The sequence below is a fragment of the Aeromonas popoffii genome (genome assembly GCF_000820025.1).
GTDB classification, from domain to species: domain Bacteria; phylum Pseudomonadota; class Gammaproteobacteria; order Enterobacterales; family Aeromonadaceae; genus Aeromonas; species Aeromonas popoffii.
In genome coordinates, this window is the sequence record NZ_CDBI01000074.1 from 1 (window position 1) to 57671 (window position 57671).

The 57671-nt window shown below is 59.9% G+C and carries 40 protein-coding genes and 2 pseudogenes (1 of these 42 running past the window's edge); 31 read left to right on the forward strand and 11 right to left on the reverse strand.

What is annotated here, in order from left to right; all coding sequences use genetic code 11:
* Positions 1-101: 101 nt before the first annotated feature.
* Both BN1129_RS22705 and BN1129_RS15295 read right to left on the reverse strand, forming a co-directional pair.
* Positions 102-974 carry a hypothetical protein gene (locus BN1129_RS22705; RefSeq protein WP_209418520.1) on the reverse strand — a complete coding sequence of 291 codons (873 nt, stop codon included), beginning with the start codon at positions 972-974 and terminating at the stop codon, positions 102-104.
* 82 nt (positions 975-1056) lie between these two features.
* Positions 1057-1509 carry a hypothetical protein gene (locus BN1129_RS15295; protein WP_042037608.1) on the reverse strand — a complete coding sequence of 151 codons (453 nt, stop codon included), beginning with the start codon at positions 1507-1509 and terminating at the stop codon, positions 1057-1059.
* Between the two features lie 174 nt (positions 1510-1683).
* Here BN1129_RS15295 and BN1129_RS15300 point away from each other — a divergent pair, with 174 nt between their 5' ends.
* From BN1129_RS15300 to BN1129_RS15380, 17 genes and pseudogenes are all read left to right on the forward strand, one after another.
* Positions 1684-4521 carry a tape measure protein gene (locus BN1129_RS15300; RefSeq protein WP_042037609.1) on the forward strand — a complete coding sequence of 946 codons (2838 nt, stop codon included), beginning with the start codon at positions 1684-1686 and terminating at the stop codon, positions 4519-4521.
* Positions 4518-4886 carry a hypothetical protein gene (locus tag BN1129_RS15305; RefSeq protein ID WP_042037611.1) on the forward strand — a complete coding sequence of 123 codons (369 nt, stop codon included), beginning with the start codon at positions 4518-4520 and terminating at the stop codon, positions 4884-4886. The genes BN1129_RS15300 and BN1129_RS15305 overlap by 4 nt, the downstream gene beginning before the upstream one ends.
* Positions 4883-8476 (forward strand): hypothetical protein, encoded by a 3594-nt coding sequence (locus tag BN1129_RS15310; RefSeq protein WP_042037613.1) that lies wholly within the window; start codon positions 4883-4885, stop codon positions 8474-8476. Before BN1129_RS15305 ends, BN1129_RS15310 begins: the two co-directional genes overlap by 4 nt.
* Before the next feature lie 39 nt (positions 8477-8515).
* The gene (locus BN1129_RS15315; RefSeq protein ID WP_042037614.1) at positions 8516-9721 is read left to right on the forward strand and encodes a hypothetical protein; all 1206 of its coding nucleotides are present in this window, start codon (positions 8516-8518) and stop codon (positions 9719-9721) included.
* Between the two features lie 3 nt (positions 9722-9724).
* Complete coding sequence (locus BN1129_RS24250) at positions 9725-10897, forward strand: LamG domain-containing protein (protein WP_052449366.1); 1173 nt, start codon at positions 9725-9727, stop codon at positions 10895-10897.
* Between the two features lie 2 nt (positions 10898-10899).
* Complete coding sequence (locus BN1129_RS15325; protein ID WP_042037615.1) at positions 10900-11304, forward strand: hypothetical protein; 405 nt, start codon at positions 10900-10902, stop codon at positions 11302-11304.
* Positions 11305-11315: 11 nt separating this feature from the next.
* Positions 11316-13265 (forward strand): hypothetical protein, encoded by a 1950-nt coding sequence (locus BN1129_RS15330; RefSeq protein WP_042037616.1) that lies wholly within the window; start codon positions 11316-11318, stop codon positions 13263-13265.
* Positions 13262-13486 carry a hypothetical protein gene (locus BN1129_RS24500; protein ID WP_042037617.1) on the forward strand — a complete coding sequence of 75 codons (225 nt, stop codon included), beginning with the start codon at positions 13262-13264 and terminating at the stop codon, positions 13484-13486. The genes BN1129_RS15330 and BN1129_RS24500 overlap by 4 nt, the downstream gene beginning before the upstream one ends.
* A gap of 121 nt (positions 13487-13607) precedes the next feature.
* A pseudogene (locus tag BN1129_RS15340) lies at positions 13608-13928 on the forward strand (AEC family transporter); the annotation flags it as partial.
* A 207-nt stretch (positions 13929-14135) separates the two neighbouring features.
* Positions 14136-16028: a sigma 54-interacting transcriptional regulator gene (locus BN1129_RS15345; protein ID WP_042037622.1), complete on the forward strand. Its 1893-nt coding sequence runs from the start codon at positions 14136-14138 to the stop codon at positions 16026-16028.
* Between the two features lie 416 nt (positions 16029-16444).
* The gene (gene ygeW, locus BN1129_RS15350; RefSeq protein ID WP_042037623.1) at positions 16445-17632 is read left to right on the forward strand and encodes a knotted carbamoyltransferase YgeW; all 1188 of its coding nucleotides are present in this window, start codon (positions 16445-16447) and stop codon (positions 17630-17632) included.
* Between the two features lie 125 nt (positions 17633-17757).
* Entirely contained in the window at positions 17758-18957 is a 1200-nt protein-coding gene (gene dpaL, locus BN1129_RS15355; protein WP_042037837.1) for a diaminopropionate ammonia-lyase, read from the forward strand.
* 138 nt (positions 18958-19095) lie between these two features.
* Complete coding sequence (locus tag BN1129_RS15360; RefSeq protein ID WP_042037624.1) at positions 19096-20313, forward strand: YgeY family selenium metabolism-linked hydrolase; 1218 nt, start codon at positions 19096-19098, stop codon at positions 20311-20313.
* Positions 20314-20433: 120 nt separating this feature from the next.
* Positions 20434-21870: a dihydropyrimidinase gene (hydA, locus tag BN1129_RS15365; protein WP_042037626.1), complete on the forward strand. Its 1437-nt coding sequence runs from the start codon at positions 20434-20436 to the stop codon at positions 21868-21870.
* 95 nt (positions 21871-21965) lie between these two features.
* Positions 21966-22898, forward strand: a complete 933-nt coding sequence (gene arcC / locus BN1129_RS15370; protein WP_042037628.1) for a carbamate kinase — start codon at positions 21966-21968, stop codon at positions 22896-22898.
* Between the two features lie 222 nt (positions 22899-23120).
* Positions 23121-24044 (forward strand): DMT family transporter, encoded by a 924-nt coding sequence (locus tag BN1129_RS15375; RefSeq protein WP_042037629.1) that lies wholly within the window; start codon positions 23121-23123, stop codon positions 24042-24044.
* Between the two features lie 167 nt (positions 24045-24211).
* The gene (locus BN1129_RS15380; RefSeq protein ID WP_042037630.1) at positions 24212-25297 is read left to right on the forward strand and encodes a calcium/sodium antiporter; all 1086 of its coding nucleotides are present in this window, start codon (positions 24212-24214) and stop codon (positions 25295-25297) included.
* A gap of 107 nt (positions 25298-25404) precedes the next feature.
* Here BN1129_RS15380 and yqeB read toward each other — a convergent pair whose 3' ends face one another.
* Both yqeB and yqeC read right to left on the reverse strand, forming a co-directional pair.
* Complete coding sequence (gene yqeB / locus BN1129_RS15385; protein WP_042037631.1) at positions 25405-26997, reverse strand: selenium-dependent molybdenum cofactor biosynthesis protein YqeB; 1593 nt, start codon at positions 26995-26997, stop codon at positions 25405-25407.
* A gap of 27 nt (positions 26998-27024) precedes the next feature.
* On the reverse strand, positions 27025-27879 hold the full coding sequence (gene yqeC, locus BN1129_RS15390; protein ID WP_042037633.1) for a selenium cofactor biosynthesis protein YqeC: 855 nt from the start codon (positions 27877-27879) through the stop codon (positions 27025-27027).
* Between yqeC and mocA the strand changes: the two genes are divergently transcribed.
* From mocA to BN1129_RS15450, 12 genes and pseudogenes are all read left to right on the forward strand, one after another.
* Positions 27878-28510, forward strand: a complete 633-nt coding sequence (mocA, locus tag BN1129_RS15395; RefSeq protein ID WP_084204671.1) for a molybdenum cofactor cytidylyltransferase — start codon at positions 27878-27880, stop codon at positions 28508-28510. The genes yqeC and mocA overlap by 2 nt on opposite strands.
* 402 nt (positions 28511-28912) lie before the next feature.
* Positions 28913-32035: a putative selenate reductase subunit YgfK gene (ygfK, locus tag BN1129_RS15400; RefSeq protein WP_042037637.1), complete on the forward strand. Its 3123-nt coding sequence runs from the start codon at positions 28913-28915 to the stop codon at positions 32033-32035.
* Between the two features lie 30 nt (positions 32036-32065).
* On the forward strand, positions 32066-33394 hold the full coding sequence (gene ssnA / locus BN1129_RS15405) for a putative aminohydrolase SsnA (protein ID WP_042037640.1): 1329 nt from the start codon (positions 32066-32068) through the stop codon (positions 33392-33394).
* Positions 33395-33474: 80 nt separating this feature from the next.
* Complete coding sequence (ygfM, locus tag BN1129_RS15410) at positions 33475-34251, forward strand: molybdopterin-dependent oxidoreductase FAD-binding subunit (protein WP_042037642.1); 777 nt, start codon at positions 33475-33477, stop codon at positions 34249-34251.
* Positions 34248-37145, forward strand: coding sequence for a molybdopterin-dependent oxidoreductase Mo/Fe-S-binding subunit (locus BN1129_RS15415; RefSeq protein WP_209418521.1), 2898 nt, complete (start codon positions 34248-34250; stop codon positions 37143-37145). Before ygfM ends, BN1129_RS15415 begins: the two co-directional genes overlap by 4 nt.
* A gap of 40 nt (positions 37146-37185) precedes the next feature.
* Positions 37186-37326, forward strand: a pseudogene (locus BN1129_RS15420) (xanthine permease XanP); the annotation flags it as partial.
* Positions 37327-37398: 72 nt separating this feature from the next.
* Positions 37399-38715: a guanine deaminase gene (gene guaD, locus BN1129_RS15425; protein WP_042037647.1), complete on the forward strand. Its 1317-nt coding sequence runs from the start codon at positions 37399-37401 to the stop codon at positions 38713-38715.
* A gap of 386 nt (positions 38716-39101) precedes the next feature.
* Complete coding sequence (locus BN1129_RS15430; RefSeq protein WP_244463068.1) at positions 39102-40403, forward strand: NCS2 family permease; 1302 nt, start codon at positions 39102-39104, stop codon at positions 40401-40403.
* A 306-nt stretch (positions 40404-40709) separates the two neighbouring features.
* Complete coding sequence (gene xdhA, locus BN1129_RS15435) at positions 40710-43028, forward strand: xanthine dehydrogenase molybdenum-binding subunit XdhA (RefSeq protein ID WP_042037651.1); 2319 nt, start codon at positions 40710-40712, stop codon at positions 43026-43028.
* Entirely contained in the window at positions 43021-43899 is an 879-nt protein-coding gene (xdhB, locus tag BN1129_RS15440) for a xanthine dehydrogenase FAD-binding subunit XdhB (protein WP_042037652.1), read from the forward strand. The genes xdhA and xdhB overlap by 8 nt, the downstream gene beginning before the upstream one ends.
* The gene (gene xdhC, locus BN1129_RS15445; RefSeq protein WP_042037653.1) at positions 43896-44381 is read left to right on the forward strand and encodes a xanthine dehydrogenase iron sulfur-binding subunit XdhC; all 486 of its coding nucleotides are present in this window, start codon (positions 43896-43898) and stop codon (positions 44379-44381) included. The genes xdhB and xdhC overlap by 4 nt, the downstream gene beginning before the upstream one ends.
* A 557-nt stretch (positions 44382-44938) precedes the next feature.
* Positions 44939-48157 (forward strand): ExeM/NucH family extracellular endonuclease, encoded by a 3219-nt coding sequence (locus tag BN1129_RS15450; RefSeq protein ID WP_042037654.1) that lies wholly within the window; start codon positions 44939-44941, stop codon positions 48155-48157.
* A gap of 159 nt (positions 48158-48316) precedes the next feature.
* Here BN1129_RS15450 and BN1129_RS15455 read toward each other — a convergent pair whose 3' ends face one another.
* Complete coding sequence (locus BN1129_RS15455; RefSeq protein ID WP_042037655.1) at positions 48317-48859, reverse strand: glycine zipper 2TM domain-containing protein; 543 nt, start codon at positions 48857-48859, stop codon at positions 48317-48319.
* 614 nt (positions 48860-49473) lie between these two features.
* On the opposite strand from BN1129_RS15455, the gene BN1129_RS15460 reads away from it, so the two are divergent.
* Positions 49474-49662 carry a hypothetical protein gene (locus tag BN1129_RS15460; RefSeq protein WP_042037656.1) on the forward strand — a complete coding sequence of 63 codons (189 nt, stop codon included), beginning with the start codon at positions 49474-49476 and terminating at the stop codon, positions 49660-49662.
* Between the two features lie 97 nt (positions 49663-49759).
* Here BN1129_RS15460 and BN1129_RS15465 read toward each other — a convergent pair whose 3' ends face one another.
* Positions 49760-51286: a YfcC family protein gene (locus tag BN1129_RS15465; protein WP_042037657.1), complete on the reverse strand. Its 1527-nt coding sequence runs from the start codon at positions 51284-51286 to the stop codon at positions 49760-49762.
* Between the two features lie 626 nt (positions 51287-51912).
* Positions 51913-53202 carry a sensor domain-containing diguanylate cyclase gene (locus BN1129_RS15470; RefSeq protein WP_042037658.1) on the reverse strand — a complete coding sequence of 430 codons (1290 nt, stop codon included), beginning with the start codon at positions 53200-53202 and terminating at the stop codon, positions 51913-51915.
* Positions 53203-53554: 352 nt separating this feature from the next.
* Here BN1129_RS15470 and BN1129_RS15475 point away from each other — a divergent pair, with 352 nt between their 5' ends.
* Positions 53555-55036: a KAP family P-loop NTPase fold protein gene (locus BN1129_RS15475; protein ID WP_084204669.1), complete on the forward strand. Its 1482-nt coding sequence runs from the start codon at positions 53555-53557 to the stop codon at positions 55034-55036.
* A gap of 35 nt (positions 55037-55071) precedes the next feature.
* On the opposite strand, the gene hisIE is transcribed toward BN1129_RS15475, so the two are convergent.
* The 4 genes in view from hisIE to hisH are tightly spaced (each overlapping or abutting the next) and all read right to left on the reverse strand, a layout consistent with a single transcriptional unit that may run on beyond the window.
* Positions 55072-55707, reverse strand: coding sequence for a bifunctional phosphoribosyl-AMP cyclohydrolase/phosphoribosyl-ATP diphosphatase HisIE (gene hisIE, locus BN1129_RS15480; RefSeq protein WP_042037659.1), 636 nt, complete (start codon positions 55705-55707; stop codon positions 55072-55074).
* The gene (hisF, locus tag BN1129_RS15485; RefSeq protein WP_042037661.1) at positions 55700-56473 is read right to left on the reverse strand and encodes an imidazole glycerol phosphate synthase subunit HisF; all 774 of its coding nucleotides are present in this window, start codon (positions 56471-56473) and stop codon (positions 55700-55702) included. Before hisF ends, hisIE begins: the two co-directional genes overlap by 8 nt.
* Positions 56473-57234, reverse strand: coding sequence for a 1-(5-phosphoribosyl)-5-[(5-phosphoribosylamino)methylideneamino]imidazole-4-carboxamide isomerase (gene hisA / locus BN1129_RS15490; RefSeq protein WP_042037662.1), 762 nt, complete (start codon positions 57232-57234; stop codon positions 56473-56475). Before hisA ends, hisF begins: the two co-directional genes overlap by 1 nt.
* On the reverse strand, positions 57235-57671 hold the 3' portion of the coding sequence (gene hisH, locus BN1129_RS15495) for an imidazole glycerol phosphate synthase subunit HisH (protein ID WP_042037663.1). The gene runs 205 nt beyond the window's last position; only the last 437 of its 642 coding nucleotides appear in the window; its start codon lies beyond the right edge, outside the window — the gene reads right to left on this strand; it ends in the stop codon at positions 57235-57237.

A 57671-nucleotide genomic window follows, 5' to 3' on the forward strand; every position in this document is an offset into this window, starting at 1 on the left:
CCCGCCGTTTTTTACTATATAGCGAATAAAGTAGTCTGTTGGAGATCTAAAATTATCTATAAAAACTACTTGTGGGTAATCCGGTTGCAGAATGAATCATTTTATAATGTTGACTTTTTTAGCACTCGGCGAGTTCTTATCTTATCTTCTGGGGAAAGATTATTTAACATGTTATGAATCATGACCTCGATTTGTTCACATGTACTCGGATCTGAAGGGATTACCAGCAGATGCCTATGATCAGGTTCTCGTTCAGAAATTTCAGCCCGCAATACATCTGGATGAATTGTTAGTCGTTTTAACATGGCTCGGGCTGTTGATTCGCTAACATCACCTAGACAGATATCAACACTCCCAGTCGATGGTTTTGGTTCAGGTTCTCGCTCCCTTTGATTTCTCTCCATTCGCCGCATGGTCATGCGTAAAGATCTTAATTCTTCGAGGATAAATTCTTGTCCAGACACTTCTTTTTTGTCCAGTTTGGCAACAGTGAACTCCCCAAAGTGTTTCAGGAAGGTTGTGTAGTTACTATCGGCAGTTGCTTTTTCATGTGTTGCCCTAATTTTTTCTGCAAGTTTTTTCTTAAAATCAACAATACGAGAAAACCTAAGATCTCTGGGGTACTCTAGATGTTCAATTGGTGATGTATCAAATGAATAAGTTGTTCTGTCGTCTTTGACTATAATAGTTGGTTTGTCAAATGCTAGACGCAATCCAAGTTCAAACATTACATTCGGGTTTTTTCCGCTAACGTCGCATACTACTACTGGGTTGTCATATAGATTTTGGATTATTCTTTTCTGAATAATACCTACATCATCGGCATTACTTACAAGATTACCCTCAAATCCAGCCTGCTCAATAGATTCAGTCAATATCTCTAAGACATCTGCCCAGTGAGCTTCGGTGCACCCATCTAAGGTGGAGATTGGCATCACAATGCCGCACACGGGGGGGATCTTTGGCTCGCTCAATTTTTTCTCCAATGTCTATGGGGTCATTGATTCCGCCAGCTAGTGGAATCGAATATAAGTTCTGTGGATTGAACCCAAGCACTCACTTTTTAGGGAGGTTCTTGTAGATATCTTCGATCCAGGAATCCAACTTATCCCCTTTCTCAAAAGACATAACATCTAGCATTTCAGGATTAATGTTCTCAAAAGCTGTTTTGAACTTGATCAGATCCAGCTCTATCATTTTTTGCTCGCGCTTAATTCTTTGGAAAATTTTTGTGAAATCAGATGGCTTGAAGCCAATGTCCTTTTTACCAAGCCGAATAGGTACCCCACCTTTCGTTATGCCCAGGGCTTGTGCTGCCCTGAATGCCTCTTCTTTGACTTTGTAGACCTTATCATGGAGTGCAAGTCTAGTTATTACATCCCGAGACTGCTGGCAATCGTACTTCCGTAATTCTTCTAACGCCGAGATACGAGTTTTCCAACAATGCTTTTTGTTTGCATCTGCCACAAGTTGTTGGATGTTCTGGGGTGTCTGATTGATGAAGTCCATAGTTATTTTGCTCGCCTATCCTTAAGCCTAATGTCAAGTTCGTTACCATTTACTAACCTAGTATAATCAAACGGTTGTACTCTTCCTGTGACCAATCTCAGTAATTCGCCATAAACCCATCTATTTTGCCATATCTCCACAATAGGGCATATCTGAATCTGATCGGAATGCCCCATGTCCACCTCAACCACCCTCAAACTTGCCCTGGAGCTGGCGGCCAAGGTCACCGGTCGGGAAGACCTGGCCGCCTTGGCGGGTGAGGTGCAGGAGCTGGGCCCTATCTCCGACGAGACGGCCGCCGAAACGGCGCAGTTGGCCGAGAGCCTCGAATCGTTAAGCCGCCAGCAGGCGCTGATCCAGCAGTTCAATGATTCAAAGACCGCCCTCACCCAGCTCGAACTGGCGACCGTGCTCAGCCGTGACAAGCTGGAGCAGTTGCGCCGCGAGCAACAAGCAGGCAGTGGCGATGCCAAGGCGCTGGCCGAACAAGAGCGGTTGCTGACTTCCGAGGTCAAGCAACTGGAGCGCCAGCTGGTCGCTCAGTCCGCCAGTCATACCCGCCTGCATGCCGGGCTCAAGCAGTCCGGGCTCGATACCAAGAACCTTGCCCAGGAACAGCAGCGCCTGCAGCGTGAGCTGACCAGGAGTGTCGCCCAGACCGAACGGCTGGGGCGCGAGCTTAGCCAGAGCAGTCAGCATGCCGGTGGTTTTCAAGGGGCCATCGGCAGTCTGACCGGCCGCCTGGTGGCGTTGGCGGGTACCTGGTTCGGTATTCAGACCCTTACCACCCAACTGATGGCCATGTTCCAGACTGGCGATCAGGTCGAGCGCCTCGATGTGCAGCTCAAGGCGGTGATGGGGTCGATTGCCGGTGGCAAAGAGGCGTCAGCCTGGATCCAGGACTTTGCCAAGAACACCCCCCTACAGCTCAGTGAAGTCACCCAGGTATTCGTGCGCCTCAAGGCGTTCGGCATTGACCCCATGGCGGGGGCCATGCAGGGCATTGTCGATCAGGCGTTCAAATTGGGCGGCGGTTTTGAAGAGGTGCAAGGCATCTCCCTGGCGCTCGGCCAAGCCTGGGCCAAGCAGAAGCTGCAGGGGGAGGAGATCCTGCAACTGATTGAGCGTGGCGTGCCGGTCTGGCAGATGCTGGAGCAGGTGACTGGCAAGAATACCACCGAACTGCAGAAGCTCTCTGAGGCGGGCAAGCTGGGCCGCGAGACCATCTCTGCCCTGATGAACGAGATTGCGGCCCAATCGCGCGGTGCGGCTGCCGACAACATGAGCCTGCTCTCCGGGCTTATCTCCAATGCCCAGGACAACCTCGGCAAGTTTTACCGGATGGTGGCCGAGAACGGGGCGCTGGCCTGGCTCAAAAACCAGCTGGCCAGCCTTAATGCCGAATTTGAGGCGATGGCCAGGGATGGCCGCCTGCAGGAGTGGGCCAAGCGCCTCTCCGATGGTTTTATCTCCATGGGGGAAACCCTCAAGTCGCTGATCCAGACCCTCTATGAGTGGCGCACCGCGCTGACCGTGCTGGCCCAGGCGTGGGTCGGCCTCAAAATCGCGGGCTGGATTGGTGATCTGCGCAGCCTCTATGCCCAGTTTATTGCCATGCCTGTGGCGACAGCGACAGCAGCAGGCGGTATGACGACAGCGGGCACAGCAGCAGCCGGTGCTGCGATAGGGGTCAGGGTACTGGGCGCAGCCGTCAAGGGGTTGCTGGCCGCCGTGACGGTCGAGTCCATCATCCAGATCACCCAATTTGCCTCTGCCCTGCGTCAGCTGGTGCGGGCTGAGCTGGCACTTCGAGAGGCGCAAGGGCTGCGCTCCGAGACTCAGGCCCGCCTCAATGGTCAGTTTGCCGCCCTGTCAACGGAGCTGGGTTTTGCCATCACCAGCATGGCGGATCTCGATCGCCTGGTGGCTGAGGGCAAGGTGCATTACGACGAGGCCACTGGGAGCTGGCGACAAGGCGCCGCAGCCGTTAAAGCGCTGGGTGATGAGGCCAAGAGTACCCGTGATTATCTGGCCGAGATCAATGCGGTGGCCAAGCAAACCGCCGCCGATGGCCCGGCTAAGTTGGCCAAGGCGTTTGAGGAGTTGGGGCTGGACTTCGAACGGGCTAATGGTCGTATAGGTGCGGGCTTTCAGAAGACCATCGGCGCCCTGGATGTATTGGTGGCGCACACGGGGGCCAGTAGTGCCGCCATCGAGGAGGCGATGGCGGCCGCCTACAACAGCGCCAAGACCACCGCCGAGATCGATGCGGTGATCGCGCGGCAAAAGCAACTGGCCGCCCAGGGCAAGATCACCGGGGATGCGCTGGCCCGCTCCATGGCCATCGCTGCCGATGCCATGGCCAAGGTGAAAGGGGGGAGTGGCGATACCAAGCAGGCAGTCGCGGCCATTGGTGATGGTTTTGACGAGGCTGCCGCTCGGGCCAAAGGGGCCACCGATGCGATGCGGGCAGGACTTAAAGGGGTACAAGATGAAGCCAAGCAGACCAATGCCAGCCTTGCCAGTAGCGGCGGGGGCGGTGGTCGAGGCGATATCACCCGCACCGTGAATGCCGGTTCTTTCTACTACAAGAGCGTGGATATCAATAGCCTGCGCGGCAATGCCGAGGGGCTGGCCAATACCCTGGCCGGGGTGGAGGAGGAGCTGGCCCGCTACAGCCAGAAGGTCAAGGACATTCCGGCCTACAGCGAGTGGAGCAAGTATTACGGCGAGAAGTTCCAAAAAGAGATGGAGGCGATGCAGGCCCGCCTTAAAGAGGAGCTCAACAAAGCGTTGGCCAAGGAGAGTGCCAAAACCAACCAGGCCGCTGCCCGGCCACCAGTCCCAACTGCAGAGCCATCTACCCCCAGCACCCCAGGGACACGCAGGCCCTTGTCCGAGCGGATCACCATAGAGCTCAAAGGGGCAGGGGGCTCGGCCGAACTGCAGGCCGATGAGGCCAATGCGAATGCCTTGATTTCCCTTCTTAAACAGCAAGGGTTACGTCAATGAACGTGACCTTAAACAGCGTGCTGCTGCCAGATGATCTGGTCTGGCGCGATGAGTTCGAGTGGGCGCCGGTCGAGCAGGTGGTGACCCCGACCTTGAGCGGCGCCCTGTTGGTGGAGGAGACCGCCAAGCCCGAGGGGCGGCCGCTGACCCTGAGCGGGCATTGCTCCCGCTCCAAGGTGCAGGAGATCAAGGTGCTGGAGGCGCAGGTGGCCCAGCTGATGACGTTGACCCTGCTCGATGGTGTTGCTCGCACCGTAGTGTGGCGCCGCCCTGGCGTGGTGGCCACGCCACTGGTCGAGATGGCCGACCCGGAAGGGGGCGACCCCTATGCCTTGACCCTGAATCTCACAGAGGTAACCCCATGACCATTCTCTCTGGCGATATCGTGCTGTTGGCCAGCCAGCGCCTGGTTGATACCGATGACGGCGGTGGTCGCATCACTGGCCGCGAAATCATCAGCGGTAACCATAACAGCCTGTTTCCCGATATCAGCGATATGGATCGGGCCTATGGCACCGTGAATATGCGCAAGGCGTTTCTGGCGGTGCAGACGGACGACACCGACACCTACTATGGCGCTAATGCCATGGTGCTGCTGCCGCCCAGTGATCCCAGCGTCAACCTGACGCTGATGACCACCAAAGACCACAACGACACCCGCGACAACGCCCGCAACACTCTGGAGCGCTATCAGGCCAGAGGCCCGAAGTGGCAGGGGGTGCTCTACGATACCCAGCTGGAAGGGCAGCGGGCGATCCGCATCCTGCAACGCATTGAGGTGCGGTTGCCGGAGGTCGGGGAGGTGCTGGTGCTGGTCGGCAACGAAGGGAAGGGGAACGAGGTTGAGCAGTATGTACGGATTGACCGGGTAACCGCCGAGCTGCGCAAGTTCGGGGTATCTGGCTACCAGGGCGAGTTCACCCGCAACGTGGTCACCTGCGTGATCACTGACCCACTGCGCTACACCTTTGAAGGGGAGCAGCCCAGCCCCTATGACCAGGCAACCACCAAGACCACTCTGCGGGAAACCGTGGTGGCCGATGCCGCCAACTACTTTTCTACCACCAAGCTGGTCGCGGATGCGGCGCTGGGTGCAATGCGGGTGCAGGCCAAGACCATCTTCACCCAGCTGGTACCCAGTGCCCGCAGTGAAACCCCGGTGGTGGATCTGACTGCTGCCGGTGAGCTGGGCGCCCTGCTGGAGTCCGGGGTGGGCAGTCCCCACACCTTCACCACCACCTCACCGGTCAGCCCGAGTCAGGGGCTGTTCCTGGGGATTGGTGCCATGCCGGGCAGCGTATCGGTCACCATAGGCGCGGCAGTGATCACCGACAAGGGCGGCGAGCTGTTCCTGGTCGGTACCGTGGTGGGGGCTATCGACTACGGGCGCGGCCTGCTGACCTTCAACAGTCAGTGCCCGAACTATGGCGCGGCCAGCAAAACCGTGAGCTTTCGCCCGGCAGTGATGCCATCGCGCATCGCTGACACAGCCCAGATCCAGATCGCCGCCAACAACCGGGGCTATGCCTACACCGCGACCCTGCTACCTACCCCTTGCCCCGGTTCGCTGACCGTCAGCTATCTGGCCCAGGGCAAATGGTACGACCTGAAAGACAATGGGCGCGGGGAGCTGTTTGGCCAGGACAAATCCTATGGCTCTGGCCTGCTTAACTTCACCACCGGCTCTGTGGTGTTGACCCTGGGGGCGCTGCCGGATGTGAACAGCGCGATCATGTTCAGCTGGGGTACCAAGGTCTCTTACCTCAACCGCGCCAGCATGGTGCTGGATCCGGTGCAGCTGACCCACAAGCTGGCCCATGAGGGGATCACTCCCAACAGCCTGACCCTGACCTGGCAAGCCGGTGGCGCGACCAAAACCGCCATCGACAACGGGGCGGGCCAGCTGACCGGCGATGCCACCGGCACCATCAATTATGTGACCGGCGATCTGGCCCTGCGGGTGGCGACCCTGCCGGATGGCGGTCAGGAGTACCAGGTTGTTTACCAGTACGGCGACCCGGACTCCCAACGCTTTGACTACCCAGCCCGCAACCCGGACGGGACGATCACCATGCAGCTGGCCAAGCAGAACCTGACCCCGAGAATGGTCTCATTGCGCTGGAATGCCCTTTATGAGGATGTGAAGGACGACACCGAACTGGTGATCGCCCAGCGTGACCCGATCATCAGTGTCCGTGACAACGGCGCGGGCAAGCTGCTGGATGCGGCAGGGGTGGAGCGGGGTACCGTCAACTACACCACCGGCCAGATCACCATCAAGCCGGATGGCCAGGGCGGCATTCCGAAAACCCGCTATGAGTGGCGCACCATCGGCACCTATGGCGATGGCCACGGCAACACCATTGCCCGCCAGCGCTGGACACTGGTTGAAATCTACTATGTGCAGGCCGCCTACCTGTTCCCGGTGGACGACAGTGGTTGGGTCGAGGTGGAGTACCGCAGCAACAATGCAAGCCAAGCGGGCCAAGACACCGTGACCGCCACCCCGCTGGTGCTGGATATCACCCCGCGCAGCGGCGAGGCGATCCTGGCCAACTCAGTGCGCTTTGCGCTGGGCGGGTCTGTCTATGTGGACAGGCAAGGGATCCTCTATCGCAACATCGACCCATCCACTGGGGCCGGTGAGCAGGCCGGTACACTGGATTACGCCACCGGCAAGGCGACCGTGACGGTCTGGAACCCTGGCGCGGTGCCAGTGGCTGCCCTGAGTTCGCTGGTCACCAGCCTGGTGGCCCAGACGGTGGACGAGGTGACATTCAGAACGCCGGGGGCACCCATTGCGCCATCCAGCCTCTACCTTAGCGGCAACACCGCAGACGGTCGCCGGTTTGAGGTGACCGCCAACGGCGATGGCACCATCACCAGCCAGGATGTAACCGGCAAGGTGGACTATCAGACAGGTGTGGTATCGGTGCGCTTTGGCCGCTTGGTGACGGCGGCGGGCAACGAGAGTAAACCCTGGTTTGACCCCGATATGGTGGTCGATGGCAAGATTTGGCGCCCCTTGTCGGTGGTGGCGGACACCATCCGGTTTAATGCGGTGGTGTATAGCTATCTGCCGCTCGATGCGGATCTGATCAAGCTGGATCCGGTGCGCCTGCCATCCGATGGCCGGGTGCCCTTCATTCGCAAGGGATACATCGTGGTGGTGCATTCCACCAAGCGCAGCGCCTTTCCCATGGGGGGACAGGCCGGGCAGCAGCTCAACACCGGGCGCGAGCGGCTGACCTATTGCCGGGTGGAGGATAAGAACGGCAAGGAGCTGGCGCCGCAGCTTTACAGCGTCAACATGAACAGCGGGATGGTGACCCTGGCCAGCCCACTGGATCTGACCGGCTATATGGAGCCGCTGATCGTGGTTCACCGGGTCGAGGATATGAGTCTGGCCACCGATGTGGAGATCTCGGGCCGCATCACCCTGGCGCGGCCCCTCAGTCACAACTATGAGGCGGCGGATACCCTGGTATCCAGCGCCCTGATCATCGGTGACCTGTGGGCCCGCTATGGGGCGCTGTTCGACCAACGCACCTGGACAAATAACTGGTCTGATTTTCTGATTGGCGACCCCTGCACGGTGGAATACAACGATACGGACTTCCCGATCGTGGTGACCAACCGTGCGACCCTGCAAGAGCGCTGGGCCATCATCTTCCAGACCACCACCACGTTTATTTTGGTCGGCGAGCATGTGGGCCAAATTGCGGTGGGGGACGTGAATACCGACTTTGCCCCCATCAACCCCAACAACGGCCAGCCCTATTTCAGGCTTGACCGGCGTGGCTGGGGCGCCGGTTGGGCTGCGGGCAACGTGCTGCGGTTCAACACCTACGCCGCCAATTACCCGATCTGGTTTATCCGCACCATCTTGCAGTCGGTGGCTGCGGTAGATACCGACCGTTTCGAGGCCCAGCTCAGGGGCAACGTCAACCGTTAAGCGGTGAGGCGTTGCGCCTTGCCCGTGGAGAGAAAAGCAATGGCTGAATACAAGGTCAAATGGTTCGCAAGCGAGATGCAGGGAGCACCCAGCTTAGGGGATGACAAAGACGGCGCCCTGGCGGCGCTGCTCAAGGCGGTGCTGGTCACCGGCTTTGGCACCCTGACCATCAACGCGCTGGCTTTCGATGTCGCCAAGGGGTGGGCGGTGGCGACCTTTACCGGTGGTCATGCCTATCTGCAAGACTCAGTTGTTCAGGTCGAGGGGGGATCGCCTGCCGCCTACAACGGCGAGCATCGGGTGATGCAGATCAGCAGCACCCAGGTGTGGTTCGAGCTGGATGCCGGGGATCCGGGGGCGTCGGGGTCTGGCGCGGCCATGACCATGAAGGTGGCGCCGCTGGGTTGGACGATCACCCACGAAAGCGGGGATGGTAAGATCTTCATCGTGCGCCCCACCAATGTCAGCGAGTCGGGGAATGTCAGCCTGCGCATCGACAATAGCCCGTATAGCGGATGGGTTGGTGCATCTAACCCTGCATACCTCGCCAAGGTAGCGATGGTTGAGGATGTAGTGGATATCAATACCTACACTACGATTTTTGAGCACCGTTGGCCGTGTACCGGGCGCTACTCAAATAAGCGATGGGATGTGATTGGTGATAGTCAGCTGTTCTACTTTATTCCTGCGTATGCAGCTAGGAGTTATCAATTCATTTACTGCTTTGGCTATATCCGCTCGGTTCGACCAGGTGATCGCTATCATGCCATTTTGAATCATTACTCAACGACCAATGCTGCTGATCAGGGCAAGGCTTGGTCAAGTGGCCTTGGTGCGTACTATGGGGCATCTTGGGGGCAAGACTTCGCAAAATTTGATAGCGCAGGATACCGCGTTATTGCCAGGCCGTATCATCAATTGTTCGGTGCAACCAACTGGTTTTTAAAAGGACTTTTTACCAGGTTTGGGAATGGGTTAAACACACCGAATGGCCCAGATAATGGGTTCTATCTTTCAACAGACCCGATCATGGTATTAGAAAGCGGCAGCCATTTGAGAGGGTATTTGCCGGGTTTAGTTTGTCCATATGCGACTGTACCAGCTTGGGATAGAAAGAATTTCAAAGACCTCCCGGCACTGCCAAATAAACTGCTTCGCTTCATTCGAGCAGGGTATGAAGAACAGTGCTCCAGTGGAGACCCCATCACCATGGTCGGGTTTGACCTTACCGGCCCATGGAGATAAGTCATGGCAAGCGATCAAGCATTGCGAGATCTGATCATGGCCAGCAATCCGGTGGGGTATCACCCACTGGACACCATCGCCAATCTTGGCCGGGATATATCTGTCATCGCCAATCATGGCAGCCAGAACGGCAGCTTTCGCCAGCAGGTGTTGACGTTAGCCGACATGGATATTGTGGCGACGAGTGGCGTTTCCTCTCCTTTGGTCGCTATTCCTGACCGGGTGGAGTATCGCGGTAGAACCTTCACTATGGAGTGCATCATCAGTCATAACGAGGATGCCAACCTGGTGATTGCCGAGCGCGGTGGGGATAACCAAAACTGGTCGCTGCAAAGCATTGGGTCGGCAGCGGGGATGAGCACCCCCTCATATCAATTCGTGCTGGGGGCGAGTACGGCACCTGCAAATGGACGAGCAAGCCCCGTCCTGGCTGGCCATATGGTGTTTACCAGCGTGAACGGGGTCACCAAGATTTACCTGAACGGTGTTCCCTTGATGATAGGAGGCCCCGCAACGGGCAACGGGATCCAAGGCAATCAGGGTAATTTGCCAGTTCACCTATTTTCCCGTAACGGCTTATATGCCACCTCTGCGGCGCTGGCCCACGTTGCTTTTTATAACCGGGAGCTGACGGCAGTAGAGCTTTCAGCCCGCCGAGATCTGTTAAATAAGCCGGTTAACTTCAAGCTGCAACCGATGACAGCCATAGCTGCCAACCAGGAGTCGCGCAGCCAATTCCAGCTGCAAGATGTGACATGGCGCGGCGCCCCGTCGATGTATGCGGGGCCGGTCAACCTCCAGCAACAGACCCAGTACCCGCTCTGTAAGGGACGGGACTATTTCTGGATCCGTGATGGGGGGCGCAATGTGGAGCAGGGGTTTATTGAAAGCACGGTGACCATCAGCGGGGTGGGAGTGCGGCGCCGGGTGCTCTGCTTCACCCAGGATGGCGAGCTGGTTGGCGAGACCTACAGCCGCGCATCGGATGGGGTCTATCGGTTCGATCTGCTGTGGCTGAACAAGCGTTATATGTTGGTCGCTCAGGACGACCCCGCCTTTGGCCCCGCCGACTACAACGCCGTGGCCGCCGACTATCAGGCACCGAAACCCTACCCGCCTGGCGGAGGCGTGGCGCCTGCGCCGTTCCCCATGATTGCCCCGCTCAAGAGGAAATAACCATGATCTCCTATGCCGAAGGGCTGCGCACCAGTCGCGCCCAGTTATTGGCCACGGCCATTGATACGGGCAGCGGGGCCAGTGCCAAGCTGACCATCTACACCGGCACCAAACCGGCGCCAGGGGCGGCCATCACCGACCAGCTGGCTCTGGTGGTGCTCACGTTCAGCCACCCTTGTGCCAAGACGATCGCTGGTGGGGTGCTGACCTTGAAACCCTTGGCCGAACAGATGGCCACTGGCAGCGGCGCCCCCACCTGGGGGCGCATTATTGACCGGGATGGGGCCTTTGTGGCGGATCTCTATGTCGGGGTGCCGGGCAGCGGCGCCGATCTGGAGCTGCCAGCAGCGGAGTTTTTTGCCGGTGCGCTGATCCGCATCAATACCGCCACCATCACTGAACCGTAACCGGGGGCCCCATGGCCAGAAAGGATGCGAGCTTAGAACTACGCAAGGCCAGGAACAGCACCGGCCAGCTGGAGCTGAATCAGTCTGAGGTGGTGCGGCTGGTCGGCATCCTTAACGGTACCACCATGCCGCCGCGCCTGAGCGCGTCACCAGGGCTGGTGCTGGCATCGGTATTGGCTGGCGCCCCGCATCGCACCAGTGCTCAGCTGGGCGGTTCGGTGGTGTTGCCGGGGCGGCTGAGCAGCCATACCCATAGCCGGGGGGAACTGGTCGGCACGTTCGTCATTGAGTGCGTCATGGCCAGCACATCCCGCGCCCCGGTACCGGTGATCGCCGGGCAGTATGACCAGAATGTATTTCGGGGCCCTGCCAGTGCAATGGGGGATGCTTGGGATCGGGCAGATAGCCATTCCCAGCACCTCAGTAGCGAATGGCAGAAGGCAGGCACCGAGCGGGCAACCAGCCACGACCGGTGGCAACAGGCAGACGCGCATCAGCAGCAGGTGGCCGAGTTGGGCGAGCAGATGCCCCAGACGTTCATGGCCAATCAACAGGGCTTTGCCGAGGGGCTGCCGGTCAGCCAGCAGAACCGCCAGGGCTATGACAGCCTGGCCGCTGGCCATGTGGCGAATCAGTCCCTGTGGGTTGAGGCTGCGCCGGTTGGCAGCTGGCGCCTGGTCGGGTTCACCAACCCGTCGCGCTTTGACAAGGTCTGGCAGGCTGACCAGTGGCAAGAGGGCATCCCCATCGGTAAGGGGGTGGCCGCTCAAGCCTGGCACCACGGCAAGCCGCTGATAGAGGGCTGGCGTGATGGCTGGGATGAGGCCATCACGCCCACCTGGGGCAAGACGCCGCCGCCAGAACCACCCAAGCCACCCATTCGCCCCGATAAGCGGGTGCTGCGCCTGGCGTTCGGGCGCAAGCGCGACACGGCAGAGCTGGAGTTTGTCTGGCAGGGCAGTGATGCGGCAATCGTCATTCCAACCCGGAGGGTTTATCTGGTGAGCAATACAGCGGAGATTGTGCGGGTACGCGATGGTCTCGATATCCCAGCTACCGCGGTGAGTATCGAGCTCGATACAGACTCCTGGGCGTGGCAGTTTAGTGCTCAGATCCCCCGTATTGCGGCGGCTGCGTTGACCGATGAGGAAGAGGTCAGCATTCATATCAACGGTCAGCAATGGGACTGCGTGTGCGATGGCTGGCAATCGAGCCAGAGCTTTGGTCGTGAGTCGGCAACGCTGACGGGACGCTCTCGCACCGCTTATCTGTCTCCGACCCATGTATTGGCGCAGGCGGTGAGTGAGCGCGCTGCCGCGACCATGGCCCAGCTGGCGGCCGCCGTCTTGCCTGTTGGTTGGACGCTGGATTGGCAAGCGGCTGACTGGTTGGTGCCTGCCGGGTTCTTTAGCCTGGATAACCAGACCCCGATCGAGGTGGTCAGGTACCTGGCCGAGGCGGCCGGTGGCTTTGTGCTGCCACACCAGCGCACCCGTCATCTGGTCATCAAGCCACGTTATCCCACAGTGCCGTGGCAGCTCGATACTGCTCAGGCCGATGTGGCGATCCCCCGCGCCATCATTACCACCCTGGGCAGTGACTTCCAGCCGGGTCATGCCGCCAACGGGATCTGGGTCAGCGGTGGCCACCAGGGCATCAGTGCGCGGGTGGTACGCCAGGGGACGGCTGGCGAACAGCAAGCGCCGACTATTACCCACCCGCTGGTATGTGATGTGACGGCAGCCCGTGCCCAAGGTGTGGTGGGGCTGGCCAAGACCATGCCTAAGCGTACCCAGACCATCGAGCTGCCGTTGTCTGCCGATACCGGTTTGATCTTACCGGGCGCTCTGCTCGCCGTGGACGGTTGGAAGGGTTACAACCGGGGCATCAGGGTCTCTGCTGCGCTGCAGAATCGGGCCATGACGGTACGCCAGCAACTGAGTGTGGAGCGATTTGTATGAACCTGTTTAAGCGATTCCTGGAGCTAGTGCCCGGCGCCGATCCGCTGTTGGTTGGAACCGTGACCGCAGTAGGTACCACAACGACCACTCTTAGTTCGTTGGCGGGTGGGACGGTCACAGTACGGGGCACTGGGGTAGCCGTCGGCAAGAAGGCGTTTTACAGGGGAGGGGAGCTGGCAGGAGAGGCGCCGGATTTACCGACCTATGAGATAGAGGTTTAATGCCGGTTTAACCGGCTTATCAAATTCAGTGATTGCGGTGCCATCAAGTTTGATAAACTACTGAGCTGGTAGTTTCTCATTTTCCCCGTAACTCTTTTTCATTTTCGGCGGCGGGCTACACCTGATGCTGTTTGCCCTCGGTATCCGCCTGATGGAAGGGGAGCTTGACCACCTGGGGCTCGCCCTCAAGTGCAACCTGCTCTACCTGTTGGCGGGCGGCGTCTCGCTCTGGCTGGCGGTCTGGTTGCTGCCGTTGCAGGCGGAGTGGATCCCGCTGCTGATGCTGTCGGTGGCGCTGCCCCCTGCGGTGCTCAACTACATGCTGTGCGAGCAGTACCAGTGCCAGCCCGAGAAGGTGGCCAGTATCGTGCTCGGCGGCAATGCGCTCTCGGTCGTGGTGATCCCGTTGGCGGTCTGGCTGGCCCTGCATCTGAGCGGTTGACCCTGTGTTGCTTGCAAGGACGCCTGCTGGCGTCCCTGGCTTGCTCCTTCGCTCTTATTTTCCCCTGTCTGCGCCAGCTCTCACTCCCGGCAGAGGGGGAGTGCAAGTTCCCTTTTCGTGATCCTCGGCGAAGTTGCTGCCGTCGAATTGGCATAGTATCTGGCCAGCATGAATCCCACCCTGGGTGGGAGCCAAGGGATTAACAGCATGATGTCCGTCAGTAACCAATGTTTGTTGATGCAGATCCAGCCCACCATCTTGCGCTTTGCCAAGATGCTGGCCAGCGTGCTGCAACTGGAAGTGGAAATCGTCGACGCCAACATGGTGCGGGTGGCGGGAACCGGCCCTTACGGCACGTTTTTCGGCCGCCAGCTGGAGGGAGACTCCCGCCTGTTGCGCTACGTGATCGAACACCAGAGCGAGAAGATAGTCACCCACACCAGCGAGGATCCTGTCTGTGAGGGGTGCAGCTGCAAGGATAGCTGCCGGGAACGCGCCTTCCTCGGGGTGCCCATCATGGTGGAGGAGACCTGCATCGGGGTCATCAGCCTGGTGGCCTTCAACGCCGAGCAGCAGGCCCGCCTCAATAACAATCTGCAGGAGGTGTGCGACTATGTGCAGCATATCTCCAGCATCTTCGTGGCCAAGCTGCTCGATTCCCGTGGCTTGTCAGACGGGGTCAACAAGGTGTTCCTGACCCTGATGAGTCACATGGATCAGGGGTGCCTGCTGCTCGACGAGAAGAGCCAGCTGCGCTATGCCAACGAGGTGGCGCTCAAGCAGCTCAACTGCCAGCAAGAGCAGTTGCTGGGGCGCGAGATTGGCGTGCGTCCGCTCACCTTCGCCCAGCAGGGGCTGACCGGGCACATGCAGCACATCATCACACTGGCTGATCGCCAGGAGCTCATCATAGGCCAGCTGCACCATGTGCAGGGCCAGCAGCTGTTTCTGATGGCGTTTCACCAGTCCCACCCGGCCCTGAGCCAACCGCTGGAGCCGGACGAGGGCATGGCGCTGCTGATCGGCGAAAGCAAGCCGATGCGGGCGTTGAAAAAACTGCTCCATCGCATCGCCCTGAGCCCCTCCAGCGTGCTGATCTGCGGTGAGAGCGGCACCGGCAAGGAGGTGGTGGCCCGCGCCATTCACCGCCTCAGCCCTCGCCATGACAAGCCTTTCATCGCCATCAACTGCGCCGCCATTCCGGAGCAACTGCTGGAGAGTGAGCTGTTTGGTTACGTGAAAGGGGCCTTCACCGGCGCTTCCAGTGGCGGCAAGCAGGGGCTGATCCAGGCTGCCCATCAGGGCACCCTGTTTCTCGACGAGATAGGGGACATGCCGCTCACCATGCAGGCCAAACTGCTGCGGGTGCTGGAGCTGCGGGAAGTGACGCCGATAGGCGCCAGCCGCCCCGTGCCGGTGGACATTCGCATCATAGCCGCGACCCACCAGCATCTGGAGCAGTACATTGCCGAGGGCAAGTTTCGCGAAGACCTCTTCTATCGTCTCAACGTCATCCCCATCCACCTGCCGCCGCTGCGTGAGCGGGCAGGGGATGTGGCGCTGCTGACCCACTACTTCCTCAACTTGCACACCAGCCGCATTGGCCTCATCTATCCGGGGCTGAGCCCGGAGGTGATGGGCCTGCTTGAGGGATATCGCTGGCCCGGCAACGTGCGCGAGCTCAGCAACCTCATCGAATACCTGGTCAACGTGGTGCAGGCGGGGGAGGTGATCGAGAGCATACTCCTGCCCCCCAACATATTGCGCAACCAGCACCGTGATACAGAGGCGATATCTGAGGATTTGCAGCAGCCCTCCCATCTTTTGCACAATCAATGGCCCGGCGCCGGGGAGAACCCGGTGGCTGCGGGTCGTCCCGCGCCGGCCACGGCCTCTCCCGCCATGGCTGAAACCGGCCCGTCCGAGCGTAGCCGGGAGCTGCCTCTCGGGGAAAACGGGCTGGAAAGCATGGAGAAGCAGGCAATAGAGGAGACCTTGCTGCGCCTTGGCAACAAGAAGCTGGCTGCCCAGGCGCTGGGCATTGGAATTGCGACCCTCTATCGCAAGATCAAGAAGTACGAGATCGCCGTGCAAGCTTGATCCTCACACCGCCGCTGGTCGCAAGCGGCGGTTTGCTCGCAGATAATGGCTGCGTCTGGGGCACGGCCATTATCATTATGATAATTTACCCACCTTGCCTATCAATTCGCTGCCCGTATCTGATAGCCAGGGTGATAATTATCAGCGCATATCCTGGCACTATTTTAAATGTCACTGAGGTGTGCCGGCATTTATCGTGAAAGTGCCCCCCAGTATGTCTAAATGGCGCTCTCCTGTGCGCTGGCGCACATCTATTTTCCTGTTTTTCGTTATTCCTCCTGAAATACCGCATTGGCACGCTTATTGATTGCTTTTATTTGACGCTGACCGATGAACTCACCCAATGACCCTATTTTCGGTGACCTTGTGAGTGGAAGGGGAGCAATCCATATCTCATCAACAGATTGGGGCTAACGATGAAAGCAGTGAACCAGTTAATCAAAGAGATCAATGAGCTCAAATCCAACCTGCATGAAAAGGACTTTCTGCTGACCTGGGAGCAGACCCCCCAGGAGCTGGCGCTGGTCCTCAAGCTGGCCGAGGCCCTCAAGGGGCTACGGGCCGAGAACATCGCCACCAGGCTGTTCAATACCGGCCTGGGTATCTCGGTGTTTCGTGACAACTCGACCCGTACCCGTTTCTCCTATGCTTCGGCCCTGAACCTGCTTGGCCTCACCCAGCAGGATCTGGACGAGGGCAAATCCCAGATTGCCCACGGCGAGACGGTGCGTGAAACCGCCAACATGATCTCGTTTTGCGCCGATGCCATCGGTATTCGCGATGACATGTATCTGGGGGCGGGCAACGCCTACATGCGTGAAGTGGGTGCGGCACTGGACGAAGGGTTCGAGAAGGGGGTGCTGCCCCAGCGCCCGGCCCTGGTCAACCTGCAGTGCGACATTGATCACCCGACCCAGTCCATGGCTGATCTCGCCTGGCTGCAGGAGCACTTCGGCAGCCTGGAGAGCCTCAAAGGCAAGAAAATTGCCATGACCTGGGCCTACTCCCCGAGCTACGGCAAGCCGCTCTCCGTGCCCCAGGGCATCATAGGGCTGATGACCCGCTTCGGCATGGACGTGACCCTGGCGCATCCCGAAGGGTATGACCTGATCCCGGACGTGATCGCGGTGGCCCATGAGAACGCCAAGGCCTCCGGCGGCAGTTTCCGTCAGGTCACCTCCATGGAAGAGGCGTTCAAGGACGCCGATATCGTCTATCCCAAGTCCTGGGCTCCCTACAAGGTGATGGAGCAGCGCACCGAGCTGCTGCGGGCCAACGACCACGCCGGCCTCAAAGAGCTGGAGAAACACTGTCTGGAGCAGAACGCCAAGCACAAGGATTGGCACTGCACCGAGGAGATGATGGCCCTTACCAAGGGTGGCGAAGCGCTCTATATGCACTGCCTGCCCGCCGATATTTCCGGCGTTTCCTGTCAGGCGGGCGAGGTGAGCGAAGGGGTATTCGAGAAATACCGCATCGCTACTTATAAAGAGGCGAGCTGGAAGCCCTATATTATCGCCGCCATGATAGTTGCCCGTAAATTCTCGGCGCCGGGCGCCGCGCTTGAGGGCTTGCTCAAAGAGGCGCAGAAGCGCGTCAAATAATGGTTGGGCCGGGCCGGGAACATTTTCCCGCCCGGCCATCATGGCGAAATTATTATCACGAGTTCTCTCCCCGGGGCTCATTTTAATCAATGTCCCTCGGCGAGATGACTCTCTGTGAGGTATTCATGTCCCAATTTTCTCTGAAGATGGATATTGCCGATAACCGCTTTTTTACCGCCGAGCCATCACCGCTGTTTTCCCGTGTTGAAGCACAAAAGGCGCGTGCCTTTCATAAAAAACTGGCCGGTTATGAGCCGACCCCCCTGTGCGACCTGAAAGCGCTGGCCGCCTATATCGGGGTGAAAAATATCTTGGTCAAGGACGAGTCAAAGCGCTTTGGCCTCAATGCCTTCAAGATGCTGGGTGGCGTTTACGCCATCGCCAACCTGCTCTGTGAAAAATACGGGGTGGCCATCGAGGATTTCTCCTTCGATCTCATCAAACGCACCATCAAGGAGCCGATGACCTTTGCCACCACAACCGATGGCAACCACGGTCGCGGCGTCGCCTGGGCCGCCAAGCAGGTGGGGCAGCATGCGGTGGTCTACATGCCCAAGGGTTCCACGCAGGAGCGGGTGGATCACATCCTGGCGCTGGGGGCCGAGTGTATCGTCACCGACATGAACTATGACGACACAGTGCGCCTGACCATGAAGATGGCCCAAGAGCGCGGCTGGCACATAGTGCAGGACACCGCCTGGGAGGGTTACACCAGGATCCCGACCTGGACCATGCAGGGTTACTCCACCCTGGCCGACGAAGCGGTCGAGCAGATGCAGGGGATGGGTATCAAGCAGCCCACTCACGTGCTGCTGCAAGCCGGGGTCGGGGCGCTGGCGGGTGGGGTGCTCGGTTATCTGGTGGACTGCTTCGGGGCGAGAAACCTGCACAGCATAGTTATCGAGCCGGATCAGGCCGACTGCATCTACCGCTCCGGCGTGGCGGGGGAGATGGTCAATGTGGGGGGCGACATGCGCACCATCATGGCCGGTCTCGCCTGCGGCGAACCCAATCCCCTCGGCTGGCCGCTGCTCAAAAGCTGCACCACCCAGTTCATCTCCTGCCATGACAAGGTATCGGCGCTGGGCATGCGGGTGCTGGGCAATCCCCTTGGCAATGACCCTCGCATCATCTCCGGCGAGTCCGGCTCGGTCGGTACCGGCGTGCTGGCGGCGGTGCGTCATCACCCGGATCGCGCGGCGCTGATGGCGCGTCTCGGGCTAAGTCGCGACGCCGTGGTGCTGATCATCAACACCGAAGGGGATACCGATGTGACCCACTACCGGGAAGTGGTGTGGGAAGGCAAACACCCGGCCTGCGATTAACCCGGCTGCGAGTCACTTCCTGCAAGAGCAGAGACACGAATTGAAGAATTGATCGCGCCTCGCCCACGGGGCGCGGTGACGGGTACAGGGCGTTGCCGACGAACAGGCCGCCCACTCTCGAATGTTTGGAGAATCACAATGAGCAAGCAAATTCCGTTTGAAATGGTGTTGGAGAAGGCTTACCAGTACAAGGCCGAGATGAGTCAGTTCCTGCGCGACATGATCGCCATCCCGAGTGAAAGCTGCGACGAGAAGCGGGTGGTGCTGCGCATCAAGCAGGAGATGGAAAAAGTGGGGTTCGACAAGGTCGAGATTGACCCCATGGGTAACGTGCTGGGCTATATCGGTCACGGCCCGCACCTGATTGCCATGGACGCCCACATAGATACCGTGGGGGTCGGCAACATGGCCAACTGGACCTTCGACCCCTATGAGGGGATGGAAGATCACGAGATCATCGGTGGCCGTGGCGCCTCCGATCAGGAAGGGGGTATGGCCTCCATGGTCTATGCCGGCAAGATCATCAAGGATCTGGGGCTGGAAGATCAATACACCCTGCTGGTGACCGGCACAGTACAGGAGGAGGACTGCGACGGTCTGTGCTGGCAGTACATCATAGAGCAGAGCAAGATCCGCCCCGAGTTCGTGGTCAGTACCGAGCCGACCGACTGCCAGATCTACCGTGGCCAGCGTGGCCGCATGGAGATCCGTGTCGAGGTGCAAGGGGTGAGCTGCCACGGCTCCGCGCCGGAGCGTGGTGACAACGCCATCTTCAAGATGGGCCCGATCCTGGGCGAGTTGCAGGCGCTCAGCCACAACCTCGGCAACGATGACTTTCTCGGCAAGGGCACATTGACCGTCTCCGAGATCTTCTTCACGTCGCCAAGCCGCTGCGCCGTGGCAGACAGCTGCGCCGTCTCCATCGACCGCCGTCTCACCTGGGGCGAGAGCTGGCAAGGTGCGCTGGACGAGATCCGCGCTCTGCCTGCGGTGCAAGCCGCCGGAGCCGAGGTCTCCATGTACCAGTACGATCGTCCGGCCTACACAGGTCTGGTCTATCCGACCGAGTGCTACTTCCCGACCTGGAAGGTGGAAGAGGATCACATCACAGTCCGGACCCTCTCCAAGGCTTATACCCAGCTGTTTCGCAAGGAGCCGGTGGTGGACAAGTGGACCTTCTCGACCAACGGGGTCTCCATCATGGGTCGCCACGGCATTCCGGTCATCGGCTTTGGCCCGGGTAAAGAGCCGGAGGCCCACGCGCCGAACGAGATGACCTGGAAAGAGCATCTGGTCAAGTGCGCCGCCATGTACGCGGTGATCCCCATGCTCTATCTGGCCGAGCTGGACAACTAAGGGGGGGGGGGCGGAGGGCGCGCGCTATCGTCGCCCTACTGTTGCAAGTGTGGCAAGTACCCCGTCGTGGTCAGGCGGGGCCTTGGTGTTTGAAGCGATCTGAGGTTCGAGGTGGTGGGGATGAAACGGCTGATCAAAAACGGTGTGCTGGTCGATTCACAAGGGGAATATCGTCAGGATCTGCTGATCGAAAACGGGGTGATCCGCGCGCGAGCCGCCGATATCCAGCCCGATGGCGAGACCGAGGTGATCGATGCCAGCGGCTGCTATGTGATGCCCGGTGGCATCGATGTCCACACCCACTTCAACATCGATGTCGGCATTGCCCGCAGTTGCGATGACTTTTTCAGCGGTACCCGTGCCGCCGCCTGTGGTGGCACCACCACCATCGTCGATCACATGGGATTTGGCCCGGCGGGGTGCAATTTGCATCACCAGCTGGCCCGTTATCACGATTACGCCGCCGATCAGGCGGTGATCGACTACAGCTTTCACGGCGTGATCCAGCATGTGGATGACGCCATCCTTAATGAGATGGCCGCCATGGTGCAGGAGGAGGGGATCAGCAGCTTCAAGCTCTACCTCACCTACCAGTACAAGTTGGGGGACCATGACGTGCTGCGCGCCCTGGCCCGCCTCAAAGAGGTGGGGGCGCTCGCCACTGTCCATCCCGAGAATGACGCTGCCATCGCGGCGCGCCGTGCCGACCTGTTGGCTGCGGGCCACCATGAACCCTGGTATCACCCGCAAAGCCGTCCGCTGGAGTGCGAAGCCGAAGCGGTGGCCCGGATGATCAATCTGGCGGGGCTCGCTGGCAATGCGCCGCTCTATATCGTCCACCTCTCCAACGGACTGGGGCTGGAGTATCTGAAACTGGCGCGCCGTCAGGGTCAGCCGGTCTGGGTGGAGACCTGCCCGCAATATCTGCTGCTCGATGATTCCTGCTATTACCGGGAGAACGGTGTCGACTTCCTGTTGAGCCCGCCGCTGCGAGGGCGCAGCGAGCAGGACAAGCTGTGGGTCGGCGTCGCTGCTGGCGACATCGATACGGTGGCGACCGATCACTGCAACTTCTCCCACGCCCAGCGCATGACCCTGTCAGGGGGCGATTTCAGCCGCTGCCCCAATGGCTTGCCTGGGGTCGAAAACCGGATGCTGCTGCTGTTTGCCCACGGTGTGCTCGGTGGGCGCATCTCGCCGTCCCGCTTCGTGGCGCTCACCAGCGCCAATTCGGCGCGCCTGTTTGGCCTCTGGCCGCGCAAGGGCAATCTGCAGCCGGGGGCCGATGCCGATCTGGTGTTGATGGATCCCCGTGGCGAGACCCAAATCCGCCACGCCGCGCTGCACGACAACGGCGACTACAGCCCCTATGAGGGGATGCGCTGTTCCGGCCAGATCAGGATGACCCTGAGTCGCGGCGAGATAGTGGCCCGCGACGGCGAATTTACCGGGCAACGGGGGCATGGCCGCTTTCTGGCCCGGGCACCCTTTGACCCGAAGCTTGGCGCGGCGGTCAGCGCGCCACCCCCTTGCGCCACGCAGTTGGCAACCCGTTAGGGCGGGGGCCGTTTGCCACGGCACAAAAAGCAGCGATAGAGCGAATAATCAAGCCGGTATGACGCCGGCCCACCCTTATCATCGGAGAGCACAAGATGAAACAGCGTATCGTACTGGCCCTGGGGGGCAACGCTCTGGGCAACAACCTGCCCGAGCAGATGAAGGCGGTGCAGAGCACGGCGCACACCATCGCCGACCTGATTGCCCAAGGGCACGAGGTGGTGGTCACCCACGGCAACGGGCCGCAGGTGGGGATGATCCAGCAGGCGTTCGAGGTGGCGGCCCGCCACGACCCCAAGTCTCCCCATCTGCCCATGTCGGTCTGCGTGGCCCTGAGTCAGGGCTATATCGGTTATGACCTGCAAAACGCCCTGCGCGAGGCGCTGCTTGCTCGCGGCATCCACAAGCCGGTCGCCACTCTGGTGACGCAAGTGGAGGTGGATAAAAACGATCCCGCCTTCCTCGACCCCAGCAAGCCCATTGGCGGTTTCTTCAGCAAGGAGGAGGCCGAGGTACTGATGGCCAAGGGGGAGCGGCTCAAAGAGGATGCCGGTCGCGGCTATCGCCGGGTGGTGGCATCCCCCAAACCCATCGACATCATCGAAAAAGAGACAGTCGCTGCCATGCTGGCCGCCGGTCAGGTGGTGATCACCGTCGGGGGCGGCGGCATTCCGGTGCTGCGGGAGGGGAACCACCTGCGCGGCGTCAGTGCGGTGATCGACAAGGATTGGGCCAGTGCCAAGCTGGCGGAACTGATTGACGCCGACATGCTGATCATCCTCACCGCGGTGGAGAAGGTCGCCATCAACTTCGGCAAGCCCGATGTGCAGTGGCTCGATACCCTGAGCGTGGCCGATGCCAACAGCTTTATCGCCCAGGGGCAGTTTGCCAAGGGCTCCATGCTGCCCAAGGTGGAGGCAGCGCTCTCGTTCGCCACCTCGCTGCCTGGGCGAAAATCTTTGATCACCTTGCTGGAGAAGGCGGCCGAGGGGATCGCTGGCAAAACCGGTACCCTGATCAGCCTGTAGCGTGCTGCGCGATGACGGGTTGATAGACAGGGGGCCTTGGCCCCCTGCTGTGTTTGGCAAGGGCGCTGCCGTGGCTGAGGTCGATTTGCCCACAGGCAATTTGTCCGTAGGCTATGTGCCCATAGATCGTGGGCAGCCCGCCAGCACAGGGGTAAGATGGCCACCCCGAGAAAGGGTGACCAACTGAACAAAGGCGAAAGGCAGAGCAATGCGTGGTGAGAGATGAGTGGAAAGATCAATATGGCGGCGCTGGGGGGACTGGTCCTGCTCACCGCCATCTGGAGTTACAGCTGGATCGTGATGAAGCAGGTGATGCTCTACGCGGGGGCATTCGAGTTCACCGCCCTGCGCTGCCTGTGCGGTTCCCTGGTGTTATTGCTGGTATTGGCCCTGCGCGGGCGCCGTTATCTCAGGCCTACTCCATTTCGCTATACCCTCGCCATCGCCCTGTTCCAGACCTGCGGCATGGTGGGGTTGGCCCAGTGGGCCCTTATCAGCGGCGGGGCGGGCAAGGTGGCCATTTTGAGCTACACCATGCCGTTCTGGGTGGTGATCTTCGCGGCGCTCTTTCTCGGTGAGCGGATGCGCAAGTTGCACTATCTGGCGGTCGGGGTGGCCGCCTGCGGGCTGCTGTTGGTGATCCAGCCCTGGCTGCTGCACCTTGAATCCCTCAAGAGCGCGCTGCTGGGGATCGCGTCTGGCATCTGCTGGGGGATCAGCGCCATCATCGCCAAGCGGATGTATGCCCGCTACCCCGAGGTGGATCTGATGTCCCTCACCACCTGGCAGATGATCTACGCAACCATAGTGATGGCACTGGTGGCGGCGCTGGTGCCGGAGCGGCCCATCGACTGGCAGCCTTATGTGTTTGGTGCACTCGCCTACAGCGCCATCTTCGCCACCGCGCTGGCCTGGAGCCTCTGGCTGTTTGTGCTGAAAAAATTGCCGGCGGGGATTGCCAGCCTCAGCACCTTGGCGGTGCCTGTGACCGGTGTACTGCTCTCCTGGTGGCTGCTCGGCGAAAGCCCGGGGCCGGTGGAGGGCAGCGGCATCGGCCTTATCGTGCTGGCGCTGTTGGTGATCAGCCGCAAGGGCAAGCGCTCCGTGGTGTCGGTGGCGGGGGCAACCCGCGTCAAGCTGGTGTGACGGTCGCGGCGGCGAGGGCCTCTTGCAGGTAAATGACCGGCCACTCAACAGAGCCCGAGACAGGGGCACAAGGCCCAGTTACAATGGCGAAAGATAGTTGTGCAGGCGCGCAGGCATCTGATTTGAAATGATAATTTCAAGGACTTTAACTGCAAGGATGAAACCGTATGATGACGTTGTTGTGGTTGGCCATGGGCCTGGTGTGTCTGGTGGTGGGAGCTGAATACCTGGTGCGGGGGGCATCACGCCTTGCCACCATGATGGGCATCTCCCCGTTGGTGGTGGGATTGACCATAGTGGCCTTTGGTACCAGTGCCCCTGAATTGGCGGTGAGCATTCAGTCGGGCCTCGAGGGGCAGGCGGGGATCGCCGTGGGTAACGTGGTCGGCAGCAATATCTTCAACGTGCTGTTTATTCTCGGCGTCTCGGCCTTGATCGTGCCGCTGGTGGTTTCACAGCAGTTGGTGCGTTTCGATGTGCCCTTGATGATAGCCGTGTCGCTGCTGGTGCTGATGTTTGGTTGGGATGGCCGTATCTCTTTCTTCGAAGGTGCCTTGCTGTTTGCCGGTATCCTTGCTTACACCGTCTTTCTGTTTGTCCAGAGCCGCCGTGAAACCAAGGCGGTACAGGCCGAGTATGAGCAGGAGTTTGGCCAAAAAGAGCCGGTGACCCCGGCCAGCTTGCCCCGCAATCTGCTCTTTATCGTGGCAGGCTTGGCGCTGTTGATCCTGGGCTCCCGGCTGCTGGTCGGCAGCGCGGTAGAGATTGCCCACTACTTCGGGGTCAGCGATCTGGTGATTGGACTGACCATAGTGGCAGCCGGTACCTCGCTGCCGGAAGTGGTGACCTCCATCGTCGCTGCCCTGCGCGGTGAGCGTGATATCGCGGTGGGTAACGTGGTAGGCAGCAATATTTTCAATATTCTCTGCGTACTGGGGCTTACTTCCATGGTGACGCCAGGGGGACTTGAGATGTCGGCCACCGCCCTGCAGTTCGATATTCCGGTGATGATTGCGGTGGCGATCGCCTGCCTGCCCATCTTCTTTACCGGTTACACCATCGCCCGCTGGGAAGGGGCGCTGTTTCTGGCTTTTTACATCGGCTACACCACTTGGCTTATCCTCCAAGCCACATCCAGTCCGCTGCAAAGCCAGTTCAGTGCGGCACTGATCGGTTTTGTGCTACCCCTGACGGCGATTACCCTGGCGGTGCTGGCGTTTCGTGCCTGGCGTCAGCAGCGGGTCATGCCGTGATATACGTTTGAGCGCAGTAACGTGACAGGTCGAAAAAAGCCCCACCATCACTGTGGGGCTTTCTCTTTGTATGGCGGGTTGCGAGTCAGCAACTCGTGGCTCATCCCTTATCTGCGCTTGGCCAAGTGCATCATGGCCTCCAGTACGGCGCCACCGATAGCGCGGGCCTTGTCAGAGACGGTAGTCGCATCGGCGCGCTCGCCGCGCGGGTCGATATCCCCGATCTTGAAGCCAACCGGCACCTCGATGCCATCGCTGAGCAGCCCCCGCACCATGCCCGATAGCGGCGCGATAATGGGGGCATCCCCCACATGGGCAATCACATCGCCCTCCTGCACCAGATCGCCGAGCTTGATAATGCTCTTCATCACCCCGGGGGCGGGGGCGCGCACCACCCGGCGGGCGGAGTGCCCCTCGATCACCCCGGGAATGCCGGTGTTGGGCTGGGCGGGGCCCTGATAGATGACCCGCCCCAGATGGTGGCCACGGTTGGTCTCGATCACTGCATCGCAGTCGCGCCCCGCCTCAAAGCCCGGGCCGAGGGCCACAGTGATAGGGGCCATCTCCTTGTGAGTGCCGAGGTTCTGCTTGGCCAAAATGGCATCCACCAGATAGCGGGGCTTGAGCTCACTCAGGGTTGCGCAGTCGGGGTCAACCAGCAGCGGGATAATGCCCCGATCCAGCTGCTCGAACGCCTGCTCGACGCTCTCGACCCGCTTGGCGCACACCCCTTCGACACTGGTTTCACCGTCAAACATCCCTTGCGCGAAGGCAACGGTGCGACGGATCACGGTAGGCTTGTCGAGATCCAGCATCACCACCTTGAAGCCCGCATTGTACAGCCGCAGCGCCACCCCGGTGGCGATGTCGCCGGAGCCGCGCATCACCACCAGCTGATCCCGCTTGAGGCGCACATCGTCCTGCATCAGGCCACCTGCCTTGCCGTTTTTCACTTGCAAGAGCTCGGCGAGGATGCTGATGGCGATCTCCTCGGGGGTCTCGGCACCTATGTTGTAGCCGATGGGGGCATGCAAGCACTGCAGTTGCTCCTGACTCACCCCTTGCTGGCGCAGTGCCTGGGTGAAGGTCTGCACCTTGCGCTTGCTGGCGAGCAGCCCCAGATAGGTGAGGGGACGGGTGATGAGCTTATCCAGCGCCTCCTTGTCCTGATGGTTGGTGGCGATGATGACGAAGTTGGCGGGCTCGATGGCCAGCGCCTCGATCACCGCGCTGATGGTATCGGCCTGTTTGAGATGGGTGCCGGCGGGGAAGTGATCGGGGTTGAGGCTCCCTTCAAAACAGTCGCCCACATGGATATCAAAGCCCAGCGGCGCGGCGGCATGGGCCAGCGCCCGGTTGACGTGACCGGCGCCGATCAATACCAGACGGGGGCGCAGCCCGTAGACGTCGATATAGACCGACATGGCGCCGCCGCAATCCGACCCCACCGCATGTTCGCCGTTGCGGGCCATCCGGCCGTGGAAGATGCGCGGCTTGCGCTCGGCAATGGCGGCCACCGCCTCGTCGATCACCAGCCGTTCAATCATGCCGCCGCCTATGGTGCCGAGGATCTGGCCATCGGCCATCACCAGCATCTGGGCCTGATGGCGGGGGGTGGAGCCACGGCTCTCGATGATCTGGGCAATGGCGAACGGGGTGTTGGCTTGTTCCAGCCGGGCTGCGTGTGAAAAAAGATTCATAAGGTACCTCATTTCATCCTTAACGGGTCAGGTGCGCGGTGAAGCCACCAGTTCGCCATCCAGAGGGGCCTGGCGCACCACATGACGAATGGCGATAGGCTCGCGCACCGCCCCCTGCCAGATGGCGTGGATCTCGGGGTGCCGGGCCAGCAGCCTTATCAACTGCGGCTGCCATGACGCCTCATTTTGATAATCGCCATTGATAAACCAGATCCGCCGCGCCCTGGCCGGGGTGCCCTTGAACACCCCCTGAGGGTGGGATATGAGCCGGTCAAACAGCGCCCAATCCAGCGGCTCACCGGCTGTAATCCCGCACAGGGCCTGGAGCTCGGCCCAGCGGTGGATCTGCTGCGGGTCTGCCTTGGCCCCCACCATGGCGCCACCCACCAGGGCGATCACCCAGTCGCTGCTCAGGGGAATGCAAGGTTCGTGCAAAGCGGGCACTTTCAATAACTTGTGATGGGCGCCGTCTGCCTCCACCAGGATGAGATCGAAGCGCTGCTGCCCCTTGAGCAGATCGACCTGCTCGGGTGTCAGGCCTGCCACCTTGCCGCTGGTCCGATCGATATGGCTGAACAGGGCGACCAGGGTGGGGCCATCGGGCACTTGCTGGCAGCGGGTAAGCTGGCGGACGGGGTCGGCTTCCAGGATCAATTCCCGATAGTGTGACTGGGCTGGCAGAAACATCCGGGTGGTGGTGGTAATTAACACCCTTTTACCCTGCTGATAAAAATATTCGGCCAGCCAGAACAGGGTGCTGGTTTTGCCGCCTGCGCCACATAGGCTAATTAAGGTAGTACGGCTATCTATATTTTCGGTGAGCGGGTTTAATAGCGTGTCAATATCAGGAAAGGCACGCTGGACAGGTGAGGTAATGGGCATGGCAACGACCGATTCAAATAAGGGCGCAAGCAGTGAACAGCACTGTCATTCCAGAGCGAGATGCGACTGCATAATAACGGCGGCCGGCCTCTCGTCGCGAATGGGCGCGTGGAAACTGATGCTACCGTATCGCCAGAGCACGATTCTTGATGAAAGTCTCAAAAATGCCCTCGCTTTCTGTGATCGGATTATTCTGGTGGTGGGGCATAGGGGTGACGAGCTGAAGGCACGCTATGCAGACAGACCCGAGATCCTGCTGGTGGAAAACCATGATTATGCACAGGGGCTCGGCAGCTCCATCCGGCTGGCACTGGCGGCCAGCAGCAGCGACTATCTCTTCATCTCCCACGGCGATCTGCCCTGCATTCCCCTCGATGTCTACCAGAGGCTCTGGCAGGCACGGGGCCCCCACACACTTTTCCCCCGCTATCAGGAAGAGTCAGGGCACCCGGTGTTGCTGCCATCATCGCTTGGCAAGGCGCTGGCCGAGGCACCTGTTCAGGGCTCCATCCGCCGTTGGCTGATGGCACATCCCCATCGCTTCGTCGAGGTATACAGTGACGCCATCCTGCTGGATGTGGACACCCCGGATCGTTATCAGGCGCTGCTGCGGGCAGACGATGCGGGCTGAGCCTGGCTGTCTGGAGTGCATAATTATGAAACTCTGAGCCAGGGCTAACAGGGCATTTTTGCCGGTGTGGTGGCCGACATTATCACCCTGCATGGCCTGATAAAGGCAGGCGTCACGAGATTATCAAACTGATATTCAATCCCGCCAACGTGAGACTTTCTCAGCATCGGGCGCTATTACAATGTTATTAACTCACGTTATTGATAGCCACTCTCATCCCCGAGGCCGGTATTGCAAGTCGATACATCATTAATTCGAGGTGCCTCACGCTTTTACGCTCACAAATTAAAATGTGCCGGCACTGGCCTGATTGTTGCTCTTGTCTGTTTCAAGGGGTTGCCTTGTGAATGAACCCCATTTATTCACCCAGTCAATGAGCAAAGCCGCAGCAAGGAGATCACCATGGGCGATATTATGCGACCCGTTCCGTTCAAGAACCTTCTGACCCGTATTTTCGCGGAATATAAAGAGAGTCAGAGCATTTTCGGTATTCCCGCCGCGCAATTCTATCGCAAGCAGGACGCGCGCAAGATCACTGTGTTCGGTGAAACCTGCGAAACCCCCATAGGCCCGGCGGCTGGCCCCCATACCCAGCTGGCCCAGAATATCGTCACTTCCTGGTTGACTGGCGGGCGCTTTATCGAGCTCAAGACGGTGCAGATCCTGGACCGTCTTGAACTGGCAAAGCCCTGCATCGATGCCGAAGACGAGTGCTTCAACACCGAGTGGTCCACCGAGTTCACTCTGCCCAAGGCGTTCGACGAGTATCTGAAGGCCTGGTTTGCCCTCTATCTGCTGGAAGAGGTATTTGACCCGCGCCTTGACGGGGAGGCCAAGTCCTTCATCTTCAACATGAGCGTGGGGTACAACCTCGATGGCATCAAACAGCCGCCGATGCAGCAGTTCATCCACAGCCTGATGGATGCAAGCAGCAGCCCGAAATTTGCCGAATACCAGCAAGTGCTGCGCGAACTGGTGGCCGACCCGCAGTTTATTGCCGATCTGGGACTGGGGGCGCGTCGCAGCCGCCTGCAACAGCTGGCGGATCGCATTCCGGCCGATATGGTGCACGGCCTCACCCTCTCCACCATGCACGGCTGCCCGCCGAACGAAATTGAGGCCATCTGCCGCTACATGCTGGAAGAGAAGGGGCTCAACACCTTCGTCAAACTGAACCCGACCCTGCTGGGCTACCCGCGGGTGCGCGAGATCCTCGATACCTGCGGCTTTGATTACATTGGTCTGAGCGAAGCGTCGTTCGATCACGACCTCAAGCTGGATCAGGCCAAGGCCATGCTGACCCGCCTGCTGGCGCTGGGGGCCGAGAAGGGGCTCACCTTCGGGGTCAAGCTCACCAACACCCTGGGCACCATCAACCGCAAGGGGGCGCTGCCGGGTGATGAGATGTACATGTCCGGCCGCGCGCTGTTCCCGCTCTCCATCAACGTAGCGGCCGTACTCTCCCGCGCCTTCGATGGCAAGTTGCCCATCTCCTACTCGGGCGGTGCCAGCAAGTTCAATATCGCGGAGATCTTCGAGACCGGCATTCGCCCCATCACCATGGCCACCGACCTGCTCAAGCCGGGTGGCTACCTGCGCCAGATTGAGTGCCTCAACGAGATCGACGCTTCCGACAGTTGGGGCATGAGTCAGGTGGATGTGGCCAGGCTGGAGGCGCTTGCCGCCAAGGCCCTCACCATGGATTACACCCAGAAGGAGTGGAAGTCCGACGATCGTATCGAAGTGGGCGGCGGTCTGCCGATGACCGACTGCTACGTGGCACCCTGCGTCACCGCCTGCGCCGTGCATCAGGATATCCCCGAGTACATTCGCCTGATGGGCGAGGGGGAGTATGTGGCTGCGCTGGAACTCATCTATCAGCGCAACGCCTTGCCCGCCATCACCGGCCATATTTGCGATCACCAGTGCCAGTACAACTGCACTCGTCTCGACTACGACAGCCCGCTTAATATCCGCGAGCTGAAAAAAGTGGCGCTCGAGTTGGGCTGGGAAGGGTACAAGGCGCGCTGGCACAAACCGGCAGGCAGCGGTGACAAGCACCCGGTTGCGGTGATTGGCGCAGGTCCGGCCGGTCTCTCCGCCGGTTATTTCCTGGCCCGCGCCGGTCATCCGGTCACCGTGTTCGAGCGCGAAGCGGATGCCGGTGGGGTGGTCAAGCACATCATCCCCGAGTTCCGTATTCCGGCCGAGCTTATCCAGCACGATATCGACTTTGTCGCCGTCCACGGGGTCAAGTTCGAGTTCGGCTGCGATCCGGCGCTCACCGTCGACAAGCTGCACGCCCAGGGCTTTACCTATGTCTTCGTTGGCATCGGTGCCGACAAGAACGGCGGCATGCGTCTTGAGGGGGGTCACGAGCGGATTTACAAATCCTTCCATTTCCTGCGCAGCTTCAATCAGGGCAAACCGCTGCCGCTCGGCCGCCATGTGGCGGTGATCGGCGCCGGCAACACCGCCATGGACTGCGCCCGCGCCGCCCTCAAGGTGCCCGGTGTCAGCGATGTGACCGTGATCTACCGCCGCAGCGAGAAAGAGATGCCCGCCTATCGTGAGGAGGTTCTGGAAGCGATGGAGGATGGGGTGCGTTTTTGCTTCCTCACCAATCCGGAACGTTTTGACAAAGATGGCAAGCTTGTCGTGCGGATGATGGCGCTGGGGGATCCTGACGAGCAGGGCCGCCGCCGTCCGGTGGCCACAGATCAGACCGAAGTGATGCAGATGGATGCGCTGATCACCGCCATCGGCGAGCAGCCTGACTGCGAAGTATTGAAAGCCATGGGCATTCCCCTTGGCAGCGATGGCTGGCCCGAGGTGGATAGCCAGAGCGGCGAGACCAGCCGTCGCAACGTCTTCCTGATCGGTGACGTGCAGAGCGGCCCGTCCTCCATCGTCGGTGCCATCGGCGGTGCCCGCCGCGCCGCGGATCGGGTGCTGGCCCGCGAGCATATCGCTGGCAGCCATGCCGAGGTATCAATCCAGCCGTCGGGCAAGGATGAGATCTACCGCCGCAAGGGGAGCATAGCCGTCACCATGGTTGACAAGAGCGAGCGCGATGCCTTCGTGGCGCAAGAGGCGCACCGTTGCCTCGAGTGCAACTACCTCTGCAGCAAGTGCGTAGATGTCTGCCCCAACCGGGCCAACGTCGCCATTGCGGTGCCGGGCTTCAAGGACGAGTTCCAGACCCTGCACCTGGATGCCTACTGCAACGAATGTGGCAACTGCGCCCAGTTCTGCCCGTGGCAGGGCAAGCCCTATCAGGACAAGGTCACCATCTTCAGCCTGCCCGAGGACTTCGACAACAGCCGCAACCCCGGTTTCTATCTGGAGGACAGTGGCAAAGGGGAGGGCGAGCTGCGGGTGCGTCAGGATGGCGAGACCTATCGCCTGACCATAGACGCCCAGAGCCGGATCAAGGATGCCCCCGAGGCGCTCGGCGACATGTGCCGCATCATCAGCCATGTCCATGCTCATCACCACTACCTGCTGGGGGCCGTCGAGGTCTGAGCGAACCACGAATAAGCGAAGGAGCAAACCATGTTTATTCTGAAGAACGTCACCGCCGTCCAGCTGGAGCCGACTCTGGTGCTGGAAGGGGTGGATATCGCCATTGAAGGGACGCTGATCAAAGCGGTGGGGCCCAATCTGCGGGCCCTCTACCCACAGGCCAACTATCGGGAGATGGGCGGCAAGCTGGTGATGCCGGGCATCGTCTGTGCCCACAACCACTTCTACTCCGGCCTGTCGCGGGGGATCATGGCCAATATCGCCCCCTGTCCGGACTTTATCTCCACCCTGAAAAACCTCTGGTGGCGGCTCGACCGGGCCCTCGATGAGGAGTCCCTCTACTACAGCGGCCTTATCTGCTTGCTGGACGCGATCAAGAGCGGTTGCAGCGCGGTGATCGACCACCACGCCTCGCCCAACTACATCAAGGGTTCCCTGAACGTGCTGCGCAAGGGGTTTGTGGAGGCGGGTCTGCGCGGCATGACCTGCTTCGAGACCACGGATCGCAACGGCGGCCTCGCCGAACTGCAGGCCGGGGTGGAGGAGAACATCCTGTTCGCCCAACAGATCGATGCGGCCAAGGCCAAGGGGAGTGAACCTTATCTGGTGGAGGCCCATATCGGCGCCCATGCCCCCTTCACCGTGCCTGACGAGGGGCTGGCCATGCTGCGCGAAGCGGTGCAGGTCACCGGTCGTGGTCTGCATATCCATGTGGCGGAAGACCGCTACGACATGGCCCACGGCCATCACCACCATGGCAAGGAGCCCATCGCCCGGCTGGATGAGTTTGGCCTTATCGACAGCAAGACCCTGATCGCCCACGGCATCTACCTGAGCCCGGCTGATATCGATCTGCTCAACAGCCGCGATGCCTTCCTGGTGCACAACGCCCGCTCCAACATGAACAACCACGTGGGCTACAACATGAACCTGCCTGAGTATCGCAATCTGGCGCTCGGCACCGACGGCATCGGCTCCGACATGCTTGAAGAGCTCAAGTTTGCCTACTTCAAGCACAAGGATGCTGGTGGCGCGCTGTGGCCCGACAGCTTTGCCCGCTTCCTCTGGAACGGTAACACCCTGCTGGAGCGCAACTTCGGCGCCAAATTTGGCCGCCTGGAGCCGGGTTATAAAGCCGATCTCACCATCTGCGACTACGACGCGCCAACCCCGCTGGCCCCGCGCAACCTCGGTGGCCATCTCGCCTTCGGCATGGGTTCTGCCAGCGTCAACAGCGTGATGGTGGAGGGGCGCATGGTCTATCAGGACCGCGAGTTCCCGTTCGATGTCGCGCCCATTTATCAGCAGGCCCGCAAGGTGGCGAGCCGCCTGTGGCAACGGATGGATCAGCTGGCCTAAGGCCACCTTCCACCGTTTTGGACCAGATTGCCCGCCCTGTGGATTTGCCCGGCGGCGGGCAGCAAGAGTAAGGACGACACATGATTGAGCAATTCTTCCGACCCGAGCAACTGGGTCAGGCTTTGGAACTCAAGGCCCGCTTTGGCAACGACGCCGTCTACATGGGGGGCGGCAGCAAGCTCAACGCAGCCCCGACCCGCACCGACAAGAAGGTCGCCATCTCGCTGGACAAGCTCGGGCTTGGCCAGATTGAACAGCAGCACGGCCAGCTCCATATCGGCGCTACCGTCACCCTGCAGACCTTGAAAGATGATCCCCGCACCCCGGCCGCCCTGTGCGAGGCGCTGGGGTTTGTCTACTCCCGCCATCTGCGCAATCAGGCCACCATTGGTGGCGAACTTGCCTGCCAGCTGCAGGACTCCCCCTTGCTGCCGGTGCTGCTGGTGCTCGAAGCCGTGGTAGTGCTGGAGAACAACCTGCTGCAACCCATCGACGCCTATCTGGCGGGTCAGCGCAATGCCCTGGTGCTGGGCGTTGTGCTGCCGGAGCCTGAACTGCGCTGCGCGACTCGCCGCATCAGCCGCAACGCCGATGGCTTGGCGGTGATGACCGCCGCCGTGGCCCTCGACAGCATTGGCGAGATGCGGGTGGCCGTCGCTGGCGTCACCCCGCAGCCAATGCGCCTGCGGGATCTGGAGCGCCGCGATCTGCATGATGCCGCGCTGGAGGCCGCCGTGAGTGAGCTGATTTCGCCCCGTGAGGATCTGGCGGGCAGCATAAGTTACAAGCGGTATATCACCGGCGTGGTGGTGGCGGATCTGCTGGTGGACTGCCAGCAGCAGGAGGTGCAAGCATGATGGAACTCAACTTTACCCTGAACGGTGCCCTGCGTACCGTCATCTGCAAGGCCGGTGATAACGCCCAAATGGTGCTGTTCAACCAGTGCCGGATGCACTCGGTGCGCAACAGCGACGACGGCTTCGGTTTCGCCGGCTCCGACGCCATCCTGTTCAACGGCAAGGTGATCAACGCCTCCCTGCTGATCGCCGCCCAGCTGGATGGATCAGAGGTGCGCACCGCCGAGTCGCTGGGCAGCTGGAACCAGCTCAGTCTGGTGCAGCAGGCGATGGTAGATGTGGGCGTGGTGCAGTCCGGCTACAACGATCCGGCCGCCGCGCTCATCGTCACCGACCTGCTTGATCGCCACCCCGAGCCCACCCGTGATCAAATCGACGATGCCCTCTCGGGCCTGTTTCACCGCGATGGCGGTTACCAGCAGTTCTATCAGGCTATCGAGCTTGCCTGTTCGCGGATGAAGAACCCGGATTATCTGTGCCAGATCGCCCCCGAGTTTCGCGACGATCTGCGCCATATCGGCAAGAGCTGCCCGAAAGTGGACGCCGCCAAGATGGTGCAGGCCAAGCCCTGCTACGTGGAGGACAGGGTCACCGAGGATGCACTGATCATCAAGATGCTGCGCAGCCCCCATCCCCATGCGGTGATCACCAAACTCGACGTGAGTCGTGCCGAAGCGCTGCCGGGCGTCGTGCATGTCATCACCCACCTCAACTGCCCGGATGTGTTTTACACCCCGGGTGGTCAGAGTGCTCCCGAGCCGTCACCGCTCGATCGCCGTATGTTCAGCCGCAAGGTGCGCCACGTGGGTGACCGGGTGGCCGCCGTGGTGGCCGAGAGCGAAGCGGTGGCGCTGGCGGCCCTCAAACTCATCGAGGTCGAGTATCAGGTGCTGCCTTCGGTCATGAACATCGATGAGGCGATGGCCCCCAATGCACCACTGGTCCATGACGAGCCCATCCTCTACATGGCCGGTGCGCCAGCGGATCTGGAGCAGCAGAACGCCTGCTCGGTACGTCGTGGCGACGAGCACATGATCATCAACTTCCCCATCGGTTCCCGTCCGCACGAGAACCTGGCGGCCAGCGTCCATGGCCAGATCGGTGATGTGGCCAAAGGCTTTGCCGAGGCGGACGAGATTGTCGAGCGCACCTACGAATCGACCCAGGCCCAGCAGTGCCCGACCGAGCCGCACATCTGCTTCACCTACATGGATGGGGATCGTCTGGTCATTCACGCCTCCACTCAGGTGCCGTGGCACGTGCGCCGTCAGGTGGCGCGCATCGTCGGCCTCAAGCAACATCAGGTGCATGTGATCAAGGAGCGGGTAGGGGGCGGCTTTGGCTCCAAGCAGGACATCCTGCTGGAAGAGGTGTGCGCCTGGGCGACCAGGGTCACCGGCCGTCCGGTCACCTTCCGCTACACCCGTGAAGAGGAGTTCATCAGCAACACCTCCCGCCACGTGGCCAAGGTGAAGGTGAAAGTGGGGGCCAAAAAAGATGGCACCATCACCGCCATCGAGATGGATTTTCGCGCCAACACCGGCCCTTACGGCAACCACTCATTGACGGTGCCGAGCAATGGCCCGGCACTCTCTTTGCCGCTCTATCCGTGCGACAACGTGCGCTTTACCGTCAACACCTACTACAGCAACATCTGCCCAACTGGCGCCTATCAGGGTTACGGCGCGCCCAAGGGTAACTTCGCGCTGACCATGGCCATTGCCGAACTGGCGGAGAAACTGGGCATCGATCAGCTCGACATGGTGGAGCACAACCGGGTGCACGAAGGGGATATCCTCAAGGTGCTGGGGGCCATCGGTGAGGGCAAGATGCCTACTTCTGTACCCCACGCCGCCAGCTGCGCTCTGGAACCCATCCTCAAGCAGGGTCGGGAGCTTATCGCCTGGGACAGCCCCAAACCCGCAGACGGGGATTGGCGCATCGGCCGTGGCGTCGCCATCATCATGCAAAAATCGGGGATCCCCGACATCGATCAGGCCAACTGCATGGTCAAACTGGAATCGGACGGCACCTTTATCGTCCACTCCGGTGGCGCCGATATCGGCACCGGCCTCGATACCGTGGTGGCCAAGCTGACCGCCGAGGTGCTCGGTTGCCCGCTCAGCGATGTGCATGTGATCTCTGGCGACACCGATCACGCCCTGTTCGACAAGGGGGCCTACGCCTCGTCAGGTACCTGCTTCTCCGGCAACGCGGCCAAGATGGCGGCCGAGAACCTCAAGGAGAAAATCCTGTTCCACGGCGCCGCCATGCTGGGGGAACCGGTGGAAGATGTAGTACTGGCGTTCCCGGGCATAGTGCGCGGCAAGCTGGGGGAGGTCTCTTTTGCCAAGATTGCCCACAAGTCAGAGACCGGCACCGGTTTTGGCATTCTGGTGGGCACCGCCAGCTACATCACCTCTGAGCTTGCCTTCCCGTATGGCGCTAATTTCGCCGAGGTGGCGGTCAACGTCAGAACCGGCCAGATCCGTCTCGACAAGTTCTACGCCCTGCTCGACTGCGGCACCCCCATCAACCCGGAGCTGGCGCTCGGCCAGATCTACGGGGCGACCATGCGGGCCATCGGCCACACCATGACCGAAGAGATCTGCTACGACGGCAAGGGCATCCCGCTCACCCGGGATCTGAAGAGCTATGGCGCGCCCAAGATTGGCGACATTCCCCGCGATTTTCGGGCCTTCCTGGTGCCGAGTGATGACAAAGTCGGCCCTTACGGCGCCAAGTCCATCTCGGAGATCGGGGTGAACGGCGCCGCGCCCGCCATCGCCACCGCCATCCACGACGCCTGCGGTGTCTGGCTGCGCAAGTGGCACTTCACGCCGGAGCAGATCCTGCGCGAACTGGGCAAGCTGGAGCACAACGTGTCGGCATAACAAAGAAAAGGTGAGGGGCGGGCGCAAGCTCGCCCCCAGCACCTGGCTGCAGGTAAACCGTTATGACCCCATAGGATCGGGCCTGCTTTCCATCCAGTCGGTCAACTTCTCCTTCGTGACCGTGATGATCGCCCTGGGCGGTGCCATGAAGAAAGATGGCCTGCACGAGGAGCTGATCGTGCCTCAAGTCGATCGCATCTGATTGCTGAAGCCACAAGAACGTCAACAGAACAAGAGAAACAGGGAAACGGTTATGAAAAACGACAACTCTGTCAAAGCGGTGCGCGGCAGCTTCTTCGATATCACCCGGGTGGTGGATCAACCCGAGGAGATTGAGCCCAATGCCCGTCTGGTCGAGGATGGGCTGCTCATCATTCGCAACGGCTGCATCGACTGGTTCGGTGAGTGGGAAGAGGGCCGGGATCGCATTCCGGCCGAAGTGCGGGTGCGGGATTACCGCGGCAAGATGATAGTGCCGGGATTTGTCGATACCCACATTCACTACCCCCAGAGCGAGATGGTGGGGGCTTACGGTGAGCAGTTGCTGGAGTGGCTCAACCGCCACACCTTCCCGGCCGAGCGGCGCTACAACGATCTCGAGTATGCCCGCGAGATGTCCACCTTCTTTATCAAGCAGCTGCTGCGTAACGGCACCACCACGGCGCTGGTGTTCGGCACCGTCCACCCCGAGTCGGTGGATGCCCTGTTCGAGGCGGCGAGCCGCATCAATATGCGGATGATTGCGGGCAAGGTGATGATGGATCGCAACGCCCCCGACTATCTGCTCGATACCGCGCAGAGCAGTTATGAGCAGAGCAAGCAGCTTATCGAGCGCTGGCACGGCAATGGCCGACTGCTTTACGCCATCACACCACGATTTGCGCCCACTTCGACACCCGAGCAGCTGACGATGGCGCGGCGACTGCGCGAAGAGTTTCCCACCACCTATCTGCACACCCATCTGTGCGAGAACAAGGACGAGATCGCCTGGGTCAAATCTCTGTTCCCAGAGCATCAGGGCTATCTCGATGTCTATCACCAGCATGGCCTCACCGGCCACAACTGCGTGTTTGCCCACTGCGTCCATCTGGAAGAGCAGGAGTGGGATTGCCTGAAGGAGACCGGCTCCACCATCGCGTTTTGCCCCACCTCGAATCTTTATCTGGGCAGTGGTCTGTTCAAGCTGCACAAGGCGTGGCGCAAGCAGATAAAGGTGGGGATGGGCACCGACATCGGTGCGGGCACCACCTTCAACATGCTGCAGACCCTCAACGAGGCTTACAAGGTGATGCAGTTGCAAGGGGAGCGGCTCTCGGCCTATCAGGCTTTCTATCTGGCCACCCTGGGCGGCGCCCATGCGCTGGGGCTGGATGAGAAGATCGGCAGCTTTGCGCTGGGCAAGGAGGCGGATTTCGTGGTGCTCGACCCGGTCGCCACCCCGCTGCAGCAGCTGCGTTATGACAACTCCACCACCCTGCGGGACAAGCTCTTTGTGCTGCTGACGTTGGGGGATGACAGATCCATCTACCGCACTTATGTGGATGGCCAACTGGTGCACGAACGGGGGTAGGGGATGGAGGGGCTGCCACGGCGCAGCCCCGAGGATACGGTGGCTGGCGTGCCCACAGGGAGGCCAACACCCAAGTAAGAGCGGGGCACGTTTCCCCGCAACAGAAGGTGAAATGGCCCGGTTTTTTTGATCAGCAAGGCAAACGTTTGAGTCAAGGCTGCCTCTCCTGGTCTCTCTGTCGCGTCAGGCTGTGGCCACACAGACTGGACATAAACAGATCCACAGATCCTGCCGCCATTTCGTCATGGAACACTCAGGCGTATGTGAAGGAGTTGGGTATGACCCAAGCAAACAGCAGGACAAACAGCGTGGAACCGCTGGCCAATGATGACGCCGGCAAGAGCGCATCGCAGCAACAGCCGATCACGGCTCTTGATCGCTACTTCATGATCAGCGAGCGGGGCAGCAACGTCAGACAGGAGGTGCTGGCGGGGCTCACCACTTTCCTTGCCATGGTCTACTCGGTGATCGTGGTGCCGGGTATGCTTGGCAAGGCGGGCTTTCCCCCCGGCGCCGTGTTTGTCGCCACCTGTCTGGTGGCAGGCTTTGGTTCGCTGCTGATGGGGCTCTGGGCCAAGCTGCCCATGGCCATCGGCTGCGCCATCTCGCTCACCGCCTTTACCGCCTTCAGCCTGGTGCTGGGGCAGCAGATCCCCATTCCGGTGGCGCTGGGCGCCGTCTTCCTGATGGGGGTGATCTTTACCGCCATCTCGGTGACCGGGGTGCGTAGCTGGATCCTCGACAACCTGCCGATGGGGATCGCCCACGGCACTGGGATCGGGATCGGTCTCTTCCTGCTGCTCATCGCCGCCAACGGGGTGGGGCTGGTGATCAAGAACCCGCTGGAGGGGCTGCCGGTAGCGCTGGGGGCCTTTACCTCCATGCCGGTCATCATGTCCCTGATTGGCCTTGCGGTGATTGTCGGGCTGGAGAAGCTGAAAGTACCGGGCGGGATCCTGCTGGTGATCATCGCCATCTCCCTCTTCGGCCTCATCTTCGATCCGGCGGTGACCTATCAGGGGCTGTTCGCCCTGCCGAGCCTCTCGGACGAGCAGGGCAAGTCCCTCATCTTCACTCTGGATATCATGGGGGCCCTCTCGCCGCTGGTGCTGCCAAGCGTGCTGGCGCTGGTGATGACGGCGGTGTTTGATGCCACCGGCACCATACGGGCGGTGGCGGGGCAGGCCAACCTGCTGGATCAAGATGGTCACATCATCAACAGCGGCAAGGCGCTCAGTGCCGACTCCCTCAGCAGCATCTTCTCCGGCCTGGTGGGGGCTGCGCCGGCTGCCGTCTATATCGAATCGGCAGCGGGCACGGCAGCGGGTGGCAAAACCGGCCTGACCGCCACCGTGGTCGGCGGCCTGTTCCTGTTGATGCTGTTCCTCTCGCCGCTCTCCTATCTGGTGCCGGCCTATGCCACGGCGCCGGCCCTGATGTACGTGGGGCTGCTGATGCTGAGCAACGTCACCAAGCTCGATTTCGATGACTTTGTCGGCGCCATGTCCGGCCTGCTGTGCGCCGTCTTTATCGTGCTCACCTGCAATATCGTCACCGGCATCATGCTGGGCTTCAGCGCCCTGGTGATTGGCCGCATCTGCTCCAACGAGTGGCGCAAGCTCAATCCGGGCACCGTCATCATTGCCCTTGCGCTGGTGCTCTTCTACGCCGGTGGCTGGGCCATCTAGTCCAGGGGGCTGGTGTCATTACGGGAGTCTCATCGGGGGTGACCGACAGGTGGCCCCCGATGCTTTTCGGGCGCGGCAGGTACCATTTTGATAATGGGGATTACCAGATTGATAACGGGTCGTATGCCAGCGGTTGAATGTGCATGAAAAATCGGCAATCCGGCAACGCCATCAGCCTGGCCGGGGTGCCGGATGGGATCTTCTTCACACTTATCCTCATCGCTGGCCTGTCTGCGGGAAACAGGCGCATATCTTGCTGTTTTTTATGCCGGTTCCAGATTTTTCCCTTCGAAAAAGGACTTGCATATGTCCATAGGATTACCGCTCAAGCGGGTGGATGCCGAGGCCAAGGTGACCGGCAGCGCCCGCTATACCGATGACAACATCATGCTCGGGATGCGCCACGCCAAGTACGTGAGAAGCAAGATCGCCCACGGCAAGGTGCTCGCCATCGACGCGACCGAGGCGCTGGCCCTGCACGGGGTCGAAGCCGTGTTTACCCATGAAGATGTCCCCACCACCTGTTTTCGCACCGCCGGTCACGCCTGGTCCCTCGATGAGGCCAAGCGGGATGTGAAAGACCGCCGTCTGCTCACCGACCATGTGCGCCACTTTGGTGATGGGGTCGCCATAGTCGTGGCGCGCGATCCGCTCACTGCCGAGAAGGCGGCCTCGCTGGTCAAGGTGACCTACGAGCCGCTGCCGGTGATGACGGATGCCGAGAGCGCCCTCGCGGAGGGGGCTTATCCCATTCACCCGAGCGGCAATCTGCTGCGCCAAAGCCAGCTTCGCGCCAATGAACCGGAGCAGGCTATCGCGGCCGCCGATCTGCAATTTCAGGGGCACTACCGGACGCCAGTGGTGCAGCACTGCCATCTGGAGACGGTGACCTGCTACGCCTACATGGATCAACCCGACCACATCATTGTCGTCTCCAGTACCCAGATCCCCCAGATAGTGCGCAGCCGGGTCGCCAAATCCCTCGGCCTGCCCTGGTCCAGTGTGCGGGTGATCAAGCCCTATATGGGCGGCGGTTTTGGTAACAAGCAGGATGTGCTGGAAGAGCCGATGGCGGCGTTTCTGAGCTACCAGCTCGGCGGCGTGCCGGTCAAGGTGACCTTGAGCCGGGAAGAGTGCTTCTTCGCTTCCCGCACCCGCCACGGCTTTGCCATCGATGGCAAGATGGGCCTCAACCGCGACGGCACCCTCAAGGGCTATCAGCTCGACGTGCTCTCCAACACCGGCGGCTATGCCTCCCACGGCCACTCCATCGCCAGCGCTGGTGGCAACAAGATCAGCTACCTCTATCCGCGCAGCGCTTTTGGTTATGACGCCACGACCTTCTACAGCAACCTGCCCACCGCCGGTGCCATGCGCGGCTACGGCGCGCCCCAGGTGATTTTTGCCCTCGAGTGCATGCTCGATGACGCTTGCGTCGAGTTGGGGTTAGACCCGCTCGATGTGCGTATCGCCAACGTGGCGCGGGAAGGGGATGTTAATCAGGTCAACCAGAAGACCATCTACAGCGCCGGGCTGCCCGAGTGCCTGCTGCGTGGTCGCGAGATGTTCGAGTGGGATCGGCTCAAAGCCGAGTGTTTGGGGCAGGAACCTGCAAGTCGGGTGCGACGTGGCATCGGGGTGGCCTGTTTCAGCTACGGCTCCAACACCTATCCGGTGGGGGTCGAAATTGCTGGCGCCCGCATGCTGCTCAATCAGGATGGCACCGTCAATCTGCAGATCGGCGCCACCGAGATAGGGCAGGGGTCGGATACCGTCTTTGCCCAGATGGCGGCCCAGACGCTTGGCATTCCGTTTGAGCAGATCCGGGTCATCTCGACCCAGGATACCGACATCACCGCCTATGATCCGGGCTCGTTCGCCTCACGCCAGAGCTATGTGGCGGCCCCCGCTATCCATCAGGCGGCGCTGCAACTGCGGGCGCGCATTTTGTCGCTGGCGGCCCAGCTCTGTCATCAGGATGTGGGGTCGCTCACCCTTATCGACGGCTACGTGGTGCTGGCCGGTGCGCCGGACAAGGTGCTGATCAGCGTGGCCGAGGTGTCGGTCAACGCCTATTACCACCTCACCATTGGCGGCCAGATCACCTCGGAGGTTTCTCACAAGACCACCACCAACCCGCCCAGTTTCGGCTGCACCTTTGTCGATCTCAGCGTCGATGTCGATCTCTGCAAGGTGACCATCAATCGCATCATCAACCTGCACGATGCCGGCAAGATCCTCAATCCACAGCTGGCAGAGGGGCAGGTGCACGGCGGCATGGGGATGGGGATCGGCTGGTCGCTGTTCGAGGAGATGATCATCGATGCCAACACCGGCGTGGTGCGCAATCCCAACCTGCTCGACTACAAGTTCCCCACCATGCTGGATTTGCCGGAGCTCGAATGCGACTTCGTGCAGACCTATGAGCCCCAGTCGGTCTATGGACATAAATCCCTGGGGGAACCGCCCATCATCTCACCGGGCCCTGCGATCCGTAACGCCATTCGCATGGCGACCGGGGTCGCCATCAACGAGCTGCCCATCACCCCCAAGACCCTGTTTCGGGAGTTTGTCGCGGCGGGTTTGATTGCCGAGGGATCACGGGAGGAGCAACGCCATGTTTGATATTGCCCGTTACTACAAGGCGCACAGTGTGGCCGAGGCCGTTGCCCTGCGCCTGGCCGACCCCGAGGCGCGCCTCTTGGCCGGTGGCACCGATGTGATGATCCAGCTTCATCACCTCAACCCTGCCTATCGCCATATCGTCGATATTCACGACTTGCCCGAGCTCAAAGGGGTGAGCGAGCTGGCTGATGGATCGATCCGCATCGGCTCTGGCACCACCTTTACCGAGATCATCGAAAACGAGCTGGTGCAGCGCCGCCTGCCGATGCTGGCAGAAGCGGCCGCCACCATAGCCGGCCCGCAGATCCGCAACGTCGCCACCTATGGCGGCAACATCTGCAACGGCGCCACCAGTGCTGACTCGGCAGCGCCCACAGTGGCACTGGAAGCAGAGCTGGAAATCGCCGGGCCCAATGGCACGCGCCGTATCCCCATCGCCGGTTTTCACACAGGCCCGGGCAAGGTAGCGCTACATCCGGCGGAAATTCTGGTGGCGTTTCATTTTGCCCCTGATCCCCATCCCCATGTGGGCTCCCACTACTTCAAGTACGCCATGCGCGGTGCCATGGATATCGCCACCATCGGTTGTGCCGCTTACTGCCAGATTGAGGATGGCCACTTCAAGCGCCTGCGGCTGGCCTACGGGGTGGCGGCACCGACACCGGTGCGCACGCCGCATGCGGAGGCTGCAGCTGAAGGGCAACCCTTGACCCGCGCGACGCTCGCGGCCATTGCCGAGGCGGTGGTGGCCGATGTGGCGCCGCGCTCCTCCTGGCGGGCGGAGAAAGCCTTTCGCCTGCACCTGATCAAAACCCTGGCGCAGCGGGTGGTCGCCTGCGCTGTCGAACGTGCCGGAGGCAAGATCCTATGATGCAACCGCAAACCTGTCCCACTGTTGCGATCCAGTGCGAGATCAACGGCAAGCCTTACTCCTATGCGGTGTCACCTACCATGTCGCTGCTCTATTTCCTGCGCGGGCAGGGGCTGATCAGTGTGAAAGAGGGGTGCAGCGTCGGCGAGTGCGGCGCCTGTACCGTGCGGGTGGATGGCGTGGCCATCGACAGCTGCCTCTATCTGGCAGTGTGGGCCGATGGCAAGTCCATTCGTACCGTGGAGGGGGAGCGGCAAGGCAACCAGCTCTCCGATGTGCAGCAGGCCTTCATCGACGAGGGGGCGGTGCAGTGCGGTTTTTGCACCCCCGGCCTCGTGATGGCGAGCGCGGCACTGCTCGACAAGACAGATCGCCGTCCGCTGACCGATGCGGAGATCCGCCGCGGCCTTTCGGGCAATCTCTGCCGCTGCACCGGTTATCAGAACGTGGTGCGGGCGGTGAAAAAGTGCTGCAAGGGGTAGGGTGAGATTAGCGCCCCGAACACCCTGTGCGGGGCGGCTATGTTGGGGACATGCCTGCTCCCGATATAACCGCCAGCAAGGCGGCATCTGGCGGCCATGCAAACAAAGGAGAGGGGGCCTGGAAAACATTATTTTGGTTGTCTCATATTAAGGGTGTGATATTTATCCATAGGAGGTCGGGAGTATTTTCGCCCGGCGACACAGGGGCGCCATATGGTCGGGTATCATCTGCCGTCGTCGCTATTTCCACCTTATTGTCCCGTGAATGGCCGCTCGCGATTCGGCCTGGGTATCGTTGGCGTGCTCCTTTCTCAAGCTGCTGTTTTTTATTGCTATGTCAGCCAGTGTCGCCATCTTGTGCGCCGTTACGGGATATTGGTGGCCGCAAATGCCAATGGTCGAGCGCCGCTCATCTTGTGGCAGACGTGTCACTTGAAAACATTATTTTTTCGTCACCTGCTCGCAACAATTTTCTGTCATTGTTAGCCAGCTCGCGGCGGCCCGCATAACGCGGGGCACCAATAACATATCTGCTAATAAGAAAAGGAACATTGGCTATGTCAGGAAGACACTCTCTGGTGGCGCTCGCGGTCGGGTTGGCGCTATCAGGACAGGTACAGGCACAACTGCTGATCAGCGAATATCTGGAAGGATCCAGTAACAACAAGGCGGTGGAGCTGAGCAATCTGGGCGCGGCTCCCGTCGCGCTCTCTCAATACCGGCTGGCGCTCTATGCCAACGGCAAACCTCTCACCGATGCCCCCACCAACAGCCTGGCGCTGCAAGGCACCCTCGCCCCGGGCGCCAGCCTGGTGCTGGCCAACCCTTCCGCCAACGCCGAGATCCTGGCCAAGGCCAATCAGACCAGCGGCAATCTGGTGTTCAACGGTGACGACGCCCTGGTGCTCTATCACGGCAGCGAGATAGTGGACAGCTTAGGGCAAGTGGGGGTGGATCCGGGCACGGCCTGGGTGTCTGGCAGCGTCTCGACCCTGGACATGACGCTGCGCCGCAAGGCCACCGTCACCACGGGCCGGACTGATGCGGCTGGCCCCTTCAATCCGGCGCTTGAATACGTGGCCGCCGCCAAGGATGACGCCAGCGGCCTGGGTTGCAGTGGCGATGGTCCCTGCGATGGCCCTCTGCCCCCGGCCTTCGTCTGCCCGATCAATCAGCTGATACCCGTGCCTGCCATTCAGGGCCCGGGCAGCAGCAGCCCGCTGGTGCCGACTGGCAAGTTTGAATCCGAGCAGACCTATGCCACTCGTGGTGTGGTCACTCAGGTGGTAAACGGTCTCTACAAGGGCTTCTTCATTCAGGACCTGCAAGGGGATGGGGATCCGGCCAGCTCGGACGGTCTCTTCGTCTACAGCACCCAGACCAACAGCGCCATAGTGCCGGGGGCCGAGGTATGCGTCTCGGGCAAGGTGAAGGAGTACTTCAACCAGACCCAGCTCAATGCAGATCAGCTGGTGGTGACCCAGCCCATGGTGGCCTTGCTGCCGGCGGTGGATCTGGTGCCGGTGGCGGGTGAAACGCTGCACCAGCTGCTGGAGCGCCACGAGGGGATGCTGGTGCGGTTGGTACCCGAGTCCAGCCTGGTGGTGACCCGCAATTTCAGCTTCGATTATGACGGCAAGCGCAACAACCTGGTGCTGGCTTATGGCGCGCCTCTCATCAAGTCGACCCAGAAGTTTGCCGCCCTGAGCGAGGAGGCGAGCCAGTGGGCCCTGCGCAACCAGCAAAACCAGCTGGTGGTGGAAACCGACGCCAAGGCGCCGGACGGCGTGCTGCCCTGGTATCCCGCCTTTAATGCCGAGGATGGTTACCTGCGCATCGGTGACAAACTCAATGGGCTGGAGGGTGCACTGGGCTACTCCTACAACCTGTTCCGGTTGGTGGCGAACAACCGCATCGAGGCCAGCCAGATCGATCACAGCGGCTGGGATCGGGTCGAGACCCCGGCGCTGGCAGAGGCGGGGGATCTGCGGGTCGCCAGTTTCAACGTGCTCAACTTCTTCACCACTGTGGTGGGCGGGGATGCCAACCCCACCGGCAGCAACCGGGGCGCCCTGACGGTGGCGGAGTTCGAGCTGCAGCGTACCAAGATCGTCAGCGCTATCACCCGCCTCAACGCCGATGTGGTGGGGCTGATGGAGATAGAGAACAACGGCTACGGTGGCAACTCCGCCATCGCCAATCTGGTCGAGGCCCTCAACGCCGCCCAGCCGGATGAAGCGGATCACTACCGCTGGATCGCCTCGCCCGATGGCCAGCCCATCGGCACCGATGCCATTACTGTGGGGCTCATCTACCGGCCTGCCAGCGTGACGCCGCAAGGTGCCGCCAGCCTCATATTGCTGCCGGTGCAGCAGGCCGAGGCCTTGGACGCCAGCGGCAAGCCGGTTGCCATCAATCAGGGCATGCGTGAATCCCTGTTACAGCAATTCAGCTCGCCCAAGGGGGATGCGCCCCTGACGCTGGTGGTCAACCACCTCAAGTCCAAGGGTTCTGCCTGCTTTGAGGATTACCCCGACTATGTCAGCACCGATCCGCTGGATGGTCAGGGCCACTGCAATGCCCTGCGGGTCTCCGCTGCCAAGGTGCTGGGGGAGAGTCTCAAGGCGCTGAGCGGGGATCTGCTGCTCATCGGCGACCTGAACGCCTACGGCATGGAGGATCCTATCCGGGTGCTGACCAGCTATGATCCGGCCGCGCAGCCGCGCCAGATCATGAGCGCCTCCTTCACCACACTGGCGGGTCAGCCCTATGAGGAGAGCGGCAGCGCCCTTGGCAAGGGATATGGTTTTGTGAACCTCAATACCCGCTTCCATGGCACCGACACCTACTCCTACAGCTACGAGGGGGAACTCGGCAACCTGGATCACGCCCTGGCGAGCCCCAGCCTGGCGGCCAAGGTGATCGGTATCGAGGATTGGCACATCAACTCCGCCGAAAGCAACTTCTTTGAGTACGGCAGCAAGTACACGGGCCAGCTGGCCAAATCGGACGGCCCCTTCAGCGCCTCGGATCACGATCCCGTACTGGTGGCGATCCAGTATCCGCTGCCGCCTGCCGGGGTGATCAGTCTGGATAGCGCCGCCGCCAGCGTGGAGGAGGGCAGCGCTCTGAGCCTCACCGTCACTCGCCGCGATGGCAGCCATGGCGAGGCCAGCGTGCACTACCGCATCGCGTTTGGCAGCGCCGATGCCAATGATGTGGCGCCACTGACCGGCACCCTGAACTGGGCGGCCGGCCAGAGCGACAGCCAGACCATCACTATTCCGGTGAAGAGCGACACCCTGCGCGAGGGGGATGAGACCTTCACCCTGGAGCTGTTCGATGCCAGCGGAGCCAGCCTTGGTGAACAGCGCCAGACTCTGGTTACCATCAAGGACAAGCTGGCGCCGTCCACCATTGCGCTGGTCCATGCCAGCATGACGGTGAACGAGGGGCAGTGGTTTGCCGAGATCCCCGTGATACGCAGCGGCGATCTGAGCAAGCCGGCCCGCGCCCAGTTGGGCCTTGAGGGGATCACGGCGCGCTGGGGGCTGGATTTTCTGCCCTGGTTTAGCCAATCGGTGAGCTGGGCCGCCGGTGAGGGGGGCAGCAAATCCATCAAGGTGCTGATCCTGGATGACTGGTTTGTCGAGCCCACCGAGCAGTTCAAGGTGAGTCTGCGCCAACTGCAGGGGGGCAAACCGGGCGTCGTGCAGGAGACCCGTGTCGATATTGTGGACAACGACAAGTCCTGGTGGCCGTTTGGCCGTCACTGATAGGTATCATGAACATGCGTGATACAAGGGGCCTGCGGGCCCCTTTTTACTGAGCATGATGGGGTTGGACAGGGTGGGTAGCCAGGCCAGATGAGGCGGCTGGCGCGTAACAAAAAGGCCCATCGGATGGGCCTTGGGGTGCTCATAGGACGGGGCTTGTCAGGATTGACTCTGGCTGTCGATCACCAGCCTGCCATCCTTGACCGGTATGGTGGCGCCGGGGGCCTTGTCCATGCGGATGACGCCTTCCTGACCGGCGAGGCGGTAGGTGACATCATAACCCAGGGTACGGGTGCTGCTCTCCTGCACCGTCTTGCAGCGTTGCTCGGTGGTGGTGTAGGTATCGCCCGCCTGCATGTTGCCCTGCACCTGATTGCCAGCATAGCCACCGGCCACGGCGCCTGCGGCTGTGGCCACCTTCTTGCCGTTGCCGCCACCAAACTGGTGGCCGACTACGCCGCCCAGCGCCGCGCCAACCACGGTACCCAGGATCTTGTTCTCATCCTGCACCGGTTTGCGGTGGGTCACTGTCACGTTGCGGCACTCCTGACGGGGTGTCTTGATGGTCTCGGTCACCGGCTTGCTGGCCAGTACCTCGGCAAACTGCGGTTGGGCTGAAAACAGGGATCCGCTGGCGGCGGCCGACAATGCCAGCGCAGAGGCCACACCGATCCCGACACCTGCCAACATGGATTTGTTCATTTTGCGTTCTCCTGAAATGCATCACCTGATGCGGCTGTTGCTTGCCGCGATCTTGGCACAAGCCGGGGGATGAACAAGGTGGCCAGTGTGCAGGCACGACAAGCCCTGACTGCACTAAAAAGCCCCTCGTCAAAAAGGTGTCGGGCTTTGGCGACACAGGGCATGGAGGGCGGTTCAGCGGCTGGGCGGCATGTCACCCAGGTTCGGGTGGATGCGTCGCAATGTGCGATACATATGGACGCTTTTTATCTATGTTGCGTCAAGCCATCGCTATCGGGCTGCAATCTGCTGCCCCTTGTCCTCTGACGCGGGCGTGAAGGGCTGGCCTGCTCGCACCGACTCGTGCGGTAAGTGCTTGATAAATCGCTTTACTGACGGGAACAGACTGTCGATAACAGATCACGGCAAGCATTTTGCTTGGTCTTGTGGCAGAGAGGGTGACGTGCCCATGAGTGACAGTGGCCCACCCCTTCTCGGCGCGATGCAGTACCGATGAGCCAGATAAAGCCGTCAGCATCTCGGGGCGAAGCAAAGCGATAACGGTAATGCAGGGGCCATCCCGATGCGGCACGCGTTGGGATTGCAGTGGTCAAGCAAGTCGGCAAGGGGGACTTATGTCGATGCTGCCAAGATGGATACAGCCGGCCGTACAGGCCGGGATCATTACCCAGCAGCAGGCACAGCGGCTGCTGGCCTCTCTTTATCAGCCCCTCGGTGAGGCGGCGCAGGAGCTGCCCGCCGACATAGTCGATATCAGTCTCAAGCTTTACTGCTTTCGCCAGCAAGGTCGGGTGCGCCATTAATACACGAGTGAGAGGGTGTATCCCCGAGCCGCTGGAGCCGCGTGCCCCATAGCGTGCCACTTTTTGGGCCAGGCTCTCTCTGGTAGTGAGCGCCGCCTCAGATCATCATCACCTGCACCACCAGCATCAGGGCGCCAAAGCCCAGCACAAAGCCCACCATGGGCAGCACGAACTTGACCCACTTGTTGAACTGGATGCCGAGCATCTGCAAGGTGACCAGCACCAGCCCGGTGGGGGCGAGGAACAGCATGGCGTATTGCCCCCAGTTGTAGGCCGACACCACGATATAGCGCGGGATCATCACTGTATCTGCCAGCGGCGCCATGATGGGCATGGAGAGCACCGCCAGCCCCGAGGAGGAGGGCACCACCAGCCCCAGCAGGGTGAACACCAGCATCTGCGCCACCGCGAACACGGCGCCGTGCATGCCACAGACCAGATCGGAGGCGTAGGCCAATATGGTGTCCGAGATCATCCCCTGATCCAGCACCAGATTGACCCCCCGCGCCAACCCGATAATCAGCGAGACCGCAACTAGCTCCGATGCGCCCTGGGTGAAGGCCTCGACCGCCTCTTTCTCTTTGAGGCCCGAGATGAAAATAATGATGATGGCGATGGAGAGGAAGGAGGCCGCCATCTGCGGGAACCACCAGCCCGCCATGGAGACACCCCACACCATCAGCGGAAAGGCGAGGATAAACAGGGTCAAGATGATCTTGCGGCGCAGGGTGAAGGGGACACTTTCATCCAGTGCCCCTTGTTTGAGGAAACGAGCGCGAAAGCTGGTGCGATCCTCATAGGTGTAGGAGAAGGCCGGGTTGGCCTTGAGCTTCTTGCAGTACCAATAGAGATAACCGATCACCACCAGGGTGCCCACCAGACAGCCGACGGCGCGAAAGATCAGCCCCTCGGTAAAGGGGATGCCGGCGGCGTTGGAGGCTATCACCACCGAGAAGGGGTTGATGGTGGAGAAGCTGGTGCCCATGGAGGCGGCGAGAAAAATGGCCCCCACGCAGACGATGGCGTCATAGCCGAGCGCCAGAAAAATGGGTACCAGTATGGGGTAGAAGGCGACTGCCTCTTCCTCCAGCCCACAGGTGGTGCCCCCCAGCGCCATGACGACGCAAACCAGCGCCACAAACAGGAACTCGTTGCCCCGGGTCTTGCGAGAGAGCGCGACCAGCCCCGCGCTGAAGGCGCCGGTCTTGTTGATGACACCGATAAGCCCGCCCAGCACCAGAATGAAGACGATGATATCCGCCCCCTCTATGGTGCCCTTGACCATGCTGACCGCCACGTCGGCGAGTCCCTTGGGGGCCTGCAACAGCCGCTCATAGGTGCCGGGAATGGCGATGGGCTTGCGGATGGTGCCGCTGGTGAATTGCTCCACCGCAATATTGATATTGAGTTGTGCCAACGCATTCTGGGTGGCGGGTATTCGGCTAATGTCGCCCTGCGGGTTATGGACCATCAGGGTGTTGTTGGCCTGGTTATAGGAGAGCTTGGAATAGGCCCCTGCCGGAATGATCCAGGTCAGCGCAATGGCCAGCAACATAATAAGAAACAAAATGGTAAAGGCAGTGGGAAATTGTCTGCGTGGCTGGGTATTCGGCTCGGCACACATAAATGCTCCTCGATAAAGCAGGTTCGGGCTCGGCGGAATATCGGGTCGACAGGGTTCCTTCGTCATGGGGCGGGAGTGCACAGTTATACTGGTAATGACGCGCTCGTTGGCGAGAAATCTGGCCTGATATTGAACATCCGGTAGATCGTTTCACACTGCAACCGTAACCCGAACGCTGTTGGATGAACATGGGGGCATGTTCGCTTTATGGGATGGCTCACACAATGAATTTACCGCTGATTTTAATTACTGATATGTAATGTACAGCATTATGCAATAACTATTTCATTGCATAGGCAAGGTGACCTGCCTTGAATTAACGTCATGAACATAATGCGCAGTCAGATGAATGAAGTATCAGATAAACCGATTTTAACTAAACAGTGTTTAGCCACCTTCAACCTGAACTCTGTGCCATAAAATAAACAATGAAAAATCGGAAGTATTTTCCGTAAACAAGCGCATCATCTTCACTCACTTGTCCTTGCCCAAGACCACCACCGGCAAGGTGCAAAAATACGTGCTGTGCCAGCTGTTGGGATAGAGAACGTCAGCGCAGTGGTAATACAAGCAGGAGGGAAAAGAGAAGGGGATATGGAGGGCCGGGAGCCCTCCCGTGGCGTTACCTAGCATGCCTTGGTCGCGACACAGTTGCGACCGCTCTGCTTGGCTTGATAGAGCATCTGATCGGCGCGGGCATAGAGGCTCTCCATCGGTTCTTCTTTGCCATTTTCCACCAGTCCGGCGCTGATGGTGATGATCAGCTCATCGCCATCGGGCAGCGGCAACGGGCTTTGCATGACGTGAAGGCGCAGCCGTTCGGCCAGTGACGCAGCGGCTGAGAGTGTGGTATTGGGCAACCAAATGGCAAACTCGTCGCCGCCGATACGGGCCAGCACATCTTCACTGCGCAGCACCGATAACATGACCTTGCCCAGATGAACCAGCGCGCTATCCCCCAGCGGGTGGCCATAACGATCGTTGATGCACTTGAACTGATCCACGTCCAGCACTACCAGCACAGAGGTGAGGTGGTGGCGGGCATTCAGACTCAGGTTCTTTTCGCACACCTCAAAGAAGAAGCGGCGATTATAGAGACCGGTGAGACCGTCTCGCACTGACTGCTGATGCAGTTGCTCCTTGAGCTGGTGCAGTTCGGTGATATCGGAGGCTATCCCGATCAAGGTTGGTGTGCCATCGGCCAGCAGAAAGGGCACCTTGACGGACCAATAGTAGTGCTGCTTGCCCTCGATGTCGGTCAGCATCTCTTCCCCGGCTTGCAGTTCACCGGTTTCAAATACCGGGTTATCCAGCCGCCTTGGCTGGCAGGCACTGGTTGGTGGAAACAGATCATCATCGCGTCGGTTGATGATCTGCTCGGCAGGCATGCCCAGCAGGTCGGAGACCTTTTGATTGACGTAGAGAAAGCGGTGCTCACTGTCTTTCATATAGATAAGGGCATCCACGTTGGCGAGGACAATCTCCAGCAACTGGTGCTGCTCCGCCAGGCGCGCCTCGATCAGCTTGTGTTCGGTGATATCGGTGGAGATACCGCACAGGCCGATCAGGTCGCCATCCCGGTCATATATGGGCTTTTTGACGGTCCAGTAGAACCGCTTTTCACCTGTGGTGTTGAGGTAGTTGATCTCCTCTCGGGCGAGGGCGACCTGCTGATCCAGCACCAGCCGGTCGTTGCGCGCAATGGCATCCGATAATGCAAGATCAAAAAAGGCCCGATCATCCTGCCCCTGCAACTCGGCAAGGGTACACCCAAAGAGATCCAGCACCGCCTGATTGGCATAGGTGTAACGGCCCTCCAAATCCTTGGTAAAGAGGTAAGCATCCGTCTCGTTGAAGATGGATTTGAGGTGATCCAGCTCATGCTGCAACCGGGTGGGGAAGGGGTCATCCTTCATGGGGTTGGCCATCCTTGAACAATGGGACCTGTGTATACGGGGCCAATATGTATCAACTGTTTTAAATTAAGCACTGATCCCGACATATTTCGCGATTATTTCCGCGACTTTTGCGTTATGTCACAAGATCGCGCGATTGACGAGTTGCCGCCATAAATCCACTGGATTCAAATGTTTTCATTCGATTCCTATCCTGCTTGTCACTCCCCATTGCTCTCTCTGTCGGTGATTTACTACGTTGGCCACATATGGGCGTCCAAGTGGTTAAAAGGGAAGCAAACAGGTCTTTAATCAATTTTTTCCAAGATGACCCTGTTATCATCCCCATACGATTGGTTTGGAGAGTGGCGGGATGACAGAACAAGCGGCATTTGATTGGCAGGATCCGGTTACATGGGATGGACCGGGGGCCATTGCGGGCAGCAAAGAGATCTTGAGTGCCGATCGGCTGGATCGCGCCCGCTATGCCAAATTTCTTACCAACTACCTCGCCGCCGAAGGCAAGCAGCGCAACTATGTGCTTAACCTCAATGCCGAGTGGGGGGCGGGTAAAACTTGGTTTATCAAGCGTTGGTATATGGAGCTGAAAGCGCACTATCCCACCGTCTATATCGATGCCTGGCAGCAGGATTTTTCCGATGATCCCTTATTGACGGTTATCTCGTCTATTATCGACCAGTTAAAAATGATTGCGGGAAAAGAAAACCCGATTCCAGAAGGCATGCGTCAGCGGCTGCTTGGATTATTTAAGGTCGGCGGCAAACTGGCCCTGAAAGCGGCCATTAAGAAGGCTGGATTGGAAGAAGATGACTTTTCGCTGGAAGGGGATGATGCTAATCAGCTGGTCGATGCGTTATGCAGCAATCAGAAAGAGCGTTATGAATCTATTCAGTATCTTAAACAAGAGATACGGCAATGGGTTGAGGGAGCTGTTGGTTTAAGTGAAGGAGAACTGGATTATCCCGCCTTTATTTTGATTGATGAGTTGGATCGTTGCCGTCCCTCCTATGCGGTCGAAATGCTGGAGACTATCAAGCATATATTCGATATACCAAAGGTTGTTTTTGTATTAGCAACAGATACCGAGCAGTTGCAACATGCCATTAAGGTAATTTATGGGGAAGGTTTTGATGCTCAGACTTATTTAGGCCGTTTTTTCAAAAGACGCTTTCATTTGAATAAATGCCCTAGCCATTTTCTCATAGAAGAGTTTGTTGCGGACCGGTTTGAGCTTTTATGTAGTAAAACATTTCATTGCTTTTCAGATGCTAATGACTTTTCTAAAACACTTGCAAAAATTGTGGATGCATACCATCTCTCTGCAAGAGAGGTTGAGTCATTCCTAGATACTTTATTTGCTATATTGCATTCAGTATCGGAGCATTCCATAGACATTATCTATTTGTCGGCCTTACTTATTATGCACTCAAAAGTTTCTACGGCATATATGATTCTTCGTAATGGTGGTATTCTCTTAGATGCTGAGACTGCTAATATTAGTCTGAATAAAGATACTGTACTGTCATTTAAAAGTAAGGCTAAACTGCCATTAACGATTAGTTATTGGTCTGGTATTCAGTCAGGATGCAATGAAAAGGTGGTTTGGAAAGTGGATGACTTTTACGCATATATAATACAGGTTCACAAAACACTCAATGATTACTACTTATCTAGTAATAAGTATGCGCTGAATGAAATGAATCAGATAACTGTTATAAAATCAGGTGTCAGGTGTGATGACAGCGGTGTGTATTATCAAGTATGCCTGAAAAGTAAAGGGTTGGGAAATTCTGACTATATAGAGCTGGTCGAATTATCTACCTTGTTAATATGATAGATGGGCTTTACGCCCATCTATCACAGTACAGTTTATTTATTATGCCGCTCATAAAGCCGCTGGACGACATCCTGTAATCCCAGCCCTTCGTTTTGCAGCAGCACGGTCAGGTGGTAGAGCAGATCGGCGGATTCGTTAATGAGCTCCTCCCGATCCTTGGCCATGGCAGCCAGCGCCACCTCAACCCCTTCTTCACCGACCTTCTGGGCGATGCGCTTGGTGCCTTTGCCGTAGAGGCTGGCGGTGTAGCTGGTGGCCGGATCGGCCCCTTTGCGGGCAGCCAGTACCTGCTCCAGCTCTGCCAAAAAACCGAGGGGTGGCAGCGGGTGGCCATTAAAGCAGGAGGTTGTCCCTTTGTGACAGGTGGGACCGACGGGGTTGGCGGCAATCAGCAGGGAATCCTGATCGCAGTCGGTGCTGATGGCCACGAGTTGGAGCACATGGCCCGAGCTTTCACCCTTGGTCCAGAGCCGCTGCTTACTGCGGCTAAAGAAGGTGACCTGGCAGGTAGCCAGGGTCTGTTCCAGCGCCTCGCGGGTCATAAAGCCCTGCATCAGTACCTCGCCGCTGGCGGCGTGCTGGACGATGGCGGGGATCATACCATCACACTTTTCCCAGTCGAGCCGCTCCACGAGCGGGATCTGGTTTGCAATCTCTTGATTATTCACGGATGGCGACTCCTTCGGTTTTCAGCCAGCGTTTCAATTCGGGAATGGGGATAAGGCCCTTGTGGAACACAGAGGCGGCCAGCGCCCCGTCCACATCGGCGAGGGTAAAGGCATCGCGAAAGTGTGCCATGGCCCCGGCGCCGCCGGAGGCAATCAGCGGCACCTTGCAGACGCTGCGCACCAGTTTGAGCTGTTCGAGATCATAACCCTGACGCATGCCGTCCTGATTCATCACGTTCAGCACGATTTCACCTGCGCCGCGCTTTTGCACCTCCTGCACCCAATCGAGGGTGTGCCAAGCGGTGGTGCGGGTGCGGCTCTCGTCACCGGTAAACTGTTTGACCTGATAGTGACCCGTCTCGGCGTCGAAGTAGGAGTCAATGCCCACCACCACGCACTGCACGCCAAAGCGCTCGGCCAGTCGGCTGATCAGGGTCGGGTCGGCCAGGGCCGGAGAGTTGATGGAGACCTTGTCGGCGCCAAATTCGAGGATCTGGCGGGCATCTTCGACTCTTTTGATGCCACCTGCGACGCAGAAGGGGATATCGATCACCTCCGCTACCCGGCTCACCCAGCTCTTGTCCACCACCCGCGCATCGCTGGAGGCGGTGATGTCATAGAACACCAGCTCGTCTGCCCCTTCCTCGGCGTAGCGGCGTGCCAGCTCGACAATGCCGCCCATCACCTCGTGGTTGCGAAACTGCACCCCTTTGACCACCACGCCATCTTTCACGTCTAGGCAGGGGATAATGCGTCTTGCCAGCATCAGTTGCCTCCTGTGGTAACGGCTGCGGGCGTTTGCCAGCAGGCGATGGCGTCACCCACCGAGAACTTGCCCTCCAGCAGGGCGCGGCCAAGGATGATCCCCTTGACGCCGGAGCCCTTGAGCGCCTCGATATCCGCGATGCCGCCAATGCCGCCGGAGGCTTGAAAAGCGACACTCGGGTAGCGGGCGCAGAGATCCCGATAGAGCTCGACGTTGGTGCCAGCCAGGGTGCCGTCACGGCTGATGTCGGTGCAGAGCACATGCTTGAGCCCGGCGGGGAGGAAGCGTTCGATCAGCGCTTCGATGGTCACACCGCTGTTCTCCTGCCAGCCTGCCACGGCGATATGGCGATTGCCTTGGGCATCGATATTGACGTCCAGCGCCAGCACTATCTGCTCGGGGCCATATTTCTCCATCCAGCTGGCCACCAGATCCGGGGATTTGACGGCGGTGGAGCCGATCACCACCCGGCTGGCACCGGCGGCCAGCAGATCTGCCACATCCTGCTCCGTGCGCACGCCGCCGCCGACCTGCACCGGCGCTTCGGTGGCCGACAGCAGTTGGGTCAGCAGGGGCAGCTGGCGCGCCTTGGCATCCTTGGCACCGTCCAGATCCACCAGATGGAGCTGCACCGCCCCCTGGGAGACATATTCATCGAAGCGGGCCTGCGGGCTGCTGCTGTATTCGGTCTTCTGCTCGTAGTCCCCCTGATAGAGACGGACCACCTGACCATTGATCAGGTCAATTGCGGGAATGATCATTCATAGCTCCAGAAAATTTTGCAGCAAACGGGCACCGGCTGCGCCTGAGCGCTCCGGGTGGAATTGGGCGCCAAAGAAGTTACTGTGCTCTGCGACCCCGCCCACGATGGCGGTGAAAGGCTTGCCGTAGTCGCAGGTCGCCAGCGTCGCGTCGGTCACCTCCAGCGCATAGGAGTGAACGAAGTAGAAGTAGCTGCCGCTCGGGATCCCCTTGAGCAGAGGATGGCTCTCGTCATGCTCAATCTGGTTCCAGCCCATATGGGGCAGGCGCAGGTTACCCACTTCCATCAGCCGGATCTTGCCCGGCACTATGCCAAGGCAGTCGATAAGCGTATCTGGCAAACCCTGCGTGCCCATGCTCTCTTCGGAAGCCTCCGCCAGCATCTGCATGCCGAGGCAAAAGCCCAGCAGCGGCTGCTTGGCGGCGCGGATAAGGG

Coding starts and splice junctions, on each gene's coding strand:
- BN1129_RS15295 (WP_042037608.1), bottom strand. CDS start 1,509: ATGGACTTCATCAATCAGACACCCCAGAACATCCAACAACTTGTGGCA.
- BN1129_RS15300 (WP_042037609.1), top strand. CDS start 1,684: ATGTCCACCTCAACCACCCTCAAACTTGCCCTGGAGCTGGCGGCCAAG.
- BN1129_RS15305 (WP_042037611.1), top strand. CDS start 4,518: ATGAACGTGACCTTAAACAGCGTGCTGCTGCCAGATGATCTGGTCTGG.
- BN1129_RS15310 (WP_042037613.1), top strand. CDS start 4,883: ATGACCATTCTCTCTGGCGATATCGTGCTGTTGGCCAGCCAGCGCCTG.
- BN1129_RS15315 (WP_042037614.1), top strand. CDS start 8,516: ATGGCTGAATACAAGGTCAAATGGTTCGCAAGCGAGATGCAGGGAGCA.
- BN1129_RS24250 (WP_052449366.1), top strand. CDS start 9,725: ATGGCAAGCGATCAAGCATTGCGAGATCTGATCATGGCCAGCAATCCG.
- BN1129_RS15325 (WP_042037615.1), top strand. CDS start 10,900: ATGATCTCCTATGCCGAAGGGCTGCGCACCAGTCGCGCCCAGTTATTG.
- BN1129_RS15330 (WP_042037616.1), top strand. CDS start 11,316: ATGGCCAGAAAGGATGCGAGCTTAGAACTACGCAAGGCCAGGAACAGC.
- BN1129_RS24500 (WP_042037617.1), top strand. CDS start 13,262: ATGAACCTGTTTAAGCGATTCCTGGAGCTAGTGCCCGGCGCCGATCCG.
- BN1129_RS15345 (WP_042037622.1), top strand. CDS start 14,136: ATGATGTCCGTCAGTAACCAATGTTTGTTGATGCAGATCCAGCCCACC.
- ygeW (WP_042037623.1), top strand. CDS start 16,445: ATGAAAGCAGTGAACCAGTTAATCAAAGAGATCAATGAGCTCAAATCC.
- dpaL (WP_042037837.1), top strand. CDS start 17,758: ATGTCCCAATTTTCTCTGAAGATGGATATTGCCGATAACCGCTTTTTT.
- BN1129_RS15360 (WP_042037624.1), top strand. CDS start 19,096: ATGAGCAAGCAAATTCCGTTTGAAATGGTGTTGGAGAAGGCTTACCAG.
- hydA (WP_042037626.1), top strand. CDS start 20,434: ATGAAACGGCTGATCAAAAACGGTGTGCTGGTCGATTCACAAGGGGAA.
- arcC (WP_042037628.1), top strand. CDS start 21,966: ATGAAACAGCGTATCGTACTGGCCCTGGGGGGCAACGCTCTGGGCAAC.
- BN1129_RS15375 (WP_042037629.1), top strand. CDS start 23,121: ATGAGTGGAAAGATCAATATGGCGGCGCTGGGGGGACTGGTCCTGCTC.
- BN1129_RS15380 (WP_042037630.1), top strand. CDS start 24,212: ATGATGACGTTGTTGTGGTTGGCCATGGGCCTGGTGTGTCTGGTGGTG.
- yqeB (WP_042037631.1), bottom strand. CDS start 26,997: ATGAATCTTTTTTCACACGCAGCCCGGCTGGAACAAGCCAACACCCCG.
- mocA (WP_084204671.1), top strand. CDS start 27,878: ATGGCAACGACCGATTCAAATAAGGGCGCAAGCAGTGAACAGCACTGT.
- yqeC (WP_042037633.1), bottom strand. CDS start 27,879: ATGCCCATTACCTCACCTGTCCAGCGTGCCTTTCCTGATATTGACACG.
- ygfK (WP_042037637.1), top strand. CDS start 28,913: ATGGGCGATATTATGCGACCCGTTCCGTTCAAGAACCTTCTGACCCGT.
- ssnA (WP_042037640.1), top strand. CDS start 32,066: ATGTTTATTCTGAAGAACGTCACCGCCGTCCAGCTGGAGCCGACTCTG.
- ygfM (WP_042037642.1), top strand. CDS start 33,475: ATGATTGAGCAATTCTTCCGACCCGAGCAACTGGGTCAGGCTTTGGAA.
- BN1129_RS15415 (WP_209418521.1), top strand. CDS start 34,248: ATGATGGAACTCAACTTTACCCTGAACGGTGCCCTGCGTACCGTCATC.
- guaD (WP_042037647.1), top strand. CDS start 37,399: ATGAAAAACGACAACTCTGTCAAAGCGGTGCGCGGCAGCTTCTTCGAT.
- BN1129_RS15430 (WP_244463068.1), top strand. CDS start 39,102: ATGATCAGCGAGCGGGGCAGCAACGTCAGACAGGAGGTGCTGGCGGGG.
- xdhA (WP_042037651.1), top strand. CDS start 40,710: ATGTCCATAGGATTACCGCTCAAGCGGGTGGATGCCGAGGCCAAGGTG.
- xdhB (WP_042037652.1), top strand. CDS start 43,021: ATGTTTGATATTGCCCGTTACTACAAGGCGCACAGTGTGGCCGAGGCC.
- xdhC (WP_042037653.1), top strand. CDS start 43,896: ATGATGCAACCGCAAACCTGTCCCACTGTTGCGATCCAGTGCGAGATC.
- BN1129_RS15450 (WP_042037654.1), top strand. CDS start 44,939: ATGTCAGGAAGACACTCTCTGGTGGCGCTCGCGGTCGGGTTGGCGCTA.
- BN1129_RS15455 (WP_042037655.1), bottom strand. CDS start 48,859: ATGAACAAATCCATGTTGGCAGGTGTCGGGATCGGTGTGGCCTCTGCG.
- BN1129_RS15460 (WP_042037656.1), top strand. CDS start 49,474: ATGTCGATGCTGCCAAGATGGATACAGCCGGCCGTACAGGCCGGGATC.
- BN1129_RS15465 (WP_042037657.1), bottom strand. CDS start 51,286: ATGTGTGCCGAGCCGAATACCCAGCCACGCAGACAATTTCCCACTGCC.
- BN1129_RS15470 (WP_042037658.1), bottom strand. CDS start 53,202: ATGAAGGATGACCCCTTCCCCACCCGGTTGCAGCATGAGCTGGATCAC.
- BN1129_RS15475 (WP_084204669.1), top strand. CDS start 53,555: ATGACAGAACAAGCGGCATTTGATTGGCAGGATCCGGTTACATGGGAT.
- hisF (WP_042037661.1), bottom strand. CDS start 56,473: ATGCTGGCAAGACGCATTATCCCCTGCCTAGACGTGAAAGATGGCGTG.
- hisA (WP_042037662.1), bottom strand. CDS start 57,234: ATGATCATTCCCGCAATTGACCTGATCAATGGTCAGGTGGTCCGTCTC.